Genomic DNA, 56,010 nt, shown 5'->3' with positions numbered 1-56,010 from the left:
GGCCGGCACCACCATGACGATGCGCTCCACGCCGGCCACCGCCGCCGGAACGGCGTTCATCAGAACCGAGCTTGGATAGCTCGCGGTGCCGCCCGGCACATAAAGGCCGACCGATTCCACCGCCGTCCAGCGCGAGCCGAGTTCGACGCCGATCGGATCGACATAGATGTCGTCCTTCGGCATCTGGCGCTGGTGATGCGAGCGGATGCGGTCGCGGGCGAGCTTCAGCGCTTCGATGGTGGCCGGATCGGCCTGCCCATAGGCGGCCTCGATGTCGGCGCGCGAGACCGCAATGCCGAGCGTTTCAAGGTCGGCCCTGTCGAAGCGCTTCGTGTAATCGATGAGGGCCGCGTCACCCTCAGCGCGCACGCGGGCGATGATGTCGCGCACCACGGCCTCGACATCGGCCGAAACCTCGCGCTTCGTCGACAGGAAGGCGGCAAATCGCTGTTCGAAATCCGCATCCGATTGTCTGAGGGTAAGGGCCATGCGTGTCAGATCCTGTGGGCGGGGCGCGACGTTGCCTGCCAGGCGCCGCCGATATCGGCAAGGCCTGCCTCCACGCATTCGACATCGAGCATGATGGTTCCGCCGCCGGAGAAGACGAGTTCTATGATGCCGGCCGGCTGGTCCGTGGGCACAAAGCTGACAGCCAGCAAAGAAAGCACGTCGTCGGGCTTGTCGCGCGCGATCCCGGCCACCTTTGCGCCGAGTACGCGGTCGAAATGCAGCACGCTTTGCCGGCGCTCATTATGCTTGCGCAGGAAGCCGGATTTCTTTTCCCAGGCAAAACGGCTCATCGCCAGCACGAAGCGGTGCGTGCCGGGCAGATATTGCAGGTCGCGCACCTTCATCACCGCGTCCTGCACGTGGGCGGAAATGACGTTGAGATCCTGCTCGTCGAGCGCGATCAGCTTGAGGCTGTCCATGCCTGTTTCGCACCTGCGAAGGGTTGTCCTGAACCCTTTTGTTAGGCTGTCTTGCCGGTCTGTGCAACCGCGATGCCGCAGGAACCGGGCATCAGCCGCTGATGCGCTCTATGGTCGCGCCGCAGCCCGACAGCTTCTCTTCCAGCCGCTCGAAGCCGCGATCGAGATGGTAGACGCGGTTGACGATGGTTTCGCCCTCCGCGGCCAGTCCGGCGATGACCAGCGACACCGAGGCGCGCAGGTCGGTCGCCATCACCGGTGCGCCCTTCAGTTTCGCCACGCCGTCGACGATCGCCGTCTGGCCGGACAGGGTGATGTGGGCGCCAAGGCGGGCCAGTTCCTGCACGTGCATGAAGCGGTTCTCGAAGATCGTCTCGGTGATGTGCGAGCGGCCCTTTGCCATGGTCATCAGGCCCATGAACTGCGCCTGAAGGTCGGTGGGGAAGCCGGGGAAGGGTTCGGTGGTGATGTCCACCGGCTCGATGCCGGCGCCATTGCGGTAGACGCGTATGCCCTCATTGGTGACGGTGATTTCCGCGCCGGTGCGGGAGATTGTTTCCAGTGCGCTTTCCAGAAGGTCCGCGCGCGCGCCTTCCAGCAGAACGTCGCCGCCGGTCATGGCCACGGCCATGGCGTAGGTGCCGGTCTCGATGCGGTCGGGAATGACGCGAACGCTGGCGCCGTGCAACTCATCCACGCCCTCGATGGTGATGGTCTCGGTTCCCGCGCCGGTAATCTTCGCGCCCATGGCGTTGAGGCAATCGGCAAGGTTGACCACCTCGGGCTCGCGGGCGGCGTTCTCCAGAACGGTTTCTCCGCGGGCGAGGGCGGCGGCCATCATCAGCACATGGGTCGCGCCGACGGATACTTTCGGAAAGCGGTAGCGGTTGCCACGCAGGCCCTTCGCCGCTTTGGCCAGTACATAGCCGCTCTCGACATCGATGTCGGCGCCCAGCGCCTGCAGGCCTTCGATGAACAGGTCCACCGGCCGGGTGCCGATGGCGCAGCCGCCCGGCAGCGAGACCCGCGCCTCGCCCATGCGTGCAAGCAGCGGACCGACGACCCAGAACGACGCACGCATCTTCGACACCAGCTCATAGGGGGCGGTGGTGTCGACAATGCTGCCGGCGGTGAAATTGATGGTGCGCGAATAGCCTTCGGTCTGCGTCGGGCGGCGGCCGTTGACGGAATAATCGACGCCGTGATTGCCGAGGATGCGGATGAGCTGCTCCACATCGGCCAGATGCGGCACGTTTTCCAGCGTCAGCGTTTCGCGCGTCAGCAGCGAAGCGATCATCAGGGGCAGGGCGGCATTCTTGGCGCCCGAAATCGGAATGGTGCCTGAGAGCCTGTTGCCCCCGACGATCCTGATGCGATCCATGAAGATGCCTCTCCCCGGCTGAATGCCGGTCTGGGATGTGCCGCGCCGGAGACGGCTGATGCCGCTGGCGCGCTTCAATCGTTTAAAGCGGTCCGTCTAAACCATAGACGGCTGTCATTCAAGAAAATGCACTGGCAACAAAAGTATCAGACGATCACGCACATTGCCCCGATGGGGCCAACGCCGGGCGGATCAGCTTTCCGAAGCGGGCCTGGAAGCTTCGATGCCCTGAGGCCGCGAATCCGCCTCTCCGGCGCGTCGGGCTCTTGTCTGGGCCTTGCGCTTGAGCAGATTGGCCCTCAAGGCTTCCGCCGAGCGTGCCTTGCGCGCTTCTTCGCTGCTGGTTGCGGTTCCTTTCTTGTCCTTCATGCCTGTGTTCCTGCTGGCTGGATAAGCTTCCATGAATATGGCATGGGCATGTTCGAAACAACGTCTTTGCACAGGCTGTTTTAGAGCCTTGCACTTGGCGAAACGATGTGGCAGAAGTCCGCCGCATCCGGTTGCTGCCGTAGCTCAGTGGTAGAGCACTCCCTTGGTAAGGGAGAGGTCGAGAGTTCAATCCTCTCTGGCAGCACCATTTTCTCATTCCGATTATAAAGTCGAACCGTCTTCGGGGTTTAACTCTGTGCTGGCGGAAACGGTCTTTGGTTTGTGGTTTTGCTGCAGAGATCGCGAATCGCTGTCAAAGGCTGCGTTCGAGTGTCCTGCTATCCATGATCGTGTGTCGCGGCGAAGCCGCGGCAGAATGGCGGGATGCGCTTTGATTGCGGGGGAGCAGAATGAAGAGGAGGAGACGAATCAGGACTTCGGTTTCGTGTCTTCCGGGTCAAGCAGGATGCGTTCGGCGGCGCCGTCGAGATCGTCGTACTGGCCGCTGCGCAGTGCCCACAGGAAGCCAAGCAGGCTGATGGCCCCGAGGAACAGGGCAACAGGTATCAGATAGATGAGGATGCTCATGCCGTTGCAGGCTCCGTAACCTGCCGTGTCTTGCCTTCGTCCTCCGTACGGCCGGCGCGCATCAGCCGCAGCGCATTGGTGATGACGAGGATCGACGAGCCCGACATGGCGATAGCCGCGATCAGCGGCGTGACATAGCCCAGAATGGCGATCGGCACGGCGATGATGTTGTAGACGATGGCGATGCCGATGTTCTGGCGGATGAGCTGGCCGGCACGCAGGGCGACGTCACGCGCCGTGGTCACGGCGGCGAGGCTCTCGCGCAGGAATACGAAATCGGCGGCGTTGCGGCCGATGTCGGCAGCCGTAGCAGGCGCCATCGAGACATGGGCCGCGCCCAGCGCCGGCGCGTCGTTGAGCCCATCGCCCACCATCAGCACCTTGCGGCCTTCCTGCGCAAGCTCCTCGATGCGCTCGACCTTCTGGGCGGGAAGAAGGGCAGCCCGCCAGACGTCGATGCCAAGCTCACCGGCGACGCGGCGGCAGGCCGCTTCCGTGTCGCCCGACAGCATCTCAACCGGGCCGAGGCTAGCCCTGAGCGCGGCGATCGTGGCGCGCGCGCCGGCGCGGGTCTCATCCTCGAAAGTGAAACGGGCAACGATTTCACCGTTTCGGGAGAGGACCGTGCCGCTTTCCTGCGAATCATTTTCTGCCCAGCTGGCCCGGCCGAGCCGCCAGATCGTATCGCCCGCATTGGCCTCCATGCCGAAGCCCGGCAGTTCCTCTACTTTGTTAAAGGCAGGCGCAGGGGTGCCTCCCCCCTGTTCGGCGATGGCCTGCGAGAGCGGGTGGCGGGAATGGGCGGCCAGCGCGCTGGCGATGCCGAGCAGGCGCGGCGTGATCTCGTGCACATTGGTCAGGCGCGGATGGCCGAGGGTGAGCGTGCCGGTCTTGTCGAAGACGGCGGCGTCGGCCTGCGCCAGACGTTCCATGGCTGCCCCGTCCTTGACCATGATGCCGTTCTCGAACAGCCGGCGCGCGGCCACCACCTGCACGATGGGCACGGCGAGGCCGAGCGCACAGGGGCAGGTGATGATCAGCACGGCGATGGCGATGGTGACCGCCTGATGCCAGTCGGCGCCGGCCAGCATCCAGCCGATGAAGGTGACGAGCGCGGTCAGGTGCACCACCGGCGCATACATGGCCGATACGCGGTCGGCGATGCGGCGATAGCGGGCGCGCCCGCCCTCGGCGGCTTCCATCAGCCGCATCATTTCGGCGAGGAAGGAGGTGGAGGCGGGCCGTGTGGCCTCCAGCGTCAGGGGTCCGGTCAGGTTGAGCGTGCCGGCCTGTATCTCGGCCCCGGCAGCCACGGCGAGCGGCGCGCTCTCGCCATTGACCAGCGAGCAGTCGAGGTCGGATGCGCCCTGCACGACCTTCGCATCGACGGGAATGCGCTCGCCGGCCGCGACCAGAAGGCGCATGCCGGGCTCGATCTCGGCGATGGGGCGATAGTCGCGGGTGCCGTCGCCGAACAGCACTAGAGCGCCGCGCGGACTGAGCCGCGCGAGGCCAGCCACGGCGGCGCGGGCCTTGTTGCGCATGACATGGTCGAGCGTGCGGCCGATGAGCAGGAAGAACAGCAGTGTCACCGAAGCGTCGAAATAGGCATGGGTGCCGGAATGCCAGGTGTCGTAGATGCTCAAGGCATAGGCCATCGTGATGCCGATGGCGATGGGCACGTCCATGTTCATGCGCCCGTGGCGCAGGGCGCTCCACGCCGAACGGTAGTAAATGCCGCCGGCCACGGCCAGCGCGGGCAGGGCGATCAGCGCCGAGACCCAGTGGAACAGGTCGCGCGTGGCTCCTTCCGCGCCCGACCAGACGGAGACGGACAGCAGCATGATGTTGCCGGCGGCAAAGCCGGATACGGCGAGCGCGCGCAGCAGTTCCGAAAGCACCGGGTCCCTGCCGTCCTGCGCATCGTCGAACAGGTGCGGCGGATAGCCGAGCCCATCGAGCGTGGATACCACCGGAGGCAGGTCATCGCCGCGCCAGCGAACGCTGACGCGTTTGGTGGAAAGGTTGACGCGCGCCCGCTCGACCGTATCCAGCTTGCCCAGCGCCGTCTCGATGGCGTGGATGCAGGCGGCGCAATGCACGCCCGGCACGGACAGCTCGACCTGCCGCGTGCCGTCACCCATATCGCGCGCGGCGAAGGCGACTTCCTCGCCGGTTGGAAGCGCGGCCAGCGCTCTGGCGAGATCTTCGCTTCCGGGCGCGCAGCAACTCATCTGATGGCCCCGTCCCTGACGATGATGCGGTGGATCTCGTGCCATGGCACGTCGCGGCCGGCGTCGGCCTCGATCTCGACGATCCAGGCGCCGTCAGCCAGCGCGAAAGGCGCGTCGAGCGCTCCGCCCGATGCGGGTGCCAGGGCCAGCGTCGTGTCCTCGGTATCGGTCACCGGGCGGCGGAACTGTGCCGTACCGGCCTTCAGGGCAACGGGATTGCCTTCGGCGTCGGCCAGCGCGAAGCGGAAGGTGCCGTCGGTTCCGGTCACCGTCGTGTTCCAGCCCAGCGCCACCTGCTCGCGGTGTTCGCGCGACTTGCGGTTGAATTCGAGGCCCGCGACATAGGAGTTGCGCACCACGAAGCCGGTCCAGCTCGTATTGGCATAGACGGCCATGGTGACGTTGACGGTTATGATGACGCCGAAGAAGGCGACCATGATCAACAGGAAGTGGCGGCCGGTGAATTGCTGGCTCATCATTCTCACTCCGGGCTCTCGAAGCTGGTCACATAGTCGGCGGAATCGAGGCTGGACTTGTCCTCGACGTGGAAAACGAGACGCTGCGCCTTACCGGGGCTCTTCGCCCCTTCACGGGGCTGGCGCACATAGACCTTGAGCGAACGCGCGCGATCCGGTTCCAGCGTCACCGTGATGGTGCTGCTTTCCTCATGATCGAGGCCCACGACATTCATCGTCGCGCCGGGAAGCTCATCCAGGCTGACGGTGACGGTGCGCTGTTCGGGGATCTTGTTGAGCAGCTTGACCGTGTAGCCGTTGCGGATCGATCCGTCGGAAAGCACCACATATTGCGGATTGCGGTCGTGCAGCACGTTCATCTCCAGCCGGTCGCGGGTCATCAGCCCGTAGATCAGCAGTACGCCGACCAGCGCCCATCCGCCAAAATAGATGAAGGTGCGGGGTCTGAACAGCTTTCCAAGATGAAAGGTCGAGATGGCGTCGGAAATACGGCCGGAGGCATCGCGGACCAGCGAAGGGCGGATGTCATGGGCGCCGTCGCCTGTCGCGAGAGCCATGTTGGCGTTGTAGTCGGCCAGTGTCGCATAAGAGATGAGGCCGCGTTCGCGGCCGAGCTTGTCCATGACGCCGTTGCAGGCATCGATGCACAGGGCGCAGGTGATGCATTCGAGCTGCTGGCCGTCGCGAATGTCGATGCCCATCGGGCACACCACCACGCAGGCGTTGCAATCCACGCAATCGCCCACCGGCTTGCCGGCCGCCGCAGCCTTCTTGGCGTGGCGGGAGCGGGGCTCGCCGCGCCAGTCGTTGTAGGTCACGGTCAGCGAATGCTCGTCGAGCATGGCTGCCTGAATGCGCGGCCAGGGGCACATATAGGTGCAGACCTGCTCGCGCATCAGCCCGCCGAACACATAGGTGGTGGCGGTGAGGACGGCGACGGTGATGTAGGCGACGGGGGCTGCCTGCCCGGTCGCGAAATCCATGGCCAGATAGGGCGCGTCGGAGAAATAGAAGATCCACGCGCCGCCGGTCGCCACGGCGATGGCGATCCAGATCGCGTGCTTGGCGGTGCGGAGCGCGATCTTGCGTGCCGTCCACGGAGCCTGATCGAGGCGGATGCGGGCATTGCGATCGCCTTCGATGGCGCGCTCGACGACGAGGAAGAGATCGACCCACACGGTCTGCGGGCAGGTATAGCCGCACCACGCGCGCCCGACCGTTGAGGTGATAAGGAAAAGGCCGAGGCCGGCCATCACCAGAAGGCCGGCGACGAGAAAAAACTCCTGCGGCCAGATTTCGATGAAGAAGAAATAGAAGCGGCGGTTGGCGATGTCGACCAGAACCGCCTGATCGGGCGCATGCGGGCCACGGTCCCAGCGAATCCACGGCGTCAGGTAGTAGATGCCGAGCGTAATGGCCATGATCAGCCATTTGAAATTGCGGAACGAGCCGTTGGCGCGCTTGGGAAAGATCTTCTTGCGCGCGGCGTAGAGCGGCTGGCGCAGTTTGGCAGAGTTGACCGCCTGCGCGTCATGGCGTTCGAACTCGACTGTGCCGGACATACTCTTCTCCTGACCGTACCTAACCGCCGTCCAGCCATGCCCTGAACCTGCCCCGGCTGGCTTGATCTGGGTCAAGCACAGGGTGCGGCACAGTGACATCCATGCGCGTCAGAGGGCCCGGCATTGCTGCCGGACCCTCCAGCCCCCCGGCTTATCGCCCGGCCCCTTTGCAGGTTGGGACCGGAGGTTGGGATCAGCGGCCCCCGCCGAGCGAATGGACGTAAACGGTCAGTTCCTTCACTGTCGTCTCTCCGAGACGCGCCTGCCACGCCGGCATCACGCCATGGCGCGGCTGGCGCACCTGGGCGGTGATTTCGGCGGGGCTCGATCCGTAGAGCCAGATGGCGTCGGTGAGGTCCGGCGCACCGAATTCGAGGCCGCCCTTGCCGGCCTCGCCATGGCAGGCGGCGCAGTTGTTGGCGAAGGTTTCGGCGCCGGGGCCGGTGAGATCGCCGCCGCTGGACAGCGCCACGACATGCTTCACGACGTCGGCGATCTCCTCGCGGCTGAGAATGTCGCCATAGGCCGGCATTTCGGAAATGCGGGTGTCCTCATCGCCGGCGAAACGGATGCCGTGGGCGATGGTGGTGCGGATTTCCTCGGGCGAACCGCCCCACAGCCACTCGTCGTCGTTGAGGTTCGGATAGCCGGGCGAACCGGCCGCGCCAGAGCCGTGGCACTGCACGCAGTTGACCTTGAAGGCCGCAGCGCCCGCCGAGATGGCGAACTGGCGCAAGGTGTCGTCGGCCAGAATCTCTTCGACCGAAGCCTTTTCGATGGCAGCCACGTAATCGCCCTTGGCAACTTCCGCCGCGGTCAGCTCGGTGCGCAGATCGGCACGGCTCGACCAGCCGAGCAGGCCGGAGGTCGCAGAGTTCACCAGCGGCCATGCCGGATAGGCGATGGTGTAGACGAGTGCCCAGAAGATGGTGGCGTAGAAAGTCCACAGCCACCATCGCGGCATGGGATTGTCGAGTTCCTTGATGCCGTCCCATTCATGGCCGGTCGTGGCGACGCCACTGATTTCGTCGATTTCCTTGTGGCTCATGTCAGTCGTCCTTGAGCGGAATGCGGGCGGCTTCGTCGGCCTGTTCGCGGCTGCCGGGGCGGAAGGCGAAGATCACGACGCCGATGAAAAAGAGCGTCATGAACAGCAGCCCCCACGAATCGGCGAGCTGGCGCAGATAGGTGTAGGTTTCCATGGAAGCCTCCTAGCGCGAGCCGTCGGGCTCGTCGTAGCTGGTGAAATCGACCAGCGTGCCGAGCATCTGGAGATAGGCGACCAGCGCGTCCATTTCGGTCAGGCGGTTGGGATCGCCATCGAAATCGCCGAGCTTGGCCTTCGGATAGCGCTCCTCGACGCCGGACGTGTCAGCGTTGGGATCGGCCTGCGCCTGCAGGTCGGCCACCGCGTTCTCGACCATCTCGTCGGTGTAGGGCACACCGACGCGCCGGTTGGCGACCAGATGCGTCTCGAAATTGCGGATGTCGAGGTTCTTGTCCTTCAGGAAGGCGTAGCTCGGCATCACAGATTCCGGCACCACCGAGCGCGGCTCGATGAGGTGCTGGACGTGCCATTCGTTGGAGTAGCGGTCACCGACGCGGGCAAGGTCCGGCCCCGTGCGCTTGGACCCCCACTGGAACGGGTGATCGTACATCGATTCCGCCGCCAGGCTGTAGTGGCCGTAGCGTTCCACCTCGTCGCGGAAGGGGCGGATCATCTGCGAATGGCAGACGTAGCAACCCTCGCGGATGTAGATGTTGCGCCCGGCCAGTTCCAGCGGCGAGTAGGGCCGCATGCCGTCCACCTTCTCGATGGTGTTCTCGAGATAGAACAGCGGTGCGATTTCCACGATACCGCCGATCGAGACCACGAAGAGAGAGCCGACCAGAAGAAGCGTGGCGTTCTTTTCGATGACGCGATGCTTGTCAAGAAGAGCCATTCGGTCAAACTCCTATTCGGCCGGCACGGCAGCGGGGCGGGGCGAAGCGGCCTTGCCGCCGATCGGCTCCTCCTCGCGCTGGTGGCCGAGAATGGTCATGGTGAGGTTGTAGGCCATGATGATTGCACCGGCGAGGTAGAGGGCACCGCCCAGCGCACGCATCAGATAGTAGGGGAACATGGCCTCGACGGTTTCGGCGAAGGAATAGACCAGGAAGCCCTGCTCGTCGTATTCGCGCCACATCAGACCCTGCATGATGCCCGACACCCACATCACGGCCGCGTAGACGACGATGCCGATCATGGCGAGCCAGAAGTGCCACACCACGAGGCGCTCGGAGTAGAGCCGCGCGCGGCCCCACAGTCTCGGCACCATGAAGTAGAGGGCGGCGAAGGTGATCAGGCCGTTCCAGCCGAGCGCGCCGGAGTGGACGTGGCCGATGGTCCAGTCGGTGTAGTGCGACAGCGAGTTGACCGCCTTGATCGACATCATCGGGCCTTCGAAGGTGGCCATGCCGTAGAAGGCGATGGCCGCGACCATCATGCGGATGACGGGATCGGTGCGGATCTTGTCCCATGCGCCCGAGAGCGTCATCAGGCCGTTGATCATGCCGCCCCACGAAGGCATCCACAGCATGATGGAGAACACCATGCCCAGCGTCTGCGCCCAGTCGGGCAGGGCGGTGTAGTGCAGGTGATGGGGGCCGGCCCAGATGTAGAGGAAGATCAGCGCCCAGAAGTGGATGATCGACAGCCGGTAGGAATAGACCGGACGGTCGGCCTGCTTCGGCACGAAATAGTACATCATGCCGAGGAAGCCGGCGGTGAGGAAGAAGCCGACCGCGTTATGGCCGTACCACCACTGCGTCAGCGCATCCTGCACGCCGGAGAACAGCGAATAGGAGCGCGAGCCCACGAAGGATGCCGGCACCGCCAGATTGTTGACGATGTGCAGCATGGCGATGGTGATGATGAAGGCGAGGTAGAACCAGTTGGCCACATAGATGTGGGGTTCCTTGCGCTTCAGGATGGTGCCGAGGAAGACCAGCAGATAGGCGACCCACACGATGGTCAGCCAGATGTCCACATACCATTCCGGTTCGGCGTATTCACGGCTCTGGGTGATGCCGAGCAGATAGCCGGTGGCCGCCATGACGATGAAGAGCTGATAGCCCCAGAACACGAACCAGGCGAGATCGCCGCCGAAGAGGCGCGCGCGCGAGGTGCGCTGCACCACATAGAAAGATGTCGCGATCAGCGCGTTGCCACCGAAGGCGAAGATGACGGCCGAGGTGTGCAGCGGCCGCATGCGGCCGAAATTGAACCAGGGCTCGATGTTGAGATCGGGGAAGGCAAGCTGCAACGCCACGACCACGCCGACGGTCAGGCCGATCACCCCCCAGAAGATGGTGGCAATCGAGCCGTAGCGGATCGGCCCGTCCATGTAGGCGTCCGGATCGGGCGCCTGCGCGGGCGCGAACTGCGCGCGGCGGATTAGCACGAAGGTCGCGCCGACGAGTACGAAGAACAGCACCCACATGTGCTGGGCGAAGGGCTGGTCCGCTGCGAATCCCGCCCCCAGAAGGGCGATGAACGCAAACAGGCCCAGGCCGACGATATATGGTCCGTTGGTCATCCAGAGTCCCCGATCCTTGCCCGGCAGCGCAGATGACATCTGCCGGCATCCTTCTTCATTGGGTGTTTCCAGCGTGAAGCGCATTGATCCATGTCAACGCCGTGACGCGTCGCCGCAGCCATTGTGTGTCGCATTCGATCGGGTCAGGCAGAATGAAAACCATACGGATAACGACCCTGCAGGGAGGAGAGGCGCGCCAGCCGCGCTGTCAGGAGAGCATGATCGCCATCGTAGAACTGGCCCACGCGCAGATGCTGCGGCTGTGCGGCCTGCTTGAGGAAGTGGCCGACTCGCTGCCGGCGAGCGTCGATCGCCGCAAATGCCTGATGATCGCCTGCGAGCTGGAGCCGCTGGTGCGCGGCATTCACCGTTTCGAGGAGGAAACGCTGCTGCCGGCCTATGAGCGCGCGCTTGAGCAGCGCGGACGAGGGCGAGGTTCGCTGGAGAGGCTGCTGGCCGAGCATGTCGAGGACGAGTGCTTCGCCGGAGAACTGAGCGAAGCCCTTCTCCTGCTCGGGCGCGATGGCAGCGTCGACAATCCCGAGGCGCTGGGCTTTATGCTGCGTGGTTTCTTCGAAGGCCAGCGCCGGCATGTTGCCTTCGAGCGCGAGCATGTATTGCCCGAGATTGGCTGCATGGAAGCGTGAGGGGCCGAACCGGTCAGTTTCCGGCCCGGGCCTCCAGCCGCGCGAGGTCCGGCACGAGGATGTGCCGGTTGTTCTCGATGGTGATGACCTTGTCGGCGCGCAGACGTGTGAGCTGGCGGCTGACGGTTTCTATGGTCAGGCCAAGAAAATCGGCGATGTCGGCACGGGTCAGCGGCAGGTCGAAGCTGGCCGAGTTGCGGTCCGGGGCTGCCGAAGGATCGATGTGGCGCGCGATCATCAGCAGAAAGGAGGCGATCTTTTCCGCCGCGGTCTTGCGCCCGAGGGTCACCATCCATTCGCGGGCGTCGTCCAGTTCCTTGAGCGCCTGCTTGTAGAGCCGTCGTTCCAGTTCGGGCGACGCCTGCATCATCCGCTCGATGGACGCTTTCGGGAAGGAACACAGTGAGACCTCGGTGGCGGCCTCGGCGTTCAGCTCGCTTTCGGTCTTGAATGGCCTGCCGAGGAAATCCGGCGCGAATTGCAGGCCGACGATCTGCTGGCGTCCGTCCGAAAGGGTTTTGGTCAGCTTCACCACGCCCGACAGAACATTGGCATAGGTGTCGATCTTCTCGGCGTCGCCCAGCAGTTCGGAACCGCTTTCGGCATGATGCTTATGTGAGGTCTTTGCCAGCGCAACGAGTTGCTCAGGCTCAAGCGCGCCGCAAACGCCCTTGTGACGCGCCTCGCAGGACACGCACAATACGGGAATACCGTCAGTATGAACGTCCTTGCGCACGATCTGGCCACCTTTCGGTTCATCGATAGCACCTTAGCGCAATTGACGCGCCGCGTCAGTTTGTCTTGTCGTGCGGGGTTTGATCAGGGTCAACGCAGGGTGAATTACTTCACGTCAGAGTTTTGCGTATGACAAGGAGGTTTCATGTCTGCGCAAACCGCTTTCAAATTCGCCGACACTGCTCCGCGCTATACGAGCTATCCGACCGCGCCGCATTTCCACGAAGGCGTCGGCGATGAAACCGTGCGCCGCTGGATGGCCGCGGTGAAGGACGGCGAGGCGGTATCGCTTTATATTCATATCCCGTTTTGTGACCGGCTCTGCTGGTTCTGCGCCTGCCATACGCGCCATACGCTGCGTTACGAGCCGGTCGCCGCCTATCTTGGGGCGCTTTATCGCGAGATTGCGCTGGTTGCTGAAGCCTTGCCTGAAACCGTGCAGGTGGGAGCTGTGCATCTTGGTGGCGGCTCGCCCACGCTTCTGACGCCTGACGATCTGCAGCGCCTCATCGACACGCTGCGCGCCAACTTCCGCTTTACCGCGAATGTGTCGGTCAGCGTCGAGATCGATCCGACCGACATGGACGAGGCGCGTCTCGACGCCATCGCCGCCGTCGGCACCACGCGCGCCAGCCTCGGCGTGCAGGATTTTCGCATCGAAGTGCAGAAGGCGATCAATCGCGAGCAGAGCTTCGAGGACACGCGCGCCGTGGTCGATGGCCTGCGCGCGCGGGGCGTTTCGGCCATCAATCTCGATCTCGTCTACGGCCTGCCGCACCAGAGCGTCGACAGCATCGCCGATACGGTGGCGCTTTCGCTGTCGCTGAAGCCCGACCGGGTGGCGCTGTTCGGCTATGCCCATGTGCCATGGTTCAAGAAGCACCAGAAACTGATCGACGAAGCCGCGCTGCCCGGCCGCGAGGCGCGCATGGCGCAGTCGGCACGGGCTGCTGCCCTCATTCGCGAGGCCGGCTACGAGGCGATCGGCCTCGATCATTTCGCCCTGCCGGGCGACAGCCTTGCGCTGGCTGCGCGTCGTGGCGCGCTGCGGCGCAATTTTCAGGGCTACACCGACGATGGCTGCGAAACGCTGATCGGGCTCGGACCATCGTCGGTCAGCGGCATGCGCGAGGGCTACGCCCAGAACACTACCGCCATGGGCGATTACCGGCGGGCGGTGGAGGCCGGAACGCTGCCGGTGATGCGCGGCTTCGAGCTTTCCGGCGAGGACCGCGTCCGCGCCTGGGTGATCGAGCGGCTGATGTGCGACTTCGGCTTTTCGGTGGACGAGGCGTCGGTGCGTTTCGGCACGGCGGCCGGTGCGGTCGTCGACGAGGCGCGCACCATGTGCGCACGCTTCCCCGATGTGCTCGTCCGGCAGGACGGCAGCTTCATGGTGCAGCCCGACGCACGCGCCCATGTGCGCTCCGTCGCGGCCGAATTCGACAGTTATCTCGGGCGTGGTACTGCGCGCCACTCGCTGGCCGTGTAACGGTTCACGGCTGCCAGTCGGTCATCCTCAGTATGTTGCCGCCCAGCTTCTGGAAGGCACGCTGACGGCAGGAAAAGACGATGATCTGCTGGTCGCGCGACTGGCGATGCAGCGCATCGAACATTTTTTCGATGCGGTCGTCGTCGGAATAGACCAGCGCGTCGTCCAGAATGACCGGCGTCGGGCGGCCGTCGCGGGCGAGCAGGCGCGCGAAGGCCAGCCGTGTCAGCACCGAGAGCTGCTCGCGCATGCCGCCGCTGAGACGTTCCACCTCTTCTTCCTGCCCGTTGCGCAGGATGGTTCGCGGCAAAAGGGTCTTGTCGTCGAAGCTGATCGCAACATCGTCGAACAGGAGCCCAAGCAACGGCCGCAGTTCCGTGATGACAGGCTTGAGATAGAGATCGCTGGCCTCGGTGCGGGCGCTCTCCAGCGCCGAAGACAGTCTTTGTAGGATGCCGACCTCTTTCTCAAACGCGGCGACGCGGGCATTCGCGGCCGAAAGGGCTTCCCGGGTCTCGTGCCATTTCTCCTCGACGGCGTCGTCGGCCAAAGCCCTGATCAGGCCGTTCAGTTCGGCAATCGTCTCGCGCAACGCCGCGGCTTCTTTTTCGGCCGCCTCCTCGACCGAGCGAGCCCGGCGCAGCGTGGCCTCGACCGATTCCAGATCGGCGGCGCTGTCGCGCAGCTTCTGAAGCTCAGCCCCGTCGGCTTCAAGCTTGAGCACGGCTTCGTCGAGCTGCCCGGACAGTTCCTGCCGGCGCTCGGCGCGGCCGTCCTCCGGGCCGAGGGTAACCTCGATCTGGACAAGCTCAGCGCGCAGGGCTGCGAGATCGGTTTGTGCTGCGATGAACGCCTCATCGGCGATGCGCTGCAGGGGTTCGGCCTCCCACAGCGCCTGCCGTGCAGCCTTGCGGTTGTCATCCGACTGCGCGTGGGCGGCCCGGATCTCTTCCGGCTCGCCGGTGATCTCGACCGCTTCGGCGGCGGCGGGTTCCTGCGCGGCGACCTCTTCGCGCAGCTTTGCCAGCCCTGCGGGTGCCAGCGCGGACAGGCGGCTGCGCAGGCCCTGCATCTCGATAGCGATCTGCTGTGCCTGTTCGTGACGTGCCCTGACGGCTGCAAGGTCATCGGCTTCCAGCGCCGCAAGCAAGGCGCGCCGCTTTTCCACGGCCTGCTTCAGCCTGCTGTCGTCCGGGGCAGGGCGGTTCGAGCGCAGGGTGATGGCGCCGATGCCGGGTACCGACAGGTGTGCCTCGCCGTCATAGCGGCGCTCCTCGCCATCCGCCAGCGCAACGCCATCCATATGTATAGGATGGTCCGCGCCCGGTTCATAGACGATCGCTATTGACGGACGCGCGGCATCCCCCAAGGCGCGCAGTCGGGCGATCTCAACCTCAAGTGCCTGAAGATCGTCGATAGTTTTCGGGTCGATCTTAATAAGCGCGTGTTTTGCTTCGGCCTGTTCCAGCGACAGGCGGGCATCTTCGGCCAGCTTCAGCCTTTCCAGTAAGGCTGCGTGGCGCTGTGCGGCATCACGCGCTTTCAGGGCGGCATCCAGCCGGGAAAGCAGATCGCGGGTTTCCTGTTCCTGCTGTTCCGCTGCTTCTGCCTGCGCACGCGCCGCGCTCATCGCGGCGGCGGCTTCGCGCCGCTTTTCAGTGGCTTGCGCGTGGCGGCTTTCTGCTTCTTCCAGCCTGCCCCGCAGTGCCTGCGCCTTTTCCTGCGCTTCCAGCAAGGTTCCGCAATTTTGCGCCAGAAGATCGCGGCGGTCGCGGCTGAGCTGCCATTTGGCTTCGGCCGCATTCAGCATTTCTCTCTGCGACTTCGCCGCGTTCAGGGCCGCCTGCGCCTTTTCGACCGCAGCCCGGCGCTCCTGCCTGTCCTGCGGCTGCTCGAGTTCGGAAAGCCGTCTCGCCGCAGCGGCGCGCTGGTCGAGTGCTGCGCGCAGGGACGTGACTTCGGCCGACAGTCTCTGTTCTTCGGCGGTGAGCCTGTCGCGGGTTTCGATTGCGGCGGCGTAGCGCCCGCCTGCCTTCGGCCCTCGCTTCGTCACCAGCTTCTCGATTTCTTCGCTGACCACCCTGGCGATCTCGGCCATGCGCCGCCCGCCGGTGATGGCTTCCACCTCGCCCTGCACGGATTCGAGAAGGCCCGCGCGCGCCTGCTTCTCGCTGTCTTCTTCGGATTTCCTGCGTGCCTCGATGCCGGTGATGCCCTGCCGGACCCAGAGCAGTCCCGCCGGTCCGGCGCTGCCGCCCCTGATCAGCCCGGCAATGAAGTTTTCGGCTTCATCGGCCTGTGCTATCAGCCGTCCGCTGCCCAGATCCGTCACCCGTGCCGAGCGGCCGCCATAATATTGCTTGGTGATGCGAAACCGCCCTTCGGCCGTGGCGATGTCGGCTTCCACGAGCGGGTTGCCGCCACTGTAGGGCCGCAGGCTGCGCACATCGGCCGACACGCTCGAATGCGGCTGGAAGAACAGCGCATGCAGGGCCTCGAAGCTCGTCGACTTGCCGAACTCGTTGGCCTCCGACAGCACGTTGACGCCGTCGCCAATGTCTTCGATCGCCACTCCGCGTCCGCCGAAGCGCTTGACGTTGAACAGCCGCAGCGCTGAAATCTTCATGTCGTGGCTCCCTGCGCAAGGGAATAAAGCCGCGCCAGCGCCGCGCGCGCTATGTCGCGATCGGCTGCCGAGCGGCTTTCGTCGGAAGCCTCCGCCAGCAGCGCATTGGCGGCTTCGCGGAGGGCGCCGGCGCGGTCGATCAGGTCGAGATCGGCAATTTCGCACTGGATTGCAAGATCCGCGTCATCGAGTTCGAGGAAGGCGAAATCCGGGGCGGCACTTTCAACCGCCTGCACCAGTCTTGCGTGGCCGTCGAGATGGCTTTGACCCGATGCCACGATGCGCGAAAGGCAATGGCGGCGGTCCCTGCCTGTCGGCAGCACGGCTTCCATGGCGCTAACGGGATCGTCGCCGTCGAGCAGGTGAAGTTCGAGTGTGCTCCAGCTGAAGCTTGCCGTGGCAAGCGGCGTCACCTCAGGCATGGCGGAAGGGCCGGCAAGGCTCACCAGAAGGGCTTTGCCGGGACGCTCGTGCTTGAAGCGGTCGGGCTCGGGCGTGCCGCTGTAATGCGTGCGGGGATCGATCTGTATGGCGCCGTGCCAGTCGCCGAGCGCGAGATAATCGAGGCCGGCGCGCCGCGCCCTGTCCGGCGCGATCACCTCGCTTGCCGCGGCGTCTTCGGAAAAGCTCTGGATCGCGCCATGGGCAAGCCCGATGCGCAGCGACCCTTCCGGCGTCGCCTGCGCATCCATCCACGCGCTCAGGTCGCGGCCGGGACGACGCGTGGTGCAGGGAGCGGGCAGCAGGGTGACGCCGGCGGCCAGCTCGATGGGGCGGGGCTCGGTCGCCAGCACCACATTTTCCGGAACTTCCGCCTTCAGTGTCGTCCACAATTGCGTTGCCTGCAGGGAATCGTGGTTGCCGGGCAGGATCACCCAGCGCACGGACGCATGATGGGCCATTTCGGCGAGCGCCTGCCGGCGCACGTCCGGGGCCGGGGTTTCCGTATCGAACGTGTCGCCCGCAAGCAGCACCGTCCCGGCTCCATGTTCCAGTACGTGTCCTGCCAGTCTGGCGATGACGGCATGCCGCGCCTCGCGCAGCCTGACCGGCAGGTCGCCTGAAAAATTGCCGAAGCGCTTGCCAAGATGCAGATCGCTGGAATGGATGAAACGAAACATGCCTGCCCCGATGGCTGCTGGTTGCACCTCGCCGTCCGCTGCCGCAACTGCCCGCCGGAATGCGGCGGCCGGATGTCGGCGAAAGGCCGGTGCCGATCACCTGTGGCAGATACCCTGCGCGACGAAGATCGTCCACCCGTACGCAACCACGGCGGTGACGCGGGACGGCGGCAGGCGATGCGCGGGCGTTCAGTTCGTATCAAAATTAGCTGCGGAGCGTGGCTGCAAATGCACTCATCCCGCCCGTTTTCCCGATCATTTTTTGGGTATGCCTTGACCCTGAGACACTGACCCCGGATATTCTGCACCGCAGAATATACCGCGTTCCGAACGCGCTTCATCGCGGCCCGCTTTCCATCACAGACCTCAGGCTCACAGCAAAACCATGTCCGAAAAGCCCGCATTCTTCGATCTGAGTGACGAACGCGGCGTGCTCAGAACCTCCGTTGCCGTGACGCTGGTGATCTCGTCGCTAGGGATCTGCTTTGGTCTGATTTCGGGTTCGTTCTCGATCATCTTCGATGGCGTTTATTCGCTGATCGACGCCAGCATGAGCCTGCTGTCGCTGTTCGTGGTCAACCTCATAACCTCCTATGCCGTGTCCAGAGGGCTGTCGCGCAAGCTGCGGGAGCGCTTCTCCATGGGGTTCTGGCATCTGGAGCCGATGGTGCTGGGGTTGAACGGCACGTTGCTGATCGGTGTCGCGGTCTATGCGCTGGTCAATGCGGTCAGCAGCCTGCTTGAAGGTGGGCGGGAGCTCGAGTTCGGCTGGGCCATCGTCTATGCGGTCGTCACCGTTGTCGCCTGCGCTTCCATCGCCATGGTCGAGGCGCGCGCCAACCGCAGGATCGGGTCCGAATTCGTGCGGCTCGACGTCAAGGGCTGGATCATGTCAGCAGGCATCACCGCCGCGCTGCTGGTCGCGTTCTGCATCGGCTATGCCGTGCAGGGCACCGAATGGCAGTGGATTTCGCCCTATATTGATCCGGCCGTGCTGGCGATCGTGTGCCTGCTCATCATCCCGCTGCCGGTCTCGACCGTCCGGCAGGCGCTGGCCGACATCTTCCTTGTCACGCCCTCCGGTCTCAAGGCGCATGTCGACACGGTGGCGCAGGCCTTTGTGGAAAAACACAGCCTTGCTTCATATCGCGCCTATGTGGCGCGGGTTGGCCGTTCCAGAGAAATCGAGCTTTATTTCATCGTACCCGCCGATGCGCCTGCCCGCACCATCGGCGAATGGGATGCGCTGCGTGACGAGATCGGTGAGGCGGTCGGCGGTGAGGGACCCGACCGCTGGCTCACCGTCGTCTTCACCGGCGACCCGGAATGGGCGGAATGACCCCCCCGCGCCGCATGCAGTCTGGTCGGCTTCCTGACCCTATGTTCCGAAAAGCCTGTTACCTCAGTGTTTCGATGATCGCGTCGACGTCGAGGCAATCCTGTCCGGACGGCTGTGAACCTGCCCGTGCATCGATCCCTGCCGCTGCGTCGTACGCCTCTTTCACCCGTGCGATCGCCGCTGGCGACTGATCCTTCATCAGCAGGCTGGAGGCCAGTTCCGTAACCTCGACAGTACGGCGGTTGAGTTCCTGTTCGGTGCAGGATCCGGCTGCCGATGTGCCGGCGCTGCTGTCCTCTTCCGTATCATCGGATGAACTCGCATTGGCGGCCGACATGCTGACGGTAGAAACAGCAAAATCGCAGGCGGGCGCGAATTGCTCTGCCTTTTCCTCGCGATAAATGCACTCGAAATTGTAGGCTTTGCCGTCGTGCACCGTGAAGACGTAACGGTTGATCGCGACGGTTTTGAACCTCTTGTTGGTGAACACCATGTCGACGGCAGGTTGGCCGAGCATCGTCGTCATCTTCGACGACTGGAACCTGATCGATGACAGAACTGCAATGGCCTTTGTGAATTCATCGACAATGGCTTGCTGGTTTTGCTCGCTGACTTCTGCAATGTCGCCCGGATCGCGCGGCCCAAGGAAGGTGATGCTGACATCGCCGTTGTCCATGGAGGAGGCGGTGACACCCGTCACATCACCGGTGCCGTCAGCAAACATATGGCTCAGCGTGAAATCTTGCGGATACTGGAACGTATAGGATCCATCCGCGGCTGTGCAAGTTTCCGCATTCTGGGCGAAACACTCGATCGGCATGGCAAGGGCAAGTGTCAGAAACCCGAAACGAAGGCAGGAACGCATGGAAACCCTTTCACGGAGCCGGCAGAGTGAACAAAAGCCGTTCAACTGGAACAGCCCTTGAAATGGCGACGATGGTGGATACGCAGTTAGGACGGACACGGCATGCAACATCCCGCATTTATCGGGAGACACTTTGTCCGACAAGTATGGAACCGGATCACGGTCGCATGCCAACCGGCACGCTGCCCAGCTGTCGCTTGGGGCTGGGCTGTTTCCGCACGGGTGCTGAGAATGTGAATTGATGGCGGAGAAGGAGGAAATCGGAAGATGATCTTACTCAGATTACTTATTTGATTTTATTATATAAATTGTAGGAGTCGTAATAATTTTGTACCAAAAAATGTACCAGAAATATCGGGTGCTCCATTTTAGCTTGATTTAATCAACCCGTGTACGTAAGCATTGATCTATGATCCTAAAGCCTACTCGAAAATCCATTCTTCCGAATGGGGTGGACTTACGTCTGACGTCATGTGAATGACAGCTTCGCGCCTTCATGTTGGCCATTGAGTACGCCTTTAACGGGTCGCTGGTTTGGGGCAGTAGGCTCGATCCAACCCAGTCACAAATTTATCCTCTAAGTTCGGCGTTATCCTCCTGAATGGTATTAGGTGAGTAGGCCGACTGGAGTTCCGGGCTTGTTAAATATGCGAGAGAGCTTGTTCGGATCATAACTCAAGGCATATCCAAGCTCCTTTATGTTTGCGGTGACGAATTCGAAGATTGTGGCCAACGCCTTGAGCGATCCGCTCTGGAACTCATCTTCTGCAGCGATTCTCGCAACACGATTGGCTAGGGCCATGCGTGGCGGCACAAGATCGGTAGGCCAATGCCAAGCTACGGAATCATATAGAGTTGCGTTTCTAAATGCTGACAAAGGTGAGGTGGCACTTTCATTGATTCGACCGATAAGTTCGTCTGTTTTTGTGATGTTGCAAAGCCGCGTCACCAAGGCCCAGATGTCCTGTTGCTCCAGATATTTAGCTTTGGGGATGAGAACACGGATGGGATACTCCACTCCCTTATTCGCCTTCTTGAATTTCTTTGTATCGTCAATGCTGCCGAACTCGGGCCGAAAGTCGACTAACACTGTGCGGTCGTGGACGCCGTAAGCGAAGAGGCCATATAGCGCGAACATCGCTTTCGCACCGAGAAGAGAGGCATGGTAGGAGTCAACCATCGCCCAAGTCATCGCACCGCGGCGCACTTGAGCTCTCGCGCAGTCTATCACGTGGTAAAATCGACTTGCCGCCATCAGCGTGTCGCGCACCAGATTCATGTCGCGACCCGGGAGGCTGATAACTGTGTTCTCCGAACCGGCTAGGGTATCCCAACGCGAATCAAGGTATCCAGGAATATCGCTCTCATGGCCTTGTGCTTCGAAAAGAAAGGGCGTAGCGACGTCTAGGCTGGTCCGAACGTCGGCAGCAGATCTACGACGGATATGCTGAAATGAGCCATGCCATTTGCTGATCCATTTGCTCACAGTTTCAGACGTCTGTTTGATACGGTTGTAGTACGTGAACGGTTAAAGTCGGTCCGGAACTCGGCTGCCGCGTCCATCTCAGCCTTATTCCCCGAACCGCCTGCCTCCCAAGAGGCAAATTCGAAATGCTTCACGCCTGCGAGCGTGTTTTCGATGTCTTGGACGGTGAAGCCGCTGTAGCTGGTAGTGGTAATCGTAAATATCTCCTCGAACATATTCATCATTGCGCCGAACCCAACGGTTCGGAAAAAGATATTATCGGCCTTATTCCACTGCTCTGGATACACTTTTTTCAAGGCTGCGAAGTAATTTGCGATAATAGCCTGCTGCTCTGGAAGAGTGAAGACACGCAAGACGCCCCGCTCGGGATGTACATGAGGCTGAATCTTCCGAACAAAATTGGTTATCGATATTTTGCCCTTTGTTGGCGCCTGCGTAACTACTATTCTATTGTATAGAGCAGAATTTGAGTCGTGCCGTAGCTCGTTTGCGATTTCAGCAGCTCGTTCTGTGGCGATATCCCCTGGCTTCTTGCGATTGGGAAGATGCGATAGAAGATCATACACCAATGAGGTGGGGACTCCTTTAGCCTCACGGTTTATCGTAATGAATTGCTCAATTTGGAATTCTTCATCTACACCGACAAATGCAAATACACAAAGCTCGATGTCATAGTCGGAGGACGCTTCGTGTGCGCCGGCAATCCGATGCTGCCCGTCGATAACCCAACCAATATCCTTTCCAGCAGGAATGCTTAGTTTGCCAGTCGTACTATCGTAAGTGGCGCTATCCAGCGAGACGAGAACACTGTTCGGGACGGGACGACCAGAGCGAATGTGGTTTGCAACTGCTTCGACGCGTGCGTTCGAGAGGACCCGCTGATAACCGCGATCTTCCGTTTCCGATCGCCTGTTGATCGAAACCATCGGCCAAAGCTGAGACGCCTTCAAACTGAAGGCGTAGAAAGTGTTGTTACCTTGCACGATACGTAGAGCGGGGACCGCGAGTTGCTTAGGCAGTGCCCCAGTCTTCACTCCCACTTGTTTCGAGGGCTTCTTCGCGGGCTTTGCATTTGCAGCTTTTGCGGCCTTGGCCATCGTTTAATCCTGTTCTTGAAAAGCAAAGTGAGGTGGAGTCTTTGCCACGGCTTCCCTGCCACTAGGTTGAAGGATGGGCCTGTCGATTGGTCGATAGGGAAGTGTTCTTGCTTGCAATTGCCTATATCGCTCCATGGCAATCTCGCAAAAATCTATAGAGGTGTCAGCGCCTAGAAATTGCCGATTTTCCAGGCATGCGGCGATGCCGCTTGTCCCAGAGCCATTAAAAGGGTCAAATACTAGCCCCCCGGTGGGTGAAAGAGCTCGAACTAGGCGTTGTGCCAGTGCGATCGGGAATTGGCAGGGATGTGCCGTTTTTTCCACGTGCTTTGCCTTAACATTCGGAATGTCCCACACATCGGATGGGTTTTTGCCATTGGGGTTGCCGCTGTATTCGCCTTTTCGAGGTCCCTTATAGTGCTTCTTGCCGGGATATTTTTGGGGTACGCGTACGCTGTCCAGATCGAAATAGCTGTTCTTGCCCTTACCGTACCATAGGATCATTTCGTGCCGACCGCTGAAACGGCGTTTTGCGTGCGTTCCATGACCGAACTGCCAGATAATGCGGTTACGCAGATTAATGCTAGTGTCCGCTCGAAACACATCATGGATCGCGAAATCGAGAGGAAGAAGATTACTGTCAGTCACATGGTAGCCGACCTGCCAAGCCATGTTTCCACCCACCCGGACAATACGAGAAGCGTTGGGTGCAATCGCGCGAACGTCCTTGTAGAAGTCTTCCACGCGATAGGACCAATCGTATGACTTTCCCATAAAGTATGGAGGAGAGGTTACAAAAAGGTCTACGCAGCCAGAGGCCATTTCGGCTAGCAGAGTGGCGCAATCGCCGTTAAAAATGACGAAGGGCGATCCAGCGCGGACAGCCTCGATCGCAGACACAGGGGAATTTGTTAGAACCGGATCGGGTTTACTGAGCATCATTCGAACTTAGATCTATCAATTGGATCCGTTATGCAAGGTGTTTCACGCTGGGGCGCTCCCGAATGCGCAACAAACCGTTCAAGCGCAATCGGTAGGGGATCGATCAATGGAATCTCCGGCAATTCACCCGTGACGCGGGTGAGCGTATAGGGTCCTTGAGGACAACACAAATCAGTCCTTGAGTTGAAAGGCACTTATGTTGTGCCTATCCGCATCAAGCCTGAAAGTTAGGACTCGGCCCTTTCGGATGGAAGCGCAATGCCGAATGAGCGATCGCTTCCGAACGACTTAAAAACCCACCCTGAACGGCGACCATAAGGAGCGAAATCCATCGTCGAGATCAACAATCACTTAAATAGCAGCTACTCGATCCCCCGATACCTAAAGCATACGGACTGGAATATGTAGCCGCAATTCAGTCGTTGACTCTGCTTTTAGGCGTGCTTCGCTTGTGGCAGGCTAACGCCTGATACGCATCAGACGGCCGCCAGCATAATCACCAATCGTTCAGCTTGAACTGAACCCTGTCGCGGGCCTTCTCAAAACCTGCAACTGCCTTTTTGGTCTGCTGCCAGTACACGATGATCAGAATGATCACGAGCGGGAAGAACAGGAGCAGCAGGAAAAGGAGCATGCTCCAGAACCAACCATTGGTGTGGGTGCGGCCTGTGAATTGAAGGCGGCCTTTGTTGTCCTTGGTTTCGGCTTCAAGGACCCCGGTGAACGATACCACCGGGGCATAGATGCGGGGAATAATGCGCCCTTTTATGCGTTTGACGCCCCGCTTCTCGCTGATCGCAATCTTTGAGAAGGATTGTCCCAGTTCGTCGATAAAAGCTCGCTCGATTTCGATCGGAAGCAACGGCTGACGCGTCTGGAACGCCGCCTGGATGGAGATTTCGCTCATTGGATTGGTTGCTTGCTGGCAGAAGGATTATTGAAGGATGCCACTGACGTCTGCTGAAACCTGCTGGAGACGGCGCGTCACTTTCTTTTGCCCCAACCTCGATGCAATGATCATCACCAAGGCCGCAGGCAGGGCCAGCAGCCCTTCTTCCCCATAGTTAAGACCGAATATCACCAGGCCGGCGACCATGAGGAGAACGAGGTAACCAAGGAAATTCATCTTCGGGCTTCCTGACAGTTTGAGAACCGTCGCGTCACCGATGGTTTCCGTGGATGCGGTGGCTTTGAAACCGTACGGCTGGAAGAACGATCCACCTTTATAATGGATCTGGTTCTGCGATCCTGTTGAGGTCGTCACCTTCGAGAAGATATCGGTCAGGCGGGCTTTCACGGCATTCTGGACATCAGCGGCATTAACGTTGTTTACCCGCGTTACGGAATCGACAGTCTTGGCCATTATTGGCACCCCCACATTCTGGCTGAAATCTGTTTCTGTTCGCTGCCGACTGCATTGGTGTAGATCGACGTGATCTCGATGGCGGAATGACCCATCCATTTCGACAGCATGTTCAACGGAACACCGGACGAGATGGCATTCACCCCGTATCCGTGCCGCAAACCCTTTGGGGACGCTTGCGGTCCCTTTTGAATCTTTGCTTCTTTCATGACGGCTTTGACGTACCGCCATGCGGTCACGCGCGACCACGGCCACAGCAATCGATTGGCCTTTCCGGGCCGTCGAATCTGATGAACCAGTTCAAGTGTGTTCAGGAGCTTGTCCGGGACAGGGACCGACCGAAAGACGCCAGTCCTTCGCTTCTTGAGCGTTTCAAAGACGATGACCTCATTTTCCAGATCGATGCGCTCGACCGTCAGGTTCAAAGCTTCGGATATTCGGCAACCTGTGTAGTGGAGGGTTTCGCAGAAAGAACGGACCCCACCCGGCATCCTTGCGGCTGCATTGAGAAAGGAATGACGTTCGGCAGCGGTCAGGTACAACCGCTTTCCGTTTGGATCGATAAGCATGAAACCGCCCTAAGCGCCCCAACTCACACCATGATTCGTGTCCGATAATACCACGTTTTTTCAAACGTGGTTACAGAAAAGTGGGCATGCTCTTGTCAGTTGATGGAGATACAAGAGCTATTGGCGCTTAATCTGCGTCGCATCCGGGTTTCGAAGGGCATTTCTCAGGACGAGCTCGCACTGCGCGCAGGTGTTGAGCGGGCGTACGTCGGCCATATTGAGAGGGGCGCAAAAAATCCCACCGTGCAGACACTGTCCAAGCTGGCAGTGGCACTGGACTGCGACATTAGAGACTTTTTCGAGACAAATGTTGATGTTGAAGGATCAAAGGCGACGCTGTCTCCGGGGCGGCGATCAGGCTGAAGGGATGCTGACTTTCTGATCCATGCCGCATGAAACACTACAGCCATGTAGTGTTTCAAAAATCGTCTGATGTGAGTGCCAGTGACCACATCAGGTGGCCGAAATGGGCTTAGCCGTGAAACAGAATTATCTATAGTGTTTCACGCCGTCTGAACGTTCTGCTCGCCATCCAGAACCCGATAGAATGGATAGTGCAAGCTCTGTACGTCGGGATAGGCTGACCAAGTTTTATCAGGCCGGCCATTGGTGAGCGTTTGGCGGGTGAACTTGGCAGCATAGGTCATCATCGGTCCGATGAACCGGCCATCATCACGAAATTGCCGAATATCGATATCCGAAATACGGGTGTCGTTGATTTTCGTGAACTGCTCGGATTTGGAAAGCAGTTCAAATCGCGAGGCTGATGACGGGTGAACCAGCATCAATGAGTGAATATGTGGCATCTGAAAAGTTGACGGGGCTGAAAAATACCTTGTCCCTTCTACGTCCAGAAAGGCCACGGTGAAGGGCTGCCGATTAAATTTCTTATTGTACCTCTTGCCCAGGAGCCGCTTGCAGACTGACAGATACCAGCCCTTATAGATGCTGTCGAAAAGGAAGCCCGATCTTATAGGAGCCTTCTTGTCGGAGACTATTCCTATTCCTCCTCGAAGATTCATGCTGACAAGGTACAGGTGTCGCTCCAGATAGGAAGACATCATTTCCTTGTTTGACGGATCCAGATCGGGTTTATCAAAAACAGATTTTCTCAGGAAAAGCTCTGGTAGCCATTTGTTGAATGATTCGGACAGTGAACTGTCCGAATATCCCTGCGGGATGTGATTGTGGAATGTTTTCATATGAATAACCTAAATAGACTATAAGTAATAGAAATCACTTCGGTCGCTAAGGCATTTAACGACCGTTGCAAAAAAATATAAAGCACCGACAGCGGCCGAGAGCGAAGTCACCCAAACGCCGCCGGGTAGCCCGAGGGCTACCAATCAGTCGCGAATGTGGTGATCGTTCAGGCCGCCTCTCGCCATAAAGGCTTGGAGGCTTGCAATTGGCTTTGCGTCAACTGCCAGTAGAAATTAACCAGATCTACAACTTTCTGGTTGCCGCTTAAAATTGCTTTGTTGCCCAATATAGGTAGATGCTCGAGAAGCCATTCTTGCTCCTCTTTGTTGCAATTATCGTTCATTCCTTAAAAAATGACCCGGCCGCACGGGTCCATCCATTTGCGGCAGTTTCTGCCGAAGCATTAGTATTAATATAACTTATTTATCGGCAAATTTACACTGCTATTTCCAGTCTAACTCCAATTTTTTCATATACGACAGCACGTGTGAAGTTTCATATCCTGAGCCGTAGTGAGCACCCATGGTTGGATGCTTGTGTCCCATGAGATAACTTTGAAGCTCTTCAGGGAGCTGATGTTTCCTCATCCTGTCCATAAACAAGTGGCGGAGGCTGTATACGGTATGGCCCGTTGTTTCGAGGAGGTTGTTGCTGCGAAGATGCTTCATGATCACGCCTGAAAGAGCATCCTGGCCTGTGGGCCGCCGGTACGACGGGAAACCATTTGGGTTTTTCTGGAAAGCCAGCAGCGATTGACCAACCAGAGGGATGATGCGGCCTCTGTGGGCGGTTTTGAGGCTCCTGTACTGGTTCTGGCGGACGATGATGTGGGGAATCTCCGCTTCGACATGAATGTCTTCTGGAGCCAGACCGCAAACCTCTTTCGGTCCGCATCCGGTGTCGATCATTGCAAACAGGGCACCGCGAGCTTCCTCATTGAGGGAGGTGAAGTGATTGCCCGAAAGCCATTTCGTCTTGATGAACGTGACGGTGAAGGCAGGGCGAGCCGCTTTTTCCTCTTTCAGCCGGATTCCCAAAAATGGGTTGGAGTAATCCGTGTCCATGTTGTTGATATAGAATGTGATGATCTTCCGAACATGCATCAGGAGCTTGTTCGCCGTATTCGCCTGTATACTTCCGGTCTCGATCTGATGGATAAGGTGGGACCTGTAGGCGTTGACCATGCCCTTGTTGATGTTTTTGAGGGGAATGTCTGCCTTGGCGAAGGTCACGAAGCGATCAACGGCACTGCGGACAGGTGTGAGCTTTTTGCTCACTTCCCGGGAAGTGAGGCCGATCAGGTCGCCTCGGTTCTGCTCCTCGTAAAAGGTAAGAACTTGCCTCAAGGTGGTCTCGTCAGGCAGAGATCCGAAGATGGCATCCATTTCGGGACCGGTCGGCTCTCCCAATTCACGCCACTTGCCGATACGAGCGGCAATATCCTTCAGATCCGGCTTTGATATGTGGGCGTCTATAGATTTGTAGAGAAGGCCGTATGAAGCCGCTTTGGACTTCAGTTCATCAAGGGTAGGGGCCTTCTGGTCCTTAAGGGCAATGCCGCGTCTGAGCTGATCAAAGATCGCCTCGTACTTGCTGTGCGTCTCGCCGTATCGAACGATGGCGACATTATAGTCTTTGGTTCTGAGCGACTCTTTGAACTCGCTTCTTCTGTTTGCCAGAATGCGATAGCCGGGAGGGATTGCCCGACGATAGAGATAGTTCCCATCGCCACGGATATAGAGATAGCGTGCCTTAAAGCCGTGAGTTGTCGCCTTCCGCATGCTCTCTTTGTACCAAAAAATGTACCAAAAGAGAAATGATAAAGCGTAAAATTCTTTTAAATCAATATGTTAAGAGGGGGTCATGGCGGGCCATGCGGGATAGCGATGAGAACTACATCTACTCCATAGCCCTCCATGCCCCTCCAAAATCAGCATAGGACGGCTAAACTGGCTGTAAGCCGTGACGTGTCTGCTTCGCGCCCAGTTTTAAGACCGATGGCGGGTGATCAGGGGATGGCCCGTTGAGCGGCCCGCTGTAGGTGCTCCTACAGCAAATTCGTTGACTCGGAAGTTGGGATTAGGTATTGCTCTGTATGTTGACCTACAGAGATTCCTTATGCGCCTTCCCGAACTTTGCTCTATCCATACCGGCTATACTGCTCGCGGCAGATTGGAGCCGACTGCGGCCGGGGGCGTTCTGGCAATCCAATTGCGAGACTTTACCTCTGAAGGCCTCATTGATCCGGAGCGCCTTACGCGTGTCCAACTGGAAGGCGTGGCAGACCGCTACTTTGTACGCGCGGGTGACGTTGTGTTCCGATCACGCGGCGAGCGAAATACAGCTGCCGCTCTGGACGAGCGGCTGAGCGAGTCGGCCCTCGCTGTTCTCCCTCTGATGATACTTCGTCCCAATCCTGAGGTCGTGACGCCCGAATTTCTGGCTTGGGCGATCAATCAGCCGCCGGCGCAGCGTCACTTCGACGTCGCAGCACGAGGCACAAACATCCGGATGATACCTCGATCCAGCCTCGACGACCTTGAGCTCGATGTGCCGGATATCGAGACACAGAAGAGAATAGTCGCCTTTGATGAGCTGGCTGAAAGGGAGCGGGAACTTTCCCAAATGGTCGCCGAGGCACGAAGAAAGATGATGAGTCTGATCCTCGTCGAACGAACGAGCAAGATGTGGGCTAGGACGAAGAAAGGAAAGACGCCTCAATGAACGACCAGCTTACCCAACAACAGGTCAACCAAACGGCGTGGGCCGCTTGCGACACCTTCCGGGGCGTTGTCGATGCCGGACAGTACAAGGACTACATCCTGGTGATGTTGTTCCTGAAGTACATCTCCGATCATTGGAACGACCACCTCGAAACCTACCGCAAACAGTATGGCGGGGATGAGACCCGGATCCGGCGGCGGCTAGAGCGTGAGCGCTTCGTTCTGCCGGAGGGTGCCAGCTTCTACGATCTTTACGAAGCGCGGAACGAGGCCAACATCGGCGAACGGATCAACATCGCGCTGGAACGGATCGAGGACGCTAACCGCGCCAAACTGGAAGGCGTGTTCCGCAACATCGACTTCAACTCTGAAGCCAACCTCGGGCGCGTGAAGGACCGCAACCGGCGGCTCAAAAACCTGCTGGAGGACTTCGCCAAGCCGGCGCTGGACCTGCGCCCCAGCCGGGTGACCGAGGACATTATCGGCGAGTGTTACATCTATCTGATCTCACGCTTTGCCTCGGACGCAGGCAAGAAGGCCGGCGAGTTCTACACGCCCTCTGCCGTCTCTCGCCTGCTCGCCAAACTGGCGGCTCCCAAGCCGGGTGATACGATCTGCGACCCGGCCTGCGGGTCCGGATCGCTGTTGATCCGGGCGGCCGAAGAGGTCGGGTCCGAGAACTTCGCCCTCTACGGCCAGGAAGTGAACGGCGCGACCTGGGCGCTGGCGCGGATGAACATGTTTCTCCACGCCAAGGACGCCGCGCGCATCGAGTGGTGTGACACACTCAACAGCCCCGCGCTGGTCGAGGGCGATCACCTGATGAAGTTCGACGTAGTGGTGGCCAATCCCCCGTTCAGCCTCGACAAGTGGGGGGCGGAGAACGCGGACACCGACCAGTTCAAGCGCTTCTGGCGCGGCATCCCGCCAAAGTCCAAAGGCGATTACGCCTTCATCACCCACATGATCGAGATCGCCAAGCGTCAGAGCGGCCGGGTGGCCGTTATCGTTCCCCATGGCGTGCTGTTCAGGGGCGGGGCCGAGGGGCGTATCCGCCAGGCGCTCATCGAGGAGAACCTGCTCGACGCGGTGGTGGGCCTGCCCGCCAACCTGTTCACGACCACGGGCATTCCGGTGGCCATTCTGGTGTTCGACCGCTCTCGCGAACAGGGCGGTGGCAACGAGGACCGTCGCGATGTCCTGTTCATCGACGCCAGCAAGGAATTCACGCCGGGCAAGACCCAGAACGTGATGGACGAGGCGCATCTCAACAAGGTGCTGGAAACCTACGCGTCGCGGGCGGAGATCGAGAAATATTCCCACCGCGCCAGCCCGGAAGAAATCGCCGAGAACGACTTCAACCTCAACATCCCCCGCTACGTCGACACCTTCGAGCCGGAGGAGGAAATCGACGTAGCCGCCTTGCAGAAGCAGATCAACACCATCGAGGCCGAGCTGGTCGAGGTGCGGGGCAGGATGGCCGGCTATCTGAAGGAACTGGGCGTCGATGTCTGAGGGCGAACTGATCCTTTACAGCACCAAGGACGGCGCCGCGACCATCGGCCTGCGGGCCGTGGATGGGACCGTTTGGCTGAGCCAGCGGGAGATCGCGGAGCTGTTCGACAAGGACGTGCGCACCGTGAACGAGCACATCCGCAACGTTTTCGCCGAGGGTGAGTGCGATCCGGGGGCAACTATCCGGAAATTCCGGATAGTTCAAACCGAGGGCTCGAGGCAGGTCGAACGCGAGGTCGACGCCTACAACCTCGATGTCATTCTGTCGGTCGGCTACCGCGTCCGCTCGGCGCGCGGTACCCAGTTCCGCCGTTGGGCCACCACCGTCCTGCGCGAGTACTTGGTCAAGGGCTTCGCGATGGACGATGCGCGGCTGAAGCAGGCCGAGCAATGGGACTATTTCGACGAGTGGCTTGCCCGCATCCGGGACATCCGCGCCTCGGAGAAGCGCTTCTACCAGAAAGTGCGCGACCTCTACACGACCGCCATCGATTACGACAAGACGTCCGAGCAGGCGCAGGCCTTCTTCAAGAAGGTGCAGAACAAGATGCTCTGGGCGGTAACGGGCAAGACGGCCGCCGAACTGATCGAGAACCGCAGCGATCCCAGCGCCCCCAACATGGGCCTGACCAACTGGAAAGGCTCGGTCGTTCGCAAGGGCGATGTCGGGACCGCCAAGAACTACCTAAAGGCCGAGGAGGTCGAGGAACTCAACCGCATCGTTGTGATGTACCTCGACTATGCCGAGGACCAGGCGAGGCGCCGCCGCCCGGTCAGCATGGCCGAATGGGCCGACAAGCTCGACGCCTTTTTGTCCTTCAACGAGCGTGACGTGCTGGCCCATGCCGGGCGGCTTCGGATGGACGTTGCCCAGAAGCTGGCCGTCGAGCGGTTCGAGGTGTTCGACGCCAACCGCCGCGCCGCCGAGGCGCTGGCGGCGGATGAAGCTGATATCGCTCAACTGGAGGAGATGGAGAAAGCCGCCAAGGAGCGGAAGAAGGGCGGCGACGATGCTTGACGGCTGGAAACGCAGATCCCTGGCGGACCTTCTTGACTTCCGAAATGGGATGAACTTCACGCAGTCATCGCAAGGTGAACGGGTCAAGGTCATCGGGGTCGGCGACTTCAAAGACAAAGAAGTGCTCAACGACTTCTCGGAGACGCCATCGATCACACTCAATGGCAAGGTCAACCCAGATGACCTTCTCAAAAACGATGACCTATTGTTTGTCCGCTCGAACGGGAACAAGGCGTTGATCGGTCGCTGTGTATTGGTCAGCGGGATAACCGAGCCTGTTTCGTTCTCAGGGTTCACGATCAGGGGACGCGTCAAATCTGACGAGATCGACCACAGCTTTGCGTCGAAGCTCGTCCGGTCACCACTGTTCAAAGAGCATCTGCATCGAATGGGAGGGGGCTCGAGCATCAACAACCTTAGTCAGGATACGCTGTCCGAGTTCTGCTTTTCTCTCCCCCCGCTCCCCGAACAGCGCAAGATCGCCGAAATCCTGCGGACATGGGACGAGGCCATCGAGAAGCTGGAGGCGCTGCGGGCGGCGAAGCTGCGGCGGCATCGCGCGTTGACCCACTCTCTGGTCTTCGGGTCGCGCCAACTGGATCGCTTCCGCACAACGGACGAAGTGACCGGACATCGCTGGTTCACGCTTCCCGCTAGCTGGGACGCCAAGCCCATCGGCAAGCTGGCGCGCGAGATTGCCGAACGGAACGGCGACGGAGAGCAGCATGAAGTCCTGTCCTGCTCGAAATACGACGGGTTCGTCCGATCGCTTGAATACTTCAAGAAACAGGTCTTCAGCACCGATCTGTCAGGTTACAAGAAAATCTGGCGCGGCGACTTCGGCTTTCCCAGCAACCATGTCGAGGAAGGCTCTATCGGCCTTCAGAACCTGACAGACGTCGGCGTCGTCAGTCCCATCTACACAGTCTTCCGTTTCGCACCGGAGAAAGTGGATGCCGACTACGCCTTTGCCGTCCTTAAGACCGGGCTCTATCGGCACATCTTCGAGGTCCGCACCAGCGCTTCCGTGGACAGGCGCGGCAGTCTGCGATGGAGCGAGTTCTCGAAACTGCCCTTCCCGATCCCGGCGCTGGCCGAACAGAGGGCCATCGCAGAGGTGCTGCGTACGGCACAGACCGACCTCGACGCCCTCAATACCGAAATCGAAGCCCTCACCCGCCAGAAACGCGGCCTGATGCAGAAGCTACTGACGGGCGAATGGAGGGTGTCATGCTGAACTGGTTGGCAAAGCTCCTGCTTACCAGTACGGCGATTGCGCCCGTGCTTATCACCTATGCTTGGGTCGCATATCAAGCCGACGAAGCATTGCTGGCTGTGTTCCTGTTAGGAGCCTGCATTGTTCTCATTCTGATATGCATCCTAATGCTCAGATATTCAAAGCAACATCTCGAACGGGTGAAGTTTGCTGCAACGACGGTTGAAGCTGCCGATCGCGAGAACATGGGCTTTCTACTTCTCTATCTCCTTCCGCTATTCACCGCACAATTCGCCACGCTGAATTGGCAGGTATGGGTTCCCGCAATTGTCATCTTCGCGGCAGTCGTTGCGACGGGATATAGCTACCATTTCAATCCGCTTCTCGGATTGATGGGTTGGCATTTTTACAAGGTCAGCACCAAAGAAGGCGTTACCTACGTCCTTATCACCAAGAAACAGCTTCGCAACGCAACCGAGACGATAGAAGTCGGGCAACTGACTGAATACATCGTCATTGATGTAGGGGGGAACTAAATATGCCACAAAATCTTTTTGCCGCATGTCGCAACAATGGCGGACAATTAACTGTAAAACGTGTTCGCCTAGATGCGAATGTTCAACAGGCTGTTGAAGCGATATTCGCTGATCAGGAAGGCGAATTTCGGCAAGGCGTGACCAGCGAGGTCCCGTTTGATGGAAGTTGGACACCGGATGAGGATGAATTTCTTACCATCGACGTACCGGTTGAAGCTCAGGTCTTTGCGGATGCGATCAATGCCAACGCGATGGCTGTAGCCGATATCAACACTGCGGCTTTTGCTGGCGAAGGGATTAAGGCGCTCTTCACGGGCGTATCTGCAAATGGTGCAACCAAGGTCCTGGTGCAGCGGTTCACTTCTCAGCAAGTACTTGAACGGAGATTCGCGCTTCTCCAGCAAGGTAATGCCTTTAGACGTCTTACGGAGCCAGCATTCACACTAGACAGCAGTCTAGCCTGCATTATCGAAGGCGGAAAGATTAAATTCAAAAGTCAGCAAAAACTCCGGTCTATTATCAATATGGTCGACATTTACCGTGCTGCCACTGATCAGGAGGTTCAGACCTTTGCTGGTCACGCCAGTCTCGAAGTCACGGATGTTGCTGGGTTCATCGCTGTTACCAATCAGGTGAGCCGAAAGCTGATTCATGCAATTACCAATAATGGGACGCTCGACGCACATACGCCTGCCGACATTCAGGCGGCAGCCCAACTGACGAATCTCGCGATTACAGTTCAGAATGGCAAGATCGTCATGCCATCTGCACATGCCGAGATCAAAGCGCTGCTCCAGTTTCTGAACGAAAGCCGTTATTCTGGACCATTATCAGGACAACCATATGTGACGAACTCACAGAGGCCGGCATGAGTGTATGGCCAAACGGCTTCGATGCGGCTGAGAAACATCAGTCCCAGATCCCCGCCGTGCAGCTCCTTGTGGCGTTAGGGTTCACGCCGCTGTCACAGGCGGATGCGCTGCGCCTGCGCGGCTCTCGTCTGCGCAACGTGGTGCTGGATGACGTCCTTGCGGACCAGCTTCTGAAAATCAACAGTTTCACCTACCGCGGGCGAGACTATCTCTTCGACCTCGAGGATGCACATGAAGCCATTCTCCGTCTGAAGCCCACGCCTGATCGGCAGAAGGGCCTGCGCGGGACCAACCAGGACATCTACGACACCCTTGTCCTTGGCACGACGATCACCAAGACGATCCAGGGAGACTCGAAGTCCTATTCGTTCCGCTACGTCGATTGGGAGCGGCCTGCGAACAACGTCTATCATGTGACGGCCGAAGTCTCGGTCGAGCGGACGGCCAGCACCCAGACCAAGCGATGCGACATCGTCGCCTACGTGAACGGCATCCCGTTCCTCGTGATCGAGAACAAGCGGCCAACCGAGAGCCTGAAGAAGGCCGGCAGCCAGCTGATCGGCTATCAGAACGAAGACAACATCCCGCAGCTGTTCCACTTCGCGCAGCTTCTCATGGTGATGAACCGTGTCGAGGCGCGCTACGCCACCGTGGGTACGCCGCGGCAGTTCTGGCAGACGTGGCGGGACGAGGAAGACCGGGACGAGATCATCGATCCGCTGGCCAATCGCCCTCTTACAGCGGCGGAGGCCGATGCGGTCTTCTCGGGCAACTTCGCCTTCGCCCGTGAGCATTTCGAGGCGCTGGCGGCTGAGGGGCCGCGCTCGATCACGGCGCAGGATCGTGCCATTCACGCGCTGTGCCGGCCGGAACGGTTACTGGACCTGGTCCGTCGATTCACCGTGTTCGATGGCGGCGTACGCAAGGTCGCTCGCCACCAGCAGTTCTTTGGGATCCGGAAGGCTGTCGAACGCGTCCGCCAGTTCAATATGGATGGTCGCCGCAAGGGCGGCGTGATCTGGCACACCCAAGGGTCGGGCAAATCACTGACCATGGTGATGCTGGGGCGATCTCTGGCGCTCGACAAGGCCATCCCCAATCCGCGCATTCTTATCGTCACCGACCGCGACGATCTCGATAAACAGATCAAGGACACTTTCAAGTCCTGTGAGCTCGAACCCGTACGGGCGACCAGCGGCGCTCATCTGATCGAGCTGATCCGAAACCGGACACCACTCGTGACGACCATCATCAACAAGTTCGATACGGCCGCCAAAGCCGCCGAGGACGTCGACGAGGATGCCAACGTTTTCGTCCTGGTCGACGAGAGCCATCGCTCTCAGACCGGCCGCTATGGTGGTCACAGCCAGTTCGCCACACGGATGCGGCGCCTGCTGCCGAAGGCCTGCTATCTGGGCTTCACCGGAACGCCGCTGTTGAAGAAGGAGAAGAATACGCTCTCGACCTTTGGTGGCCTCATCCACAAATACGCGATCGACGAGGCTGTCGCTGACGGTGCCGTCGTGCCGCTCCTCTATGAGGGCCGCCTTGTCGAGCAGCAGGTCAATGGCGGCGTGATCGACAAGTGGTTCGACAAGATCAGCGAAGGTCTTACCGACAGCCAGAAGGCCGACCTGAAGCGCAAGTTCTCCCGCATGGACGCCCTGTCGAAGACCGGCCAAGCGATCCGGGCAAAAGCCTTCGACATCTCGGAGCACTTCCGGCAGCACTGGCAGGGAACCGGTTTCAAGGCGCAGCTTGTGGCGCCGTCCAAGGCAGCAGCCGTCCGCTTCAAGGAGGTGCTCGACGAGATCGGGCACGTCACCAGCGAAATCGTCATCTCGCCGCCCGATGATAACGAGGGCAACGAGGAGGTCGACAAGGAGTCGAAGGACCTTGTGCGCCGGTTCTGGGCGCAGATGATGGCTCATTACAAGACCGAGGATGAATACACCCGGCAGATCATCGAGGCGTTCAAGGGATCCGGCGATCCGGAGATCCTGATCGTCGTATCGAAGCTGCTGACCGGTTTCGATGCGCCACGAAATACCGTGCTCTATGTATGCAAGTCGCTGCGCGAACATAATCTTCTGCAGGCGATCGCCCGCGTGAACCGGCTCTATGAAGATGGCGCGACGGAGAAGCAGTTCGGCTTCATTATCGACTATGAGGGTCTGCTTGGGGAGTTGGACGCGGCGCTGACCACCTACAGCGCCTTCGAAGGCTTTGACGCCGCCGATCTCTCCGGCACGGTCCACGACGTGCGCGAGGAAATCCGGAAGCTGCCCCAATTGCACGATCAGCTCTGGGACCTGTTCAAGCCGGTCAAGAACAAGAAGGACATGGAGCAGTTCGAACAGTTCCTGGCCGATGAGGCGATCCGGCAGGAATTCTATGAACGACTGAAGGCGTTCAGCCGCTGCCTCCATATCTCGCTGTCGTCAGACAAGCTCTTCGATGTCTTCGACGAGTCGAAGATCGACGCCATGAAGCGGGACTGGAAGCAATTTGCCGAACTGCGGCGGTCGGTTCAGCTGCGCTACCAGGAGACCATCGACGTCAAGGAGTTCGAGCCCAAGATCCAGAAGCTTCTTGACGACCATGTGGTTGCCATGCCGGCTGAAACGATCATCGAGATGGTCAACATCAACGACCCGGACGCCCTGAAGGCCGTGGTGGAGGAAACGGGCGTCTCTGAGGCATCAAGAGCGGACCGGATCGCCAGCGCGACGCGGCGAACCATCACCGAAAAGATGGACGAGGACCCTGCCTTCTATCGCAAGTTCTCGGAGCTGCTGGAGGAAACTATCCGTGACTATCGGGCTAAACGGATTTCCGAGCGCGATTACCTCAAGAACGTAGTCGATCTGGCCAGCAAGGTTGCCCGCAAGGACCGAGGGCGCGAGGTGCCGGATGCGATTAAGGGCAACGACGATGGGCAGGCGTTTTTCGGAATCCTCGAAGGCGCGCTCGCGACCGATGATGGCAAACTGATCGAGGGGGACGAAGTGGCCGCCATAGCGCTCACGATCATCGAAATCATCAAGTCCCATCACATCGTCGATGTCTGGTCCAACGACATCGCTCAGAACAAAATGCGCAACGCCATCGATGACTATTTCTTCGACGTCCTTCGCGACGAACGCGGCATCGAGTTACCTGTCGAGGTGATGGACGACTTGGAGCTCAAGATCATGGATCTTGCGCGGGCGCGTTTTCCGGGATGACGACCGCACGGCACAGCGTCCAGTACGGTGAACATAGAATCGATTTCACTATCGTGCGCCGTGAACGCACGACGCTGGAAATTGCTGTCGAGCCCGATGCTTGCGTCGTTGTAGCTGCGCCGAAGGACGCCCCGCTGGAAGCAATTGAAGAAAAGGTCCGCAAGCGCGCTGCCTGGATCCGGCGCCAGCAGCGGTATTTCATCCAGTTCCTTCCGCGCACCCCGGATCGCCAATACGTCGCCGGCGAGACGCATCTCTATCTCGGACGCCAATATCGGCTGAAGGTAGTGCCCCATGCCCAGGCAGGGGTGAAGCTTCTTCGTGGTTTTATCGTTGTTCAAACGCATAGGCCTGAGCGAACTGAGGTCACCCGGGAGCTTGTCGAGCATTGGTATCGACAGCGCGCTCACGCAAAATTTGTCGAGCGTCTGGAAGTCAATCTTTTGCGTTTCCCGGCCCCTGAAGACTTTCGCCCCAAGGGCTTGATTGTCCGCCAACTTCGGCAGCGTTGGGGTTCGATGTCGCCGGCATCTCGCCTGCTGCTTAATCGCCGGTTGATCGAAGCGCCTATGGATGCCATCGACTACGTCATCACGCACGAGCTCTGCCACATCGCGGTGCCACATCACGGGCCGGAGTTCTTCGAACTGCTCGACCGCGTCCTACCCGATTGGCCTAAGCGCAAGCACCGGCTTGAACAAAGAATGGCGTGAGCCAACCCTTTCTCGTGCTGTGTCCGCAACTAGCGGGAAGAGCCCTCTCTAGTCGTCCTCTGCTACAGCAATCGTGAGAGAATGCTTGGGGGCGCTGCCCCCTGGCGCGGCGCAAGGGAGCGCTGACGCTCGACCGGGAAGGTTTCCCCGGCCTTCCTCCACTTCGTTCCTCCGTTCCGTGCAGGCCGGGTGATCCCCCTCCATCCCGATCGCCCTTGCACCTTTCCTCCCCCGGTCTCGCCGACGGGCAAGGGTTCAGGAGCGCGCGCTTCGCTGCTCTGAACCCCAAACCCAAAGGATTCGAGACATGACCAACAGCACCCAAAATCCCCGCAATGTGATTTTCAATGGCGATTGCATTGACGTGATGCGATCGTTTGACCGGGCATCGGTGGATTTCATCCTGACCGACCCTCCCTATGTGACCAACTTCCGAGACCGACAGGGCCGCACTGTTGCCAATGACGATAACGGCCGCTGGCTTCGCCCCGCGTTCAACCAGATGCATCGTGTTTTGAAGGACGGCGGCTTTTGCGTCAGCTTTTATGGATGGAACAAGGTTGATCTATTCATGGACGCATGGAAGGCGGCAGGCTTCCGAGTAGTCGGGCATCTTGTTTTCCGCAAGCGTTATGCGTCATCAACGCGCTTCCTTCGCTATGAGCACGAACAGGCTTATTTGCTGGCAAAGGGCAATCCGACCTTGCCTGCCCAGCCTATTCCTGACGTGCTGGACTTTCCTTACACAGGCAACCGGCTGCATCCGACGCAGAAACCCGTCGAAGCCCTGACGCCGCTTATCGAGGGGTTCACGAAGCCCGGCGATTTGGTGCTGGACCCGTTCAGCGGCAGCGGTTCGACCCTGGCGGCCGCGCAGCAGACTGGTCGCAACTGGACCGGCATCGAATTGGACAACGCTCACTATCACACCGCCAGAAAGCGCCTTGCGGAGCTGCAACGCCACCGGGTGGCCGCATAGCCCCTTTGCACCGGCGCCACCACAACATTGCAGGCACCGTCATTCCTCAATTTCACAGACCAAGGATTTCACAATGCGCTGGATTGTTACTGTTGATCACCATGGCGGCTGCATAGGCGTGGGCGAGGACGCGTACGGCATTCCGGCACGCGGAGAACCGGAACAGGCCGCAGCCCTTCCGATGGATTTCAGGCTTCACCTCGCAAGCGGAGAAGTGCTGTTCGAGGCCGTTGCGGTGACATCGATGCCGATTGGTGGCACCGTTTCGAGCCGCTGAATTACCTATGGCATCCGTTCCGTTGCCGCCGCCTGTCATACCGCCGTGCAGGAACTCAAGACGCCTGGCGCTCGCTTCGCCCATAAACCAATTGCATGGCCGCAAGTCGCCGCCGCCGTCCCAGCCGAGACGGCGGCTTTCGCGCGTCCATTCGGCATCGCTGTAGAAAAACACGCTCGCCGGGCTGGGCCCGGCTCGCAGGACAATGCAGGCATTGTCGGAAAGCATTGCGGCACTGATCGGGTTACGCGGACCAGTTATCTCGCAATGAGGGCTACCCCAGTGGCCGGACGTACCGAATGATCTTTATGCGGGCAGCGCTTGCGCGCCCGACATAGGGAGGAAGCGCCATGCTCAGCATCGATTGGCGTACTCCGGCGGCTTACAGGCACACTAGGAATCTGCCCGCCGCCGGTTTCGCCTGGGAATACCTTCGCCGCAACAACGAATACCGCCAGGAATACAGGGCGCTGGCGGCAAGTAAGCAGCCGGCTTCCGGACATCTGGAGGCGTTCGTTGAGCGTTGGGGTGTGCGATTTCCCCAGCAATCCCGACGAGCCGCATGAACAGCAGACCATCATATGGTCGCCAAAACTCCAGCCACAAGCAGTAAGGTTATCAGAGGTCGAGGCCGGGGGAGCTCACGGCAGCCCTTTGTTCACGCTGGCACATCTTGATGGTCTGGAGCTTCGCCGAGCGACAGATGGTTGGCATGGCATATGGCGTTTAGACGGAATAACGCACCAATTCTGGTTGCCGGATGCCACACCGGACACAGCAGCGAGCTACGCGGTGACTTTGCCGCTGGACAGCTTTCTGGAATTGCGTGTTCACGCGGCAAGAAGACTGTGGCGCTCCCTGACACGACGCCCGCCAGGGCCGGCGATAGGCACGCTTCCAGATCAATTGCGCGAATGGCACATCCTGTCCTTGCGCGCGCTCGACGCGAAACTGTGCGGTGAGAGCTATCGCGCCATTGCCGAAGTTCTGCTCGGCTTTCGCGGGACGAAAGAAGATTTTGAGAACGACCCACGCAAGAACAGGGCGCGTCGGCTGGTCAAGCATGGCATCAGGATGATGAAGGGCGGCTATCGTCTGTTGCTTCACTACCCGGTAAAACCGGGCAAGTCCTGACACTGGGATCCCAGCATCAAGCCTTGTTTGCAGCGGCCTGCTCCAAAATTCGTTTATAGCCTTCACGCGAAAGCCATTGCGCGCGTTCCAGGTGGCTTTGCCAGCAGCGGTAGGTTCGAAGCTCCTCGGCAGCAGGATCGCGGTGCAGAACGATCTGCGCCACTTCCTTCCAATCGGCATCTTCAGCCTTGGCATCGAGCAGCCGAAGGTAGGTCACAAAATGCTGCTCGTCGTACGGCGTGATCTGATCGCCGGTCGGCGCGACGTCATCGACATCGGGATCGAGTTCAGTGGGTGTTTTCATTTCACTCCCCATCCGAAGAAGAGCCTTGCTTGCGGTGCGCCCCCGCAACTGGCCCCTTTGACCTGGTGATCGGGGAGTTAGTAACCGTGTTGGACGGCCCCATGGCCTTTAGACGGGTAGCCCTGGACATGCGCCATGGGCTCCCCGACCATAGGGTCAAGGAGTTTGGTGTCGTCACGGCCGACACCAACCGCCAACAGGGGTTACTAAGCCCCGGAACAGTGCGTCTGCTCCATCTGCATTCATAGCTGAACCGCACAGGATTGTCTTCGGCAATTCGACGGGGCAGCCATCTCGCCTCTGAAATCTCACATTTTTTGCCTTGCCGGCTCCGCCTTCGAAGGGGGTGCCGCCAGCGCATGGTCGCAAATGCGGCACGCTACACGCCGCCGGTGCCTCGCCATGGTTCGCCACAGTCCGCCGTCCCCGCGACGGCCTGTCTGTCTGACCAACCGGAGGCGAACCCATGACCCACGGCCGCAAAGCCGACCTGCCGCCGCGCCTGCTTCGGACCCAAGAAGCTGCACGCTTCCTCGGCATTTCGCTGCGCACCCTCGAAAAACACCGGACCTATGGAACTGGCCCCGTCTATCGGAAGATTGGCGGGCGCGTCCTTTACACCCTGCATGATCTGGAGACCTGGAGCGCAGTCGGCTCGCGTAAATCCACGCGCGACGAAAATGCCGGCACGGTCTTTCCGGCGCGTCCGCTCACTCCTGCCGAGAGGGGTGAACTCTGAATGCTGCGCACCAACGATCATAAACCGTCGAGGCGCGATGCTGTCAGCGAGCGCAGCCATCTCGATCCATTCGTCGTAGCCACCGGAGACGCCGCACCGCGCGATCAGCGCGACCTGATGGAACGACCATTCTTCTCACTGGCCAAATCCCCGCGCACCAGGCCCATTCTCTACAAGGCCGCCGATGTGAAGGTGCAGGTGCTCGCCATGCCCGAGCACGGCATGGCGACCATCTGGGATGCCGATGTGCTGATCTGGGCGGCGTCCCAGATCGTCGCGGCCGAAAACGCTGGCTTTCCCACCTCGCGCTTCTTTCGCTTCATGCCCTATCAGCTCCTGCGCGCGGTCGGCCGGTCCACCGGAAACCGCGACTATCTTCTGCTGAAGGCCGCACTCGCGCGGCTGCAATCGACCGTCATCGCGACCAGCATCCGCAATGGCGCGCATTGGCGGCGACGCCAATTCTCATGGATCAACGAATGGGAAGAGATGACAACGCGCGCGGGCCGCGTCGAAGGCATGGAGTTCGTCCTGCCCGAATGGTTCTATCAGAGTGTCGTCGATCGCTCACTGGTTCTGGCCATCGACCCTGCCTATTTCCGGCTGAAAGGCGGCATCGAACGCTGGCTCTATCGCGTGGCCCGCAAGCATGCCGGACATCAGCCCGAGGGCTGGGCATTCGAGTTTTCTCACCTGCACCATAAATCCGGCAGTCTCGCACGGCCGTCCGACTTCGCGCTTGATCTTCGCCGGATTGCAGCCCGCCAATCGCTGCCCGGTTATCGTCTCCAGATCGAGTGGCAGGACGGGAGAGAACTCCTGCGCTTTCTCCCTGCAAATCCATCCACAGGCACTGTGGATAACCTTGTGGACGCAATCGGGATATCAGGCGCACGCAGTATCGGGACATCAGGCGCAAATCGCCAGCGACACTCTATAGAAGACTCTAACAATAAAACTAACTCTTCTTCTTTGACGCGCGCGCATCCGAGCCATGGTGCCGGTGCCACCTACCGAGGTGCGCAATGATGCGCGCGCTCGATCTGTTTAGCGCAGCGGCTGGCGGCTGGTCGCTCGGCCTTCATCGCGCCGGCTTCGTCACCATCGCCGCCTGCGAGATCGTCGAATGGCGGCGCATCCTTTACGCAGAGAACAATCCTCATGTCCGCCTCTACGACGACATCCGAGACCTCACGGCAGCTCGCCTTGTTTCCGACCTTGGAGTCCTTCCCGACATCATCGTCGGCAGCCCGCCATGCCAGGACATCTCCAGCGCCAACACCAAAGGCAAGGGGATCGAGGGTGAACGGTCGGGCCTCTACCTCGAAGCCGTCCGCCTGGTCGGAGATTGCCGTCCTCGCTGGTTCGCTTTTGAGAACAGCGCTAATCTCAGAACTCGCGGCGCTGACCGGGTGCTCGGCGAGCTGGAAGCGCTCGGCTACGCCACAGAACCGTGCGTGGTGGGTGCTTCGGATGTCGGCGCCAACCATATCCGCAAGCGGTCATGGCTCATCGGCTATGATCCCGAGCAGCTTGCCAACACCCATGGCCTCGGATGGAATGAAAGACGCCGAAGGCGGCCGAGCCGGATCGACATATCCGCTGCGGGCAACCCTGGCGACGCCGAGGAAATCGGATGCGGATCGAGGTGGCAGGGGCGACGTTCTCAGCCAGTTGCAGGGCCATGCCAGCCGCCATGCGGGCATGCTGCGGACGCCGGTGAAGCCGAATGGCGGGCGCAGGTTGAGTCCGCGGGAGATCGAGACGGGCAAGCGGGCGAGCGGCGCGAAGGCGCAGATCGACACGCCGAACCTGTTGCGCCACGCGGCGGAAATCCTGCCGACACCCACGAAACGCGACAGCCGCATGGACGGATGGAGCCCGGCCTACGACCGGCGGAAGTCGCCGACGATGGATGCGGTGATGGACGGCGCGATGACAGATCGCGCGCCATACAAATGGGCGGGAGCGCGGGCGCTGGCTACGATGCTGCGGAGCCATGGGCTGACTGGAACGGCGGCCTTGCCCATCACCTACGGCTGGATGATGGGCTTTCCGCCTGGGTGGCTGACACGCGCATTGCGCTCGGCAGTCGCAAGGGGACGTCTGCTGCCAGCCTGATCGTCGAGGCGTTCGGCGACGCCGTTCTGCCGCAAATCCCAGAAGCCATCGGGCGCGCCATCCTGCGCACTGAAGCTGCACTCGACGCGGTGCTCGCCTGCACATCCATCGACATTCCCGGAGAAGAACAATGACCCGGCGCACCTTTCCCGGCGCGCGCGGACGCGGTCTGGCGGATGCGCCGCCCTTCACCACGCTGGTCGAACTGACGTTTCAGCGGAAGAAGATCGAGCACTGGATACGCTTCGGTCGCAAGAACTACGAACAGATCATCGACCGCCGCCGGAGTGTCGTCGGCTTCGCGCCGGGCAGCGTCTTCGCCTTCGTTCGATGGGCGAACGGCGACCATGGCACGGTCGTTTCCCGCATCGACATTGTGCGGGCCATCGGCCGGGGCGAGCCGTTCCAGACATTGCCGTTCGTGCGCCCCGGCGGCGAAATCCTGTTGCGCCTCGACGGTTGGCCGAAGGTGCAGCGCGGGCTTGCAGCCATCGACGCCGTGGAGTCGCTCGGCCTCGACCCCGCCGACGCCGCACCGGAGTATTGGCGGCACGTCCACAACCGTTTGACCGCCAATCTGGAGCCGCACGCCTACACGCCCGAGCGACATGCCGCGTGGCTTCACCGCCGAAGGATCGAGCCATGACGCGCCGCCGCACCCTCACGGTGACGGCGCTCGCCGTCATCGGCATCGCCGCCGCCAGTGCCGTCGAGTGGCCCATGAAACTCATCTGGAACGCCACAGCCAGCGCACCCATCGGTTTCTACATCGTCGAGCCGGCCGAGCGGATCGAGGTGCCCGAGTTGGTCGCCGTCGTGCCGCCCGAACCGCTCGCCGCCTTCATGGCCGAGCGCGGCTATATCGCGCGAGGCGTCCCGCTCTTGAAGCGCGTCTTGGGCTTGCCCGGACAGCGGGTTTGCCGCTCTGGCCGCACGATCACGGTGAACGGGATCGAGATGGGCCAGGCGCTGGAGCGCGACAGCCTCGGCCGCGATCTGCCCGTCTGGCAGGGCTGTCGAGTGATCGGCGACGGCCAGCTTTTCCTCATGAATTGGGAAGTCCGCGGCAGCCTCGACGGCCGCTACTTCGGACTCACCCCCGCAGCTTCCGTCATCGGTCGAGCGGTTCCGCTCTGGACCGATGAGGAAGGCGTCGGCCGCTACGAGTGGCGCGCGCCGACGCACTGAAACCCACAGGCAGGAGATTTCCATGGCATATATCGGCCAGTTAATCCGCAGCCGCGATAGGCGCGCGGCATCATCGCCCTATGCGGTCCTTCTGCTGGCCGGCGCGCTTTCCGTCTGCGTCGGATCGGGCGTCGCGGTCGCGCAATCCGCGCCCATCGAGCGCCCGGCTGCCGCCCATCCCTATGCGGCTCACATCGCTGAGGCGTCGCAGCGTTTCGGCATACCGGAACATTGGATCGTCGCGGTGCTACGAGCCGAGAGCGCGGGCGATGTGCGCGCGGTCTCAACGGCCGGTGCGATAGGATTGATGCAGGTAATGCCCGACACATGGGCGGGCCTGCGCGTCCGCCATGGCCTCGGCCGCGATCCCTATGACCCACGCGACAACATCCTCGCAGGCACGGCCTATCTGCGCGAGATGTTCGACCGCTACGGCAATGCCGGCGCGATGCTGGCGGCATACAACGCTGGCCCCGGCCGCTATGACGAATACCTTGCAACCGGCCGCACGCTGCCGACCGAAACGCGGGCCTATGTCGCCGCGCTCGCGCCGATCCTCGGCGGCGCGGCTGCAACCGAACCGCCGTCATCGGCACCGCCACCGCCGCCAGATTGGCGCGAGGCACCGCTTTTCGTCATGCGTCCGGGCGACGCGCAGGCTATCGCCGCGCCGCCCGACGCACAATCCGGCGACGGCCGCGCGACCGTTCCGGCGCGCGATCCCGTCGATGCGGAGTCGCAGGGCGACAGCATTTTCGTCGCCGAGGCGAGCGGTTCGGGAACGCCATGAGGACGGCGTTCCCGCGCTCGGCGGCGCTCATTCCGGTGTCCAGTCAGGCAGGTTTTTGCCCGGCTGGATTCCCGGCAGGAGGGGCAGGAAAGGCAGAAAGGGCGGAGGGCAAGATTAAAGAAGACGGCACCATATGGAGCCGCTTCTGGAAATTATTGTTGTCTGCACACTGGTTAGGCGACCGATTCCGGCACCATGGTTTTGAAGGGCGGCGTGCCGCGATTTCGCGCAAAGCCTTGGCTTTGCAGGGTTTCGAGCGGCACCATAGGCGCAGATCGGCCGTTTTCCGGCGGTTTGGGCTGGAGTCGCGCCCATGAGCGCCGACGATGAAAACCGCTTCCGTCCGAAGCCCGGCCGCATCCGATCCGACACGCCGAAGGGCGGGAGACCCAAGAGCTTTTTCACGCAGGTCAGGAAGATCACCCGCCAGCATCAGGCAGCGGCCTCCCGCGATCCTTCCATGCCGTCATCCGCCCGCCCGTCATCGCCGGGGCGTTCCCGTGCCGCGGTCGCCAGCGGCAAGGGCGTGAAGCGCGGCCGGGGCGCGAGCTTCGTGCGCGCCCGGAACATATCCGGCAACTGGCATCATCGCCAGCCGGGCAGCCGCCGCGTCATCGTCAAGCAGCGCAGCGTTCGGGCCGCGTGGAAGGGCGGACGCGCCCGCGCGCATCTGCGCTATGTCCAGCGCGACGGCACGTCACGCGATGGCGAGCGGGGCCGGCTCTATTCTGCGACCGAGGACCGCGCCGATGGCGACGCCTTCCTTGATCGCGGCAAGGACGACCGCCACCAATTCAGGTTCATCGTTTCGCCCGAGGATGGCGCGGAGCTGTCGGACCTGACCGCCTACACCCGCGATTTCATGAAACAGGTGGAAGCCGACCTCGGCACGAAACTCGATTGGGTTGCCGTCAACCACTACAACACCGGCCATCCCCATGTGCATGTCATCGTCACCGGCCGCGACGATATGGGCGGGGATCTGGTCATCAATGGCGACTACCTTTCCGCCGGCCTGCGCGAGCGCGCCAGCGAGCTTGCCAGTCTGGAACTCGGCCCCGTCACGGAGATCGAGCAGACCCGCAAGCTGTCCACCGAAATCGACCAAGACCGTTTCACCCGGATTGACCGCGCCATGGCCGAGGAAGCCGACGCCCGTTTCCTCGACCTTCGCCATGAACCGGCAGCACCGAGGCGGCAGTTCGGGCGCACCTTACGCCTGCGCCGCCTCGCCAAGTTGGAGAAGATGGGGCTGGCGACCGAGCACGCGCCCGGCGTTTGGGAATTGAGCAAGGACATGGAACCGGCTCTGCGCGAGCTTGGCGAGCGGGGCGACATTATCCGCACCATGCAGAAGGCGCTCGGCCCGCAGGGCGGCGAACGTGATCCCATGAGCTTCCAAATCCATGACGGAGCGCCCGAGACGCCCATCGTCGGCCGCGTCGTGGACAAGCACCTGTCCGACGAGCTGGGGGAGAACCTGACAATCGTGGTGGACGGGATAGACGGCAGGACGCACCACATCGCTGGCATCGCGCCAGAGCGGCTGGAGGATGCCCGCATCGGCAGCATCATCGAGATCGGCCCGGCCGAGGCGACGGCCCGGCCGTCCGACCGCAGCATTACCGCCATCGCCGAAGACGGCATCTACCGGCCAAGCCGCCATCTGGAGCAGGCGAAGTTCGAGGGCCGCGTTCCCGGTGGCGACTATGAGGGCTATGTCGATGCCCATGTGCGCCGGCTGGAGGCGCTGCGCCGGGCCGGGATCGTCGAGCGCATCGACGCCGACCAATGGCGCATCCCCGATGATCTGGTCAGCCGTGCCGCCGCCTATGACGCCGGCCGTGACCGGCAGGCCAGCGTTAATGTCCTTTCGCCCGTCGATCTAGGTAAGCAGATCGGATCGGATGGCGCGACCTGGCTGGACCGGCGGCTGATCCATGGCGAGACGGCCGACCTTGCCCCGACCGGCTTCGGCCAGCAGGTGCGCGAAGCCATGGACCAGCGCCGCGAGCATCATATCGAACAGGGCGATGCGACCCGAGCGCGGAACGGTCGCATATTCTACCGGCGCAGCCTTCTCGCCACCCTGCGCGAGCGCGAGGTTGCCCGCGTCGGTGCGGAGATGACCGAGAGCAAGGGGCTGCCGTTCCGCGCCGCCACGGACGGCGAGAACGTCAGCGGCAAGTTCACCGGCACCGTGCAGCTATCGAGCGGCAAGTTCGCCGTGGTCGAGCAATCCCACGAGTTTACCTTAGTCCCGTGGCGGCCGGTCATCGACCGCCAGCTCGGCCGCGAGGTCATGGGCGTCGTGCAGGGCGGGTCGGTGTCGTGGCAGTTAGGGAGGCAGAGGGAGTTGGGAATATAGCCCAATTTTATTCATCTGCATCTTGCGAGACCTGAAAGGCAGATAGGAGCTGAAAGATTATATTGCAAACGAACGGGGTCTATTTCTGCTTTCGTCTTATTTATTCCGAGATTTTCGAGCGCAAACAACGCCATAAAAGTCTGTGTTCGACAATGCCCAATAAAGTCAGTCGGTTAGCGCTCCGTCTGGAGCGCGTTTATGTGGCTCTCCACCTTAAATTAAGGCCCGCTACACCTTAAATTATGAGGACATTCCCATCGGGCGCCTCACACGGATGCGCGAGCATGAACGCGCCCAAACAAGGATGTTTAGAGAAACAGCTATTATATGAGGAAAGGTCGGGTTTAGCGGGGCCAGACCATGAGGCGGAGGAAAAAGAAAAACTATCTTCCTGTCTCTGAAGCGATCAGGTCAGGAAGGGTTCCCATGGCGAGTTTGGTGCATTTGCTTGCCGCGGCAGATCACATGAATTTTCGCCACGCAGCGAAAGCGCTTGGCGTGGCACAGTCCAGCGTAAGCGCCCGCGTGAAAGCGCTGGAGGAAGACCTTGGGATCCTGCTGTTCGAGCGTAACACGCGCGGTATCAGATTGACCGAGGCCGGGCGCAACTTCGTCGAACAAGTGGCAGACGGTCTTGATCAACTCGACCATGCGGTGAAGACAGTAAGTATGGCGGCAGTAGGCGAGCATGGTCGCCTGCGTATTGGCATCCATGCTTTGATTCCAGGCAGCTTTCTCGCCGAACTGATCGCGAATTACCGTGAGAGCCATCCCGGTATCAATGTCGAGATTACAGAAGGTACCGCTCGTGATGCATTGATGCGGATACGCGCCGACCAGCTAGACGTAGCGTTTATGGTAGGAGAGCCGGAGCTGCCCGACTGCCACACACGTCTGACATGGAGTGAGCCGCTGGTGGCCGTTCTGCCCCAGATGCATCGCCTTGCGGGGAAGTCAAAAATTACTTGGGCGGATTTGTCCAACGAGACATTCCTTGTCCGATATGGTGGCACCGGTCCACAGATCCATGATCATATCGTCTTGCGTCTCGCTGGCCGCTCGTTCAGGCCGTTGATCCAGCGATTTAATGTCGAACGCGGCACACTGCTGTCTATGGTTGGCCAGGGCTTTGGCATTACCATCGTCGGCGCGGCCACGGCACTGTACCCGGCGACTGACGTGGTTTTCCCGCCTTTCGCCGATGAGCCAGATCCGGTTCCGTTCTCGGCCGTTTGGTCGCCGTTCAACCGTAGTGCAGCGCTAAATAACTTGCTTGACCTTGCGAACGATATGAGAACTTCCGTGAATCGTCCGGGCAGATGAGGATAGAGGCACCCCATCCCATTCGCCGCCGATAGTATCCGGCAGCCCTCCGGCAGCCTCTTTCCTGTTGACCGTCGCGATGTTGCCTACTCTCTGATCGGCTCCGTCTCTTTTGCCGACTGGAGCTTGCATTGCGCGGAGGCAGAATCCTTTGGGGGCAGATCGCCATAGTCTTCGTCATCGTTCTGGTGATGACGTGGGCGGCGACGCAATGGACGGCGTTCCGCCTCGGCTTTCAGCCGCAGCTTGGCAATCCGTGGTTCGAGCTGGTGGGCCTGCCGTTCTACTACCCGCCGGCCTTCTTCTGGTGGTGGTTTTCCTTCGATGCCTATGCGCCCACGATCTTCGTCGAGGGCGGCATCATTGCCACGTCGGGGGGCTTCCTCGCCATCGCCGCCGCCATCCTCATGTCGATCATCCGGGCGCGGGAGACGCGCAACGTCGCCACCTACGGATCGGCGCGATGGGCGGAAGACGAGGAAATCCGCGCCGCAGGACTGCTTGGCCCCGATGGCGTCCTGCTCGGCCGATACGACCGGGACTATCTGCGCCATGACGGTCCCGAGCATGTCCTATGCTTCGCCCCGACGCGCAGCGGCAAAGGTGTCGGGCTGGTGGTGCCGACGCTGCTGACATGGCCGGCATCCGCCATCGTTCACGACATAAAAGGCGAGAACTGGACGCTGACAGCGGGCTTCCGCGCGAAGCACGGACGCGTGCTGCTGTTCGATCCGACCAACGCCAGATCGTCGGCCTACAACCCGCTGCTGGAGGTCCGGCAAGGGGAATGGGAAGTCCGCGACGTGCAGAACATCGCGGATATTCTGGTCGATCCCGAAGGCAGCTTGGACAAAAGGAACCATTGGGAAAAGACCAGCCATAGCTTGCTGGTCGGCGCGATCCTGCATGTTCTCTATGCGGAGAAGGACAAGACGCTGGCGGGCGTCGCCAACTTCCTGTCCGATCCCCGCCGCCCGGTCGAGGCGACCTTGCGCGCCATGATGGATACGCCGCATCTCGGCGAAGCAGGCGTTCATCCCGTCATCGCGTCGTCGGCCCGCGAACTGTTGAACAAATCCGAGAACGAACGGTCGGGCGTGTTGAGCACCGCCATGTCGTTTCTCGGCCTCTACCGCGATCCCGTGGTGGCGCGGGTGACGGAGCGATGCGACTGGCGCATTGCCGATCTGGTCGGCAGCCGCCAGCCCGTCACGCTCTATCTGGTCGTGCCGCCGTCCGACATAAACCGCACCAAGCCGCTCATTCGATTGATCCTCAATCAGATCGGCAGGCGATTGACCGAGGAACTGACCAGCTCGGGCGCGCGCCATCGGCTGCTGCTCATGCTGGACGAGTTTCCCGCGCTCGGCAGATTGGATTTTTTCGAGTCCGCCTTAGCCTTTATGGCGGGCTACGGCCTCAAGGGCTTCCTGATCGCGCAGAGCCTCAACCAGATCGAGCGCGCCTATGGGCCAAACAACGCGATCCTCGACAACTGCCATGTGCGCGTCAGCTTCGCCACGAACGACGAAAGGACGGCTAAGCGCGTTTCAGACGCATTAGGCACCGCGACCGAGCTGCGCGATTCCACCAATTACGCCGGGCACCGCCTAGCCCCGTGGTTAGGTCACTTGATGGTGTCGCGGCAGGAGACGGCGCGGCCGCTGCTCACGCCGGGCGAAATCATGCAGCTTCCGCCCACCGATGAAATCGTGATGGTCGCGGGCACGCCGCCGATCCGCGCCACCAAGGCCCGCTATTTCGAGGACGCGCGGTTTCAGGAACGCATTCTGACCCCGCCTGATCTTTCCACCGCATCGCTGGCGCCCAGCCCATCGTCCGATGACTGGTCGAGCCGGATCGTCGCGGCGGACATCCTTTCGGCGACGAACGCCGGAGACGAGGTCGAGGGCGATCCGGCCAATGCCGGCATCCGCCGCGAGCCGGAGTTGCCAAGCCAGGAGGAAATCGGCGCCCCACCGCCATCGCCCGAACAGGAATTCGAGTTTCTGAACGACGAGCCGGACGTTGACGCGGCCAAGGCCCGCACTATCCGCCAGCGCATGAGGATGGTGGCGCGGCAGGTGGCGTTGAACCCCGATGACGGAATCGACCTTTGAGGAGACGCCCATGGCAACCAGAACCCGCCTGAATATCTATTTCGACCCCGCGCTCATTCCGCAGATCGAGGCGATGGCGCTGCGCCGCTCGGTGGCCCTGCGCCGCAATGTCTCAAAATCCGCCATCGTGGAGGCGGCGGTCATGTCCTACCTGTCCGGCGATGCCGACGACCAGCTTGAAGCTGCCATGTCTCGCCGCCTGGACAAGCTCGGCCGCCAGATCGACACGCTCGACCGGGATCTCGCCGTTCTCGGCGAGACGGTCGCGCAGTTCATCCATTACTGGATGACGATTACACCGCCTTTACCGGATGCAGCGAGACAATCAGCCCGCGCCAAAGCAGCAGAGCGGTTCGAGGGCTTCATGCAAAATCTTGGCCGGCGTCTGGCGACAGGAGACAGATTCCTCAAGGAACTGTCGCGGGATGTATCCGGAGATGAGGCCCTTGGTTTAGCGGCAGAGCCTCAGACCATTGAACGCGGCACATGAGGCGGATATGCTTGATCGAAGCAGAAGGAGATTTATGCGCAGAGGTTTCTAGTGAGCCGCATTGAGCGGCGTCGTTCGGCACGATGGTTCGCCGACCCTCTTCGCATGTCTTTTCTGCAGGAATATCATGACACAAAATGACGTTATTATCCGGCCATTCAATTTGGCATCGGACACAAGAACGCTGTCAGCCATATGGCTCGAGGCGTCCCTCATCGCGCATCCCTTCATCGGCAGGCAGCGCCTGCTTGAACAGCGTCTGCTGATCGAAGACAAATATCTACCTGGTTCCGAGACCTGGGTTGCCTGCCAAGGGAACAAGTCGCTCGGTTTCATCAGCCTCCTCGACAAATTCGTCGGCGGCATTTTCGTTGAACCCGGACAACAGGGAAAGGGCGTCGGACGCCAGCTGATCTCCTATGTGCTGGAAAGGAAAGGGGAACTCTCGCTCGAAGTTTATACGCAGAACGAACAGGCCGTCCGCTTCTATACGAGCCTTGGTTTCAGAGAAGTCTCACGTCGTCCTTACGATGATGAGGGCATGCCGTTCGAGAACGCGCGATTGACGCTGAGCACATGAACTTTGGAGAGGGCGGGCTAACTCCCCGCCCTCTCACCAATGATTGCGATCTCGCTCGCTACCACGTCTGCCAGCTCATCTATCGGCTTCTCGCCTTGCAGTCTGAGAACCGGAGCCGTTTGCTGGCCAAGCCAGCGTTCATGTTGAGCGAGGTTCCGTCCAGTGAACTGCGGGTCATCGTAGCCTGATGCCCATGTCCGAAACGCCACATGCGCTTCGTGCATGTCCCCACCGGGAAGGATGCGCTCACCGTGGCGCGCCGCCTCGCGCTGGTCGAGACGTTGCAGTCTGATGGCGGTAGGCGTGTAGAGAAAGACAATCAGATCAACGTCACGGATCAGGGCCTCACCCCATCCGATGAAGGAACCGGTCAATATCCATCCTTGGGGCGCAGCTTGCTGTTCCGCAATCAGCTTCACGCGCTCCTCGGGCGGTCGTTTGACGCTGAAAGGCGGGTCCGTCGGCATCCAATAGAAGTCATCGACATCGATATGCGGAATGTCGAACCGTTTTGTCAGCGCCGCGCCGAGCGTCGAAACGCCCGAACAGGACGCTCCCGTTATGTATATTTTCGGCCTGCCGTGCATTCAGATCGATTCCCTTTTCACACCTGCCTTCATATTCATGCGGCTTGATCCGCTCAACATAGACTTTCCCACCCATCCTATTTACCGCCGTTCGCCGCCGATTACCGCCGCCGCTTAGATACTTGTTGAACCGGCCGCATTTCGGTCTCTCTTAATCGACCCCGATCCGGGGATCGCCTGTCGCGCCCCATGAAGAAACGGGGCCGACATGACCACCAACCACCACAGACAGGAAGCAATCCAGCGAGGCGCGCGCATGTTGCGCACCGCGCTCGGCCCCGCCATCGCCCTGCTTCTCGAAGACCCGTCCGTGGTCGAGGTGATGCTAAACCCGGACGGCCGCATCTGGATCGACCGGCTGTCCGAAGGGCTGGCCGATACGGGCGAGCGCCTGTCCGCCGCCGATGGCGAACGCATCGTGCGACTGGTCGCGCACCATGTCGGCGCGGAGGTTCATGCCCGCAGCCCGCGCGTCTCGGCCGAGCTGCCGGAGAGCGGCGAGCGGTTCGAGGGCCTGTTGCCGCCTGTGGTCGCCGCGCCGACCTTCGCCATCCGCAAACCCGCCGTCGCGGTGTTCACGCTCGACGACTATGTGGCGGCGGACATCATGTCCGCCGATCAGGCAGAAACGCTACGCAAAGCCGTCGCAGCCCGCGCCAACATCTTGGTGGCGGGCGGCACCAGCACCGGCAAGACGACGCTGACCAACGCGCTGCTCGCTGAGGTGGCGAAGACGCAGGATCGCGTCGTCATCATCGAGGATACGCGCGAGTTGCAATGCGCCGCGCCGAACCTTGTCGCCATGCGGACGAAAGACGGCGTGGCGACGCTTTCCGATCTGGTTCGTTCCTCGCTGCGCCTGCGCCCCGACCGCATCCCCATCGGAGAAGTGCGCGGATCGGAAGCCCTCGACCTTTTGAAAGCATGGGGCACAGGCCACCCCGGCGGCATCGGCACCATCCATGCCGGCACAGGCATCGGCGCGCTCCGTCGCCTTGAACAGCTCATCCAAGAGGCTGTCGTCACCGTTCCGCGCGCCCTGATCGCCGAGACCATCGACCTTGTTGCCGTCCTGTCCGGGCGCGGTTCCGCGCGCCGGCTGACCGAGCTTGCCCGCGTCGAAGGGCTGGGGCCGGACGGCGACTACCGCATCACGCATCCGATCCCTTCGACAATCCCCACCAGCACAGGAGAATCTTCATGATCCGCACGCTTACGCGCGGCTATCGCCGCATGGCGACCGCCGCCACCACCCTTGTCATCAGCCTCATGCTCGCTCCGGCCGCCCATGCGTCCGGTTCGTCGATGCCATGGGAAGCCCCGCTCCAGAGCATCCTCCAGTCTATCGAGGGGCCGGTCGCCAAGATCATCGCCGTCATCATCATCATCGTGACCGGCCTGACCCTCGCGTTCGGCGATACGGGCGGCGGCTTCCGCAAGCTGATCCAGATCGTGTTCGGCCTGTCCATCGCGTTCGCGGCGTCCAGCTTCTTCCTGTCGTTCTTCTCGTTCGGCGGCGGGGCGCTCATCTGATGGCGGCCGCCTTCGAAAAGCTTGACGCCGTGCCGGGATTCTCCGTCCCGGTGCACCGTGCCCTGACCGAGCACATCCTGCTCGGCGGGGCGCCGCGCGCCATCGCCATCATGAACGGAACGCTGGCCGGGGCCGTAGGTCTCGGCCTGCGCCTCTGGCTGGTCGGCCTCGCCATCTGGGCCATCGGCCACTTCGTAGCCGTATGGGCGGCGAAGCGCGACCCTCTCTTTGTCGAGGTCGGGCGGCGGCATATCCGCATCCCCGGCCATCTGGCGGTGTGAGGGCGCGGCCGTGATGAACCTTGCTGAATATCGCCGCACCGCCACCCGGCTCGCCGATTATCTGCCATGGGCCGCGCTGGTCGGCTCCGGCGTCGTCCTGAACAAGGACGGCAGCTTTCAGAGGACGGCGAAGTTTCGCGGTCCCGATCTGGATTCCGCCGTCGCGGCCGAACTGGTCGCCGTCGCCGGCCGCATCAACAACGCGGTGCGCCGTCTAGGATCGGGCTGGAGCATCTTCGTCGAAGCCGTTCGGCTTGCGGCTCCGCAATACCCGGAGAGCAAATTCCCCGATGCAGCGTCGGCGCTGCTCGATGCCGAGCGGAAAGCACAGTTCGAGGAACAAGACGCTCACTTCGAGTCCCAATATTACCTGACTTGCCTTTGGCTCCCGCCTGCCGATGAAGCCGCGCGCACTGAGGCATGGCTGTACGAGGGCCGCGAGAAAACCGGCGTGGACCCGTGGGAGCTGCTGCGCGGCTTCATCGACCGCACCGACCGCGTGCTGTCCTTGCTCGACGGCTTCATGCCGGAGTGCCGCTGGCTCGATGACGGCGAGACGCTGACCTATCTGCATTCCACCATTTCCACGAACCGGCATCGCGTGCGCGTGCCCGAGGTGCCGATGCACCTCGACGCGCTGCTCGCCGACCAGCCCCTGACTGGCGGGCTGGAGCCGCGCCTTGGCGACGCGCATCTGCGCGTGCTGACCATCGTGGGATTCCCGACCGCGACAACGCCGGGCCTGCTCGACGAAATGAACCGGCTGCCGTTCCC

The 56,010-nt window shown here is 60.9% G+C and carries 57 protein-coding genes and 1 tRNA gene (2 of these 58 cut by a window edge); 31 read left to right on the top strand and 27 right to left on the bottom strand.

Going from position 1 to position 56,010, the window contains the following annotated elements:
* The 4 genes from hisD to HNR59_RS00900 form a co-directional block, all read right to left on the bottom strand.
* Positions 1-489 carry the 5' portion of a histidinol dehydrogenase gene (gene hisD, locus HNR59_RS00915; protein ID WP_183824628.1) on the bottom strand. It extends 804 nt beyond the left edge of the window, so only the first 489 of its 1,293 coding nucleotides appear in the window; its start codon is at positions 487-489; its stop codon lies beyond the left edge, outside the window.
* 5 nt (positions 490-494) lie between these two features.
* A complete protein-coding gene (locus HNR59_RS00910) occupies positions 495-929 on the bottom strand; it encodes a DUF2948 family protein (protein WP_183824625.1) in 435 nt (144 codons plus the stop codon).
* 91 nt (positions 930-1,020) lie between these two features.
* Positions 1,021-2,310 (bottom strand): UDP-N-acetylglucosamine 1-carboxyvinyltransferase, encoded by a 1,290-nt coding sequence (murA, locus tag HNR59_RS00905; protein ID WP_183824622.1) that lies wholly within the window; start codon positions 2,308-2,310, stop codon positions 1,021-1,023.
* Positions 2,311-2,502: 192 nt separating this feature from the next.
* Positions 2,503-2,679: a hypothetical protein gene (locus tag HNR59_RS00900; protein WP_183824619.1), complete on the bottom strand. Its 177-nt coding sequence runs from the start codon at positions 2,677-2,679 to the stop codon at positions 2,503-2,505.
* Between the two features lie 133 nt (positions 2,680-2,812).
* Between HNR59_RS00900 and HNR59_RS00895 the strand changes: the two genes are divergently transcribed.
* Positions 2,813-2,887: transfer RNA gene (locus HNR59_RS00895), tRNA-Thr, on the top strand.
* A 221-nt stretch (positions 2,888-3,108) separates the two neighbouring features.
* On the opposite strand, the gene ccoS is transcribed toward HNR59_RS00895, so the two are convergent.
* From ccoS to ccoN, 8 genes are all read right to left on the bottom strand, one after another.
* Entirely contained in the window at positions 3,109-3,267 is a 159-nt protein-coding gene (gene ccoS / locus HNR59_RS00890; protein ID WP_183824616.1) for a cbb3-type cytochrome oxidase assembly protein CcoS, read from the bottom strand.
* Positions 3,264-5,501, bottom strand: a complete 2,238-nt coding sequence (locus HNR59_RS00885; protein WP_183824613.1) for a cation-translocating P-type ATPase — start codon at positions 5,499-5,501, stop codon at positions 3,264-3,266. Before HNR59_RS00885 ends, ccoS begins: the two co-directional genes overlap by 4 nt.
* Positions 5,498-5,980, bottom strand: coding sequence for a FixH family protein (locus HNR59_RS00880; RefSeq protein WP_183824610.1), 483 nt, complete (start codon positions 5,978-5,980; stop codon positions 5,498-5,500). The genes HNR59_RS00885 and HNR59_RS00880 overlap by 4 nt, the downstream gene beginning before the upstream one ends.
* Positions 5,981-5,982: 2 nt before the next feature.
* Complete coding sequence (gene ccoG, locus HNR59_RS00875; protein WP_183824607.1) at positions 5,983-7,539, bottom strand: cytochrome c oxidase accessory protein CcoG; 1,557 nt, start codon at positions 7,537-7,539, stop codon at positions 5,983-5,985.
* A 193-nt stretch (positions 7,540-7,732) separates the two neighbouring features.
* Positions 7,733-8,587 carry a cytochrome-c oxidase, cbb3-type subunit III gene (gene ccoP / locus HNR59_RS00870; protein ID WP_183824603.1) on the bottom strand — a complete coding sequence of 285 codons (855 nt, stop codon included), beginning with the start codon at positions 8,585-8,587 and terminating at the stop codon, positions 7,733-7,735.
* A 1-nt stretch (position 8,588) separates the two neighbouring features.
* Positions 8,589-8,741: a cbb3-type cytochrome c oxidase subunit 3 gene (locus HNR59_RS00865; protein WP_183824600.1), complete on the bottom strand. Its 153-nt coding sequence runs from the start codon at positions 8,739-8,741 to the stop codon at positions 8,589-8,591.
* Between the two features lie 9 nt (positions 8,742-8,750).
* Positions 8,751-9,482 (bottom strand): cytochrome-c oxidase, cbb3-type subunit II, encoded by a 732-nt coding sequence (gene ccoO / locus HNR59_RS00860; RefSeq protein ID WP_183824597.1) that lies wholly within the window; start codon positions 9,480-9,482, stop codon positions 8,751-8,753.
* A 12-nt stretch (positions 9,483-9,494) separates the two neighbouring features.
* Positions 9,495-11,117, bottom strand: a complete 1,623-nt coding sequence (ccoN, locus tag HNR59_RS00855; protein ID WP_183824595.1) for a cytochrome-c oxidase, cbb3-type subunit I — start codon at positions 11,115-11,117, stop codon at positions 9,495-9,497.
* 218 nt (positions 11,118-11,335) lie between these two features.
* Here ccoN and HNR59_RS00850 point away from each other — a divergent pair, with 218 nt between their 5' ends.
* Positions 11,336-11,764: a hemerythrin domain-containing protein gene (locus HNR59_RS00850; protein WP_183824592.1), complete on the top strand. Its 429-nt coding sequence runs from the start codon at positions 11,336-11,338 to the stop codon at positions 11,762-11,764.
* A 13-nt stretch (positions 11,765-11,777) separates the two neighbouring features.
* On the opposite strand, the gene HNR59_RS00845 is transcribed toward HNR59_RS00850, so the two are convergent.
* The gene (locus HNR59_RS00845) at positions 11,778-12,500 is read right to left on the bottom strand and encodes a Crp/Fnr family transcriptional regulator (RefSeq protein ID WP_343060563.1); all 723 of its coding nucleotides are present in this window, start codon (positions 12,498-12,500) and stop codon (positions 11,778-11,780) included.
* A 144-nt stretch (positions 12,501-12,644) separates the two neighbouring features.
* Here HNR59_RS00845 and hemN point away from each other — a divergent pair, with 144 nt between their 5' ends.
* Complete coding sequence (hemN, locus tag HNR59_RS00840; protein ID WP_183824589.1) at positions 12,645-13,991, top strand: oxygen-independent coproporphyrinogen III oxidase; 1,347 nt, start codon at positions 12,645-12,647, stop codon at positions 13,989-13,991.
* A 4-nt stretch (positions 13,992-13,995) separates the two neighbouring features.
* On the opposite strand, the gene HNR59_RS00835 is transcribed toward hemN, so the two are convergent.
* Both HNR59_RS00835 and HNR59_RS00830 read right to left on the bottom strand, forming a co-directional pair.
* Positions 13,996-16,617 carry an AAA family ATPase gene (locus tag HNR59_RS00835; protein ID WP_183824586.1) on the bottom strand — a complete coding sequence of 874 codons (2,622 nt, stop codon included), beginning with the start codon at positions 16,615-16,617 and terminating at the stop codon, positions 13,996-13,998.
* Positions 16,614-17,738: a metallophosphoesterase family protein gene (locus tag HNR59_RS00830; protein WP_183831217.1), complete on the bottom strand. Its 1,125-nt coding sequence runs from the start codon at positions 17,736-17,738 to the stop codon at positions 16,614-16,616. Before HNR59_RS00830 ends, HNR59_RS00835 begins: the two co-directional genes overlap by 4 nt.
* 385 nt (positions 17,739-18,123) lie before the next feature.
* Between HNR59_RS00830 and HNR59_RS00825 the strand changes: the two genes are divergently transcribed.
* On the top strand, positions 18,124-19,077 hold the full coding sequence (locus HNR59_RS00825) for a cation diffusion facilitator family transporter (RefSeq protein WP_183824583.1): 954 nt from the start codon (positions 18,124-18,126) through the stop codon (positions 19,075-19,077).
* Between the two features lie 58 nt (positions 19,078-19,135).
* Here the strand turns inward: HNR59_RS00825 and HNR59_RS00820 are convergent, their stop codons facing one another.
* The 7 genes from HNR59_RS00820 to HNR59_RS00790 form a co-directional block, all read right to left on the bottom strand.
* Positions 19,136-20,086 carry a hypothetical protein gene (locus HNR59_RS00820; protein ID WP_210307184.1) on the bottom strand — a complete coding sequence of 317 codons (951 nt, stop codon included), beginning with the start codon at positions 20,084-20,086 and terminating at the stop codon, positions 19,136-19,138.
* A 463-nt stretch (positions 20,087-20,549) separates the two neighbouring features.
* Positions 20,550-21,221 carry a hypothetical protein gene (locus HNR59_RS00815; RefSeq protein ID WP_183824577.1) on the bottom strand — a complete coding sequence of 224 codons (672 nt, stop codon included), beginning with the start codon at positions 21,219-21,221 and terminating at the stop codon, positions 20,550-20,552.
* A 203-nt stretch (positions 21,222-21,424) separates the two neighbouring features.
* Positions 21,425-22,525, bottom strand: a complete 1,101-nt coding sequence (locus HNR59_RS00810) for a DGQHR domain-containing protein (RefSeq protein ID WP_183824574.1) — start codon at positions 22,523-22,525, stop codon at positions 21,425-21,427.
* Between the two features lie 3 nt (positions 22,526-22,528).
* Positions 22,529-23,467 (bottom strand): DNA-methyltransferase, encoded by a 939-nt coding sequence (locus HNR59_RS00805; protein WP_210307183.1) that lies wholly within the window; start codon positions 23,465-23,467, stop codon positions 22,529-22,531.
* Between the two features lie 496 nt (positions 23,468-23,963).
* Positions 23,964-24,374 (bottom strand): hypothetical protein, encoded by a 411-nt coding sequence (locus HNR59_RS00800; RefSeq protein ID WP_183824571.1) that lies wholly within the window; start codon positions 24,372-24,374, stop codon positions 23,964-23,966.
* 27 nt (positions 24,375-24,401) lie between these two features.
* Positions 24,402-24,830 carry a hypothetical protein gene (locus HNR59_RS00795; RefSeq protein ID WP_183824568.1) on the bottom strand — a complete coding sequence of 143 codons (429 nt, stop codon included), beginning with the start codon at positions 24,828-24,830 and terminating at the stop codon, positions 24,402-24,404.
* A complete protein-coding gene (locus HNR59_RS00790; protein WP_183824565.1) occupies positions 24,830-25,399 on the bottom strand; it encodes a tyrosine-type recombinase/integrase in 570 nt (189 codons plus the stop codon). Before HNR59_RS00790 ends, HNR59_RS00795 begins: the two co-directional genes overlap by 1 nt.
* Before the next feature lie 102 nt (positions 25,400-25,501).
* On the opposite strand from HNR59_RS00790, the gene HNR59_RS00785 reads away from it, so the two are divergent.
* Positions 25,502-25,762 (top strand): helix-turn-helix domain-containing protein, encoded by a 261-nt coding sequence (locus tag HNR59_RS00785; protein ID WP_183831212.1) that lies wholly within the window; start codon positions 25,502-25,504, stop codon positions 25,760-25,762.
* A gap of 140 nt (positions 25,763-25,902) precedes the next feature.
* Here HNR59_RS00785 and HNR59_RS00780 read toward each other — a convergent pair whose 3' ends face one another.
* Positions 25,903-26,601: a hypothetical protein gene (locus HNR59_RS00780; protein WP_183824562.1), complete on the bottom strand. Its 699-nt coding sequence runs from the start codon at positions 26,599-26,601 to the stop codon at positions 25,903-25,905.
* 444 nt (positions 26,602-27,045) lie between these two features.
* Positions 27,046-28,383, bottom strand: coding sequence for a DUF6538 domain-containing protein (locus tag HNR59_RS00775; protein ID WP_183824559.1), 1,338 nt, complete (start codon positions 28,381-28,383; stop codon positions 27,046-27,048).
* Positions 28,384-28,720: 337 nt separating this feature from the next.
* On the opposite strand from HNR59_RS00775, the gene HNR59_RS00770 reads away from it, so the two are divergent.
* The 9 genes from HNR59_RS00770 (at position 28,721) to HNR59_RS00730 (ending at position 39,401) form a co-directional block, all read left to right on the top strand.
* The gene (locus HNR59_RS00770; protein WP_183824556.1) at positions 28,721-29,326 is read left to right on the top strand and encodes a restriction endonuclease subunit S domain-containing protein; all 606 of its coding nucleotides are present in this window, start codon (positions 28,721-28,723) and stop codon (positions 29,324-29,326) included.
* Positions 29,323-30,840, top strand: coding sequence for a type I restriction-modification system subunit M (locus tag HNR59_RS00765; RefSeq protein ID WP_183824553.1), 1,518 nt, complete (start codon positions 29,323-29,325; stop codon positions 30,838-30,840). Before HNR59_RS00770 ends, HNR59_RS00765 begins: the two co-directional genes overlap by 4 nt.
* Entirely contained in the window at positions 30,833-31,858 is a 1,026-nt protein-coding gene (locus HNR59_RS00760) for a virulence RhuM family protein (RefSeq protein ID WP_183824550.1), read from the top strand. Before HNR59_RS00765 ends, HNR59_RS00760 begins: the two co-directional genes overlap by 8 nt.
* Positions 31,851-33,095: a restriction endonuclease subunit S gene (locus HNR59_RS00755; protein WP_183824547.1), complete on the top strand. Its 1,245-nt coding sequence runs from the start codon at positions 31,851-31,853 to the stop codon at positions 33,093-33,095. The genes HNR59_RS00760 and HNR59_RS00755 overlap by 8 nt, the downstream gene beginning before the upstream one ends.
* On the top strand, positions 33,089-33,610 hold the full coding sequence (locus HNR59_RS00750) for a hypothetical protein (protein ID WP_183824544.1): 522 nt from the start codon (positions 33,089-33,091) through the stop codon (positions 33,608-33,610). Before HNR59_RS00755 ends, HNR59_RS00750 begins: the two co-directional genes overlap by 7 nt.
* A 2-nt stretch (positions 33,611-33,612) precedes the next feature.
* Positions 33,613-34,482 carry a Kiwa anti-phage protein KwaB-like domain-containing protein gene (locus tag HNR59_RS00745; protein ID WP_183824541.1) on the top strand — a complete coding sequence of 290 codons (870 nt, stop codon included), beginning with the start codon at positions 33,613-33,615 and terminating at the stop codon, positions 34,480-34,482.
* A complete protein-coding gene (locus HNR59_RS00740) occupies positions 34,479-37,709 on the top strand; it encodes a type I restriction endonuclease subunit R (RefSeq protein ID WP_183824538.1) in 3,231 nt (1,076 codons plus the stop codon). The genes HNR59_RS00745 and HNR59_RS00740 overlap by 4 nt, the downstream gene beginning before the upstream one ends.
* Positions 37,706-38,422: a M48 family metallopeptidase gene (locus HNR59_RS00735; RefSeq protein WP_183824535.1), complete on the top strand. Its 717-nt coding sequence runs from the start codon at positions 37,706-37,708 to the stop codon at positions 38,420-38,422. Before HNR59_RS00740 ends, HNR59_RS00735 begins: the two co-directional genes overlap by 4 nt.
* A gap of 307 nt (positions 38,423-38,729) precedes the next feature.
* Positions 38,730-39,401 carry a DNA methyltransferase gene (locus HNR59_RS00730; RefSeq protein ID WP_183824532.1) on the top strand — a complete coding sequence of 224 codons (672 nt, stop codon included), beginning with the start codon at positions 38,730-38,732 and terminating at the stop codon, positions 39,399-39,401.
* Between the two features lie 52 nt (positions 39,402-39,453).
* On the opposite strand, the gene HNR59_RS00725 is transcribed toward HNR59_RS00730, so the two are convergent.
* A complete protein-coding gene (locus tag HNR59_RS00725) occupies positions 39,454-39,906 on the bottom strand; it encodes a hypothetical protein (protein WP_183824529.1) in 453 nt (150 codons plus the stop codon).
* Positions 39,907-40,028: 122 nt separating this feature from the next.
* On the opposite strand from HNR59_RS00725, the gene HNR59_RS20680 reads away from it, so the two are divergent.
* A complete protein-coding gene (locus tag HNR59_RS20680; RefSeq protein WP_246374440.1) occupies positions 40,029-40,244 on the top strand; it encodes a transcriptional regulator domain-containing protein in 216 nt (71 codons plus the stop codon).
* Positions 40,195-40,812 carry a DUF2285 domain-containing protein gene (locus HNR59_RS20675; protein WP_425488607.1) on the top strand — a complete coding sequence of 206 codons (618 nt, stop codon included), beginning with the start codon at positions 40,195-40,197 and terminating at the stop codon, positions 40,810-40,812. The genes HNR59_RS20680 and HNR59_RS20675 overlap by 50 nt, the downstream gene beginning before the upstream one ends.
* A 16-nt stretch (positions 40,813-40,828) precedes the next feature.
* Here HNR59_RS20675 and HNR59_RS00715 read toward each other — a convergent pair whose 3' ends face one another.
* The gene (locus tag HNR59_RS00715) at positions 40,829-41,116 is read right to left on the bottom strand and encodes a DNA -binding domain-containing protein (RefSeq protein WP_183824526.1); all 288 of its coding nucleotides are present in this window, start codon (positions 41,114-41,116) and stop codon (positions 40,829-40,831) included.
* Between the two features lie 466 nt (positions 41,117-41,582).
* Between HNR59_RS00715 and HNR59_RS00710 the strand changes: the two genes are divergently transcribed.
* From HNR59_RS00710 to HNR59_RS00660, 11 genes are all read left to right on the top strand, one after another.
* On the top strand, positions 41,583-41,855 hold the full coding sequence (locus HNR59_RS00710; protein ID WP_183824523.1) for a helix-turn-helix transcriptional regulator: 273 nt from the start codon (positions 41,583-41,585) through the stop codon (positions 41,853-41,855).
* A complete protein-coding gene (locus HNR59_RS00705; protein WP_183824519.1) occupies positions 41,856-42,884 on the top strand; it encodes a replication initiator protein A in 1,029 nt (342 codons plus the stop codon). It abuts the gene before it with no gap.
* Positions 42,884-44,110, top strand: a complete 1,227-nt coding sequence (locus HNR59_RS00700; protein WP_210307181.1) for a DNA cytosine methyltransferase — start codon at positions 42,884-42,886, stop codon at positions 44,108-44,110. The genes HNR59_RS00705 and HNR59_RS00700 overlap by 1 nt, the downstream gene beginning before the upstream one ends.
* Positions 44,107-44,622 carry a DUF2840 domain-containing protein gene (locus tag HNR59_RS00695; protein WP_183824513.1) on the top strand — a complete coding sequence of 172 codons (516 nt, stop codon included), beginning with the start codon at positions 44,107-44,109 and terminating at the stop codon, positions 44,620-44,622. Before HNR59_RS00700 ends, HNR59_RS00695 begins: the two co-directional genes overlap by 4 nt.
* Entirely contained in the window at positions 44,619-45,164 is a 546-nt protein-coding gene (locus HNR59_RS00690) for a S26 family signal peptidase (RefSeq protein WP_183824510.1), read from the top strand. The genes HNR59_RS00695 and HNR59_RS00690 overlap by 4 nt, the downstream gene beginning before the upstream one ends.
* 22 nt (positions 45,165-45,186) lie before the next feature.
* Positions 45,187-45,954, top strand: coding sequence for a lytic transglycosylase domain-containing protein (locus HNR59_RS00685; protein WP_246374439.1), 768 nt, complete (start codon positions 45,187-45,189; stop codon positions 45,952-45,954).
* A 313-nt stretch (positions 45,955-46,267) separates the two neighbouring features.
* On the top strand, positions 46,268-48,322 hold the full coding sequence (locus HNR59_RS20945) for a DUF3363 domain-containing protein (RefSeq protein WP_183824507.1): 2,055 nt from the start codon (positions 46,268-46,270) through the stop codon (positions 48,320-48,322).
* 426 nt (positions 48,323-48,748) lie between these two features.
* The gene (locus HNR59_RS00675) at positions 48,749-49,645 is read left to right on the top strand and encodes a LysR family transcriptional regulator (protein WP_246374438.1); all 897 of its coding nucleotides are present in this window, start codon (positions 48,749-48,751) and stop codon (positions 49,643-49,645) included.
* 131 nt (positions 49,646-49,776) lie between these two features.
* Positions 49,777-51,765: a conjugal transfer protein TraG gene (locus tag HNR59_RS00670; RefSeq protein ID WP_183824501.1), complete on the top strand. Its 1,989-nt coding sequence runs from the start codon at positions 49,777-49,779 to the stop codon at positions 51,763-51,765.
* Between the two features lie 10 nt (positions 51,766-51,775).
* Entirely contained in the window at positions 51,776-52,255 is a 480-nt protein-coding gene (locus tag HNR59_RS00665) for a hypothetical protein (protein WP_035028981.1), read from the top strand.
* 127 nt (positions 52,256-52,382) lie between these two features.
* Positions 52,383-52,835 carry a GNAT family N-acetyltransferase gene (locus HNR59_RS00660; protein ID WP_183824498.1) on the top strand — a complete coding sequence of 151 codons (453 nt, stop codon included), beginning with the start codon at positions 52,383-52,385 and terminating at the stop codon, positions 52,833-52,835.
* 17 nt (positions 52,836-52,852) lie between these two features.
* On the opposite strand, the gene HNR59_RS00655 is transcribed toward HNR59_RS00660, so the two are convergent.
* Positions 52,853-53,422, bottom strand: a complete 570-nt coding sequence (locus HNR59_RS00655) for an ATP-binding protein (protein ID WP_035028984.1) — start codon at positions 53,420-53,422, stop codon at positions 52,853-52,855.
* 208 nt (positions 53,423-53,630) lie between these two features.
* Here HNR59_RS00655 and trbB point away from each other — a divergent pair, with 208 nt between their 5' ends.
* The 4 genes in view from trbB to trbE are tightly spaced (at most 10 nt apart) and all read left to right on the top strand, a layout consistent with a single transcriptional unit that may run on beyond the window.
* Complete coding sequence (trbB, locus tag HNR59_RS00650; protein WP_183824494.1) at positions 53,631-54,626, top strand: P-type conjugative transfer ATPase TrbB; 996 nt, start codon at positions 53,631-53,633, stop codon at positions 54,624-54,626.
* Positions 54,623-54,955 carry a TrbC/VirB2 family type IV secretion system protein gene (locus HNR59_RS00645; RefSeq protein WP_183824491.1) on the top strand — a complete coding sequence of 111 codons (333 nt, stop codon included), beginning with the start codon at positions 54,623-54,625 and terminating at the stop codon, positions 54,953-54,955. The genes trbB and HNR59_RS00645 overlap by 4 nt, the downstream gene beginning before the upstream one ends.
* The gene (locus HNR59_RS00640) at positions 54,955-55,236 is read left to right on the top strand and encodes a VirB3 family type IV secretion system protein (RefSeq protein ID WP_183824488.1); all 282 of its coding nucleotides are present in this window, start codon (positions 54,955-54,957) and stop codon (positions 55,234-55,236) included. Before HNR59_RS00645 ends, HNR59_RS00640 begins: the two co-directional genes overlap by 1 nt.
* Positions 55,237-55,246: 10 nt before the next feature.
* On the top strand, positions 55,247-56,010 hold the 5' end (the start) of the coding sequence (trbE, locus tag HNR59_RS00635; protein WP_183824485.1) for a conjugal transfer protein TrbE. 1,729 nt of this gene lie beyond the right edge of the window; only the first 764 of its 2,493 coding nucleotides appear in the window; it begins with the start codon at positions 55,247-55,249; the stop codon falls past the right edge of the window.

Origin of the sequence: Aquamicrobium lusatiense (assembly GCF_014201615.1) — a bacterium.
Lineage (GTDB): Bacteria > Pseudomonadota > Alphaproteobacteria > Rhizobiales > Rhizobiaceae > Mesorhizobium > Mesorhizobium lusatiense.
This window is presented reverse-complemented; position numbering and strand designations above follow the sequence as displayed.

Coding starts and splice junctions, on each gene's coding strand:
- ccoS (WP_183824616.1), bottom strand. CDS start 3,267: ATGAGCATCCTCATCTATCTGATACCTGTTGCCCTGTTCCTCGGGGCC.
- HNR59_RS00725 (WP_183824529.1), bottom strand. CDS start 39,906: ATGCTTTCCGACAATGCCTGCATTGTCCTGCGAGCCGGGCCCAGCCCG.
- HNR59_RS00805 (WP_210307183.1), bottom strand. CDS start 23,467: ATGATGCTCAGTAAACCCGATCCGGTTCTAACAAATTCCCCTGTGTCT.
- HNR59_RS00755 (WP_183824547.1), top strand. CDS start 31,851: ATGCTTGACGGCTGGAAACGCAGATCCCTGGCGGACCTTCTTGACTTC.
- HNR59_RS00765 (WP_183824553.1), top strand. CDS start 29,323: ATGAACGACCAGCTTACCCAACAACAGGTCAACCAAACGGCGTGGGCC.
- hemN (WP_183824589.1), top strand. CDS start 12,645: ATGTCTGCGCAAACCGCTTTCAAATTCGCCGACACTGCTCCGCGCTAT.
- HNR59_RS00710 (WP_183824523.1), top strand. CDS start 41,583: ATGACCCACGGCCGCAAAGCCGACCTGCCGCCGCGCCTGCTTCGGACC.
- HNR59_RS20945 (WP_183824507.1), top strand. CDS start 46,268: ATGAGCGCCGACGATGAAAACCGCTTCCGTCCGAAGCCCGGCCGCATC.
- HNR59_RS00735 (WP_183824535.1), top strand. CDS start 37,706: ATGACGACCGCACGGCACAGCGTCCAGTACGGTGAACATAGAATCGAT.
- HNR59_RS00800 (WP_183824571.1), bottom strand. CDS start 24,374: ATGAGCGAAATCTCCATCCAGGCGGCGTTCCAGACGCGTCAGCCGTTG.
- HNR59_RS00655 (WP_035028984.1), bottom strand. CDS start 53,422: ATGCACGGCAGGCCGAAAATATACATAACGGGAGCGTCCTGTTCGGGC.
- HNR59_RS00685 (WP_246374439.1), top strand. CDS start 45,187: ATGGCATATATCGGCCAGTTAATCCGCAGCCGCGATAGGCGCGCGGCA.
- HNR59_RS00825 (WP_183824583.1), top strand. CDS start 18,124: ATGTCCGAAAAGCCCGCATTCTTCGATCTGAGTGACGAACGCGGCGTG.
- HNR59_RS00660 (WP_183824498.1), top strand. CDS start 52,383: ATGACACAAAATGACGTTATTATCCGGCCATTCAATTTGGCATCGGAC.
- HNR59_RS00835 (WP_183824586.1), bottom strand. CDS start 16,617: ATGAAGATTTCAGCGCTGCGGCTGTTCAACGTCAAGCGCTTCGGCGGA.
- HNR59_RS00645 (WP_183824491.1), top strand. CDS start 54,623: ATGATCCGCACGCTTACGCGCGGCTATCGCCGCATGGCGACCGCCGCC.
- HNR59_RS00815 (WP_183824577.1), bottom strand. CDS start 21,221: ATGAATCTGGTGCGCGACACGCTGATGGCGGCAAGTCGATTTTACCAC.
- HNR59_RS00740 (WP_183824538.1), top strand. CDS start 34,479: ATGAGTGTATGGCCAAACGGCTTCGATGCGGCTGAGAAACATCAGTCC.
- HNR59_RS00880 (WP_183824610.1), bottom strand. CDS start 5,980: ATGATGAGCCAGCAATTCACCGGCCGCCACTTCCTGTTGATCATGGTC.
- HNR59_RS00760 (WP_183824550.1), top strand. CDS start 30,833: ATGTCTGAGGGCGAACTGATCCTTTACAGCACCAAGGACGGCGCCGCG.
- HNR59_RS20680 (WP_246374440.1), top strand. CDS start 40,029: ATGCTCAGCATCGATTGGCGTACTCCGGCGGCTTACAGGCACACTAGG.
- HNR59_RS00865 (WP_183824600.1), bottom strand. CDS start 8,741: ATGGAAACCTACACCTATCTGCGCCAGCTCGCCGATTCGTGGGGGCTG.
- HNR59_RS00775 (WP_183824559.1), bottom strand. CDS start 28,383: ATGCGGAAGGCGACAACTCACGGCTTTAAGGCACGCTATCTCTATATC.
- HNR59_RS00700 (WP_210307181.1), top strand. CDS start 42,884: ATGCGCGCGCTCGATCTGTTTAGCGCAGCGGCTGGCGGCTGGTCGCTC.
- HNR59_RS00715 (WP_183824526.1), bottom strand. CDS start 41,116: ATGAAAACACCCACTGAACTCGATCCCGATGTCGATGACGTCGCGCCG.
- HNR59_RS00750 (WP_183824544.1), top strand. CDS start 33,089: ATGCTGAACTGGTTGGCAAAGCTCCTGCTTACCAGTACGGCGATTGCG.
- ccoO (WP_183824597.1), bottom strand. CDS start 9,482: ATGGCTCTTCTTGACAAGCATCGCGTCATCGAAAAGAACGCCACGCTT.
- HNR59_RS00675 (WP_246374438.1), top strand. CDS start 48,749: ATGGCGAGTTTGGTGCATTTGCTTGCCGCGGCAGATCACATGAATTTT.
- HNR59_RS00830 (WP_183831217.1), bottom strand. CDS start 17,738: ATGTTTCGTTTCATCCATTCCAGCGATCTGCATCTTGGCAAGCGCTTC.
- HNR59_RS00790 (WP_183824565.1), bottom strand. CDS start 25,399: ATGCTTATCGATCCAAACGGAAAGCGGTTGTACCTGACCGCTGCCGAA.
- HNR59_RS00785 (WP_183831212.1), top strand. CDS start 25,502: ATGGAGATACAAGAGCTATTGGCGCTTAATCTGCGTCGCATCCGGGTT.
- HNR59_RS00850 (WP_183824592.1), top strand. CDS start 11,336: ATGATCGCCATCGTAGAACTGGCCCACGCGCAGATGCTGCGGCTGTGC.
- HNR59_RS00900 (WP_183824619.1), bottom strand. CDS start 2,679: ATGAAGGACAAGAAAGGAACCGCAACCAGCAGCGAAGAAGCGCGCAAG.
- HNR59_RS00770 (WP_183824556.1), top strand. CDS start 28,721: ATGCGCCTTCCCGAACTTTGCTCTATCCATACCGGCTATACTGCTCGC.
- HNR59_RS00730 (WP_183824532.1), top strand. CDS start 38,730: ATGACCAACAGCACCCAAAATCCCCGCAATGTGATTTTCAATGGCGAT.
- HNR59_RS00705 (WP_183824519.1), top strand. CDS start 41,856: ATGCTGCGCACCAACGATCATAAACCGTCGAGGCGCGATGCTGTCAGC.
- HNR59_RS00910 (WP_183824625.1), bottom strand. CDS start 929: ATGGACAGCCTCAAGCTGATCGCGCTCGACGAGCAGGATCTCAACGTC.
- HNR59_RS00690 (WP_183824510.1), top strand. CDS start 44,619: ATGACGCGCCGCCGCACCCTCACGGTGACGGCGCTCGCCGTCATCGGC.
- ccoP (WP_183824603.1), bottom strand. CDS start 8,587: ATGAGCCACAAGGAAATCGACGAAATCAGTGGCGTCGCCACGACCGGC.
- HNR59_RS00795 (WP_183824568.1), bottom strand. CDS start 24,830: ATGGCCAAGACTGTCGATTCCGTAACGCGGGTAAACAACGTTAATGCC.
- HNR59_RS00665 (WP_035028981.1), top strand. CDS start 51,776: ATGGCAACCAGAACCCGCCTGAATATCTATTTCGACCCCGCGCTCATT.
- HNR59_RS00745 (WP_183824541.1), top strand. CDS start 33,613: ATGCCACAAAATCTTTTTGCCGCATGTCGCAACAATGGCGGACAATTA.
- murA (WP_183824622.1), bottom strand. CDS start 2,310: ATGGATCGCATCAGGATCGTCGGGGGCAACAGGCTCTCAGGCACCATT.
- HNR59_RS00695 (WP_183824513.1), top strand. CDS start 44,107: ATGACCCGGCGCACCTTTCCCGGCGCGCGCGGACGCGGTCTGGCGGAT.
- ccoN (WP_183824595.1), bottom strand. CDS start 11,117: ATGACCAACGGACCATATATCGTCGGCCTGGGCCTGTTTGCGTTCATC.
- HNR59_RS00640 (WP_183824488.1), top strand. CDS start 54,955: ATGGCGGCCGCCTTCGAAAAGCTTGACGCCGTGCCGGGATTCTCCGTC.
- HNR59_RS00810 (WP_183824574.1), bottom strand. CDS start 22,525: ATGGCCAAGGCCGCAAAAGCTGCAAATGCAAAGCCCGCGAAGAAGCCC.
- HNR59_RS00885 (WP_183824613.1), bottom strand. CDS start 5,501: ATGAGTTGCTGCGCGCCCGGAAGCGAAGATCTCGCCAGAGCGCTGGCC.
- ccoG (WP_183824607.1), bottom strand. CDS start 7,539: ATGTCCGGCACAGTCGAGTTCGAACGCCATGACGCGCAGGCGGTCAAC.
- HNR59_RS00780 (WP_183824562.1), bottom strand. CDS start 26,601: ATGAAAACATTCCACAATCACATCCCGCAGGGATATTCGGACAGTTCA.
- trbB (WP_183824494.1), top strand. CDS start 53,631: ATGACCACCAACCACCACAGACAGGAAGCAATCCAGCGAGGCGCGCGC.